50 protein-coding genes are annotated in these 54852 nt (G+C 71.6%); 18 read left to right on the forward strand and 32 right to left on the reverse strand.

Annotated elements, in window-relative coordinates:
- Nucleotides 1-279 precede the first annotated feature (279 nt).
- From ACZ6Y1_RS32595 to ACZ6Y1_RS32605, 3 genes are all read left to right on the forward strand, one after another.
- On the forward strand, nucleotides 280-501 hold the full coding sequence (locus tag ACZ6Y1_RS32595) for a hypothetical protein (RefSeq protein WP_469638371.1): 222 nt from the start codon (nucleotides 280-282) through the stop codon (nucleotides 499-501).
- Between the two features lie 61 nt (nucleotides 502-562).
- Nucleotides 563-1813, forward strand: coding sequence for a TerD family protein (locus ACZ6Y1_RS32600; protein ID WP_469638374.1), 1251 nt, complete (start codon nucleotides 563-565; stop codon nucleotides 1811-1813).
- A gap of 102 nt (nucleotides 1814-1915) precedes the next feature.
- Entirely contained in the window at nucleotides 1916-2092 is a 177-nt protein-coding gene (locus tag ACZ6Y1_RS32605; protein ID WP_376660006.1) for a hypothetical protein, read from the forward strand.
- Between the two features lie 54 nt (nucleotides 2093-2146).
- Here ACZ6Y1_RS32605 and ACZ6Y1_RS32610 read toward each other — a convergent pair whose 3' ends face one another.
- From ACZ6Y1_RS32610 to ACZ6Y1_RS32620, 3 genes are all read right to left on the reverse strand, one after another.
- Entirely contained in the window at nucleotides 2147-3586 is a 1440-nt protein-coding gene (locus ACZ6Y1_RS32610; RefSeq protein WP_469638378.1) for an alkaline phosphatase PhoX, read from the reverse strand.
- A gap of 386 nt (nucleotides 3587-3972) precedes the next feature.
- Nucleotides 3973-5418 (reverse strand): argininosuccinate synthase, encoded by a 1446-nt coding sequence (gene argG / locus ACZ6Y1_RS32615; RefSeq protein ID WP_469638382.1) that lies wholly within the window; start codon nucleotides 5416-5418, stop codon nucleotides 3973-3975.
- A gap of 111 nt (nucleotides 5419-5529) precedes the next feature.
- Nucleotides 5530-7014 (reverse strand): hypothetical protein, encoded by a 1485-nt coding sequence (locus ACZ6Y1_RS32620; protein ID WP_469638385.1) that lies wholly within the window; start codon nucleotides 7012-7014, stop codon nucleotides 5530-5532.
- A 287-nt stretch (nucleotides 7015-7301) separates the two neighbouring features.
- On the opposite strand from ACZ6Y1_RS32620, the gene ACZ6Y1_RS32625 reads away from it, so the two are divergent.
- The 4 genes from ACZ6Y1_RS32625 (at nucleotide 7302) to ACZ6Y1_RS32640 (ending at nucleotide 10688) form a co-directional block, all read left to right on the forward strand.
- Nucleotides 7302-9143 carry an endonuclease/exonuclease/phosphatase family protein gene (locus tag ACZ6Y1_RS32625; RefSeq protein ID WP_469638388.1) on the forward strand — a complete coding sequence of 614 codons (1842 nt, stop codon included), beginning with the start codon at nucleotides 7302-7304 and terminating at the stop codon, nucleotides 9141-9143.
- Between the two features lie 60 nt (nucleotides 9144-9203).
- Entirely contained in the window at nucleotides 9204-9668 is a 465-nt protein-coding gene (locus tag ACZ6Y1_RS32630) for a GNAT family N-acetyltransferase (RefSeq protein ID WP_469638391.1), read from the forward strand.
- Nucleotides 9669-9857: 189 nt separating this feature from the next.
- Nucleotides 9858-10112: a hypothetical protein gene (locus ACZ6Y1_RS32635; RefSeq protein WP_469638394.1), complete on the forward strand. Its 255-nt coding sequence runs from the start codon at nucleotides 9858-9860 to the stop codon at nucleotides 10110-10112.
- 90 nt (nucleotides 10113-10202) lie between these two features.
- Entirely contained in the window at nucleotides 10203-10688 is a 486-nt protein-coding gene (locus tag ACZ6Y1_RS32640) for a hypothetical protein (protein ID WP_469638397.1), read from the forward strand.
- 13 nt (nucleotides 10689-10701) lie between these two features.
- On the opposite strand, the gene dapD is transcribed toward ACZ6Y1_RS32640, so the two are convergent.
- Together dapD and ACZ6Y1_RS32650 are read right to left on the reverse strand one after the other, a co-directional pair.
- On the reverse strand, nucleotides 10702-11682 hold the full coding sequence (gene dapD / locus ACZ6Y1_RS32645) for a 2,3,4,5-tetrahydropyridine-2,6-dicarboxylate N-succinyltransferase (RefSeq protein ID WP_469638401.1): 981 nt from the start codon (nucleotides 11680-11682) through the stop codon (nucleotides 10702-10704).
- A 9-nt stretch (nucleotides 11683-11691) separates the two neighbouring features.
- Nucleotides 11692-13014 (reverse strand): MFS transporter, encoded by a 1323-nt coding sequence (locus tag ACZ6Y1_RS32650; RefSeq protein ID WP_469638404.1) that lies wholly within the window; start codon nucleotides 13012-13014, stop codon nucleotides 11692-11694.
- Here ACZ6Y1_RS32650 and ACZ6Y1_RS32655 point away from each other — a divergent pair.
- Nucleotides 13013-13888 (forward strand): winged helix-turn-helix transcriptional regulator, encoded by an 876-nt coding sequence (locus tag ACZ6Y1_RS32655; RefSeq protein ID WP_469638407.1) that lies wholly within the window; start codon nucleotides 13013-13015, stop codon nucleotides 13886-13888. The genes ACZ6Y1_RS32650 and ACZ6Y1_RS32655 overlap by 2 nt on opposite strands.
- A 415-nt stretch (nucleotides 13889-14303) precedes the next feature.
- On the opposite strand, the gene ACZ6Y1_RS32660 is transcribed toward ACZ6Y1_RS32655, so the two are convergent.
- From ACZ6Y1_RS32660 to ACZ6Y1_RS32710, 11 genes are all read right to left on the reverse strand, one after another.
- The gene (locus tag ACZ6Y1_RS32660) at nucleotides 14304-14840 is read right to left on the reverse strand and encodes a TetR/AcrR family transcriptional regulator (RefSeq protein ID WP_469638410.1); all 537 of its coding nucleotides are present in this window, start codon (nucleotides 14838-14840) and stop codon (nucleotides 14304-14306) included.
- A complete protein-coding gene (locus ACZ6Y1_RS32665) occupies nucleotides 14840-15160 on the reverse strand; it encodes a DMT family transporter (RefSeq protein WP_469638413.1) in 321 nt (106 codons plus the stop codon). Before ACZ6Y1_RS32665 ends, ACZ6Y1_RS32660 begins: the two co-directional genes overlap by 1 nt.
- Before the next feature lie 55 nt (nucleotides 15161-15215).
- A complete protein-coding gene (locus ACZ6Y1_RS32670) occupies nucleotides 15216-16523 on the reverse strand; it encodes a DUF3616 domain-containing protein (RefSeq protein ID WP_469638494.1) in 1308 nt (435 codons plus the stop codon).
- Nucleotides 16524-16742: 219 nt separating this feature from the next.
- Entirely contained in the window at nucleotides 16743-17087 is a 345-nt protein-coding gene (locus ACZ6Y1_RS32675) for a metal-sulfur cluster assembly factor (protein ID WP_030009139.1), read from the reverse strand.
- A complete protein-coding gene (sufU, locus tag ACZ6Y1_RS32680) occupies nucleotides 17084-17545 on the reverse strand; it encodes a Fe-S cluster assembly sulfur transfer protein SufU (protein WP_362853738.1) in 462 nt (153 codons plus the stop codon). Before sufU ends, ACZ6Y1_RS32675 begins: the two co-directional genes overlap by 4 nt.
- A gap of 15 nt (nucleotides 17546-17560) precedes the next feature.
- On the reverse strand, nucleotides 17561-18817 hold the full coding sequence (locus ACZ6Y1_RS32685; RefSeq protein ID WP_469638417.1) for a cysteine desulfurase: 1257 nt from the start codon (nucleotides 18815-18817) through the stop codon (nucleotides 17561-17563).
- Nucleotides 18814-19578 (reverse strand): Fe-S cluster assembly ATPase SufC, encoded by a 765-nt coding sequence (gene sufC, locus ACZ6Y1_RS32690; protein WP_030027085.1) that lies wholly within the window; start codon nucleotides 19576-19578, stop codon nucleotides 18814-18816. The genes ACZ6Y1_RS32685 and sufC overlap by 4 nt, the downstream gene beginning before the upstream one ends.
- Before the next feature lie 7 nt (nucleotides 19579-19585).
- Nucleotides 19586-19903 (reverse strand): bifunctional 3-phenylpropionate/cinnamic acid dioxygenase ferredoxin subunit, encoded by a 318-nt coding sequence (locus ACZ6Y1_RS32695; protein WP_385132480.1) that lies wholly within the window; start codon nucleotides 19901-19903, stop codon nucleotides 19586-19588.
- Nucleotides 19903-21081 (reverse strand): Fe-S cluster assembly protein SufD, encoded by a 1179-nt coding sequence (sufD, locus tag ACZ6Y1_RS32700; protein ID WP_469638423.1) that lies wholly within the window; start codon nucleotides 21079-21081, stop codon nucleotides 19903-19905. The genes ACZ6Y1_RS32695 and sufD overlap by 1 nt, the downstream gene beginning before the upstream one ends.
- Nucleotides 21082-21142: 61 nt before the next feature.
- Complete coding sequence (sufB, locus tag ACZ6Y1_RS32705; protein WP_469638426.1) at nucleotides 21143-22558, reverse strand: Fe-S cluster assembly protein SufB; 1416 nt, start codon at nucleotides 22556-22558, stop codon at nucleotides 21143-21145.
- The gene (locus tag ACZ6Y1_RS32710; RefSeq protein WP_469638429.1) at nucleotides 22555-23316 is read right to left on the reverse strand and encodes a helix-turn-helix transcriptional regulator; all 762 of its coding nucleotides are present in this window, start codon (nucleotides 23314-23316) and stop codon (nucleotides 22555-22557) included. Before ACZ6Y1_RS32710 ends, sufB begins: the two co-directional genes overlap by 4 nt.
- Before the next feature lie 435 nt (nucleotides 23317-23751).
- Here ACZ6Y1_RS32710 and ACZ6Y1_RS32715 point away from each other — a divergent pair, with 435 nt between their 5' ends.
- From ACZ6Y1_RS32715 to ACZ6Y1_RS32730, 4 genes are all read left to right on the forward strand, one after another.
- Nucleotides 23752-24678, forward strand: a complete 927-nt coding sequence (locus tag ACZ6Y1_RS32715; RefSeq protein WP_469638432.1) for an ABC transporter ATP-binding protein — start codon at nucleotides 23752-23754, stop codon at nucleotides 24676-24678.
- Nucleotides 24675-25442, forward strand: a complete 768-nt coding sequence (locus ACZ6Y1_RS32720) for an ABC transporter permease (RefSeq protein WP_469638435.1) — start codon at nucleotides 24675-24677, stop codon at nucleotides 25440-25442. The genes ACZ6Y1_RS32715 and ACZ6Y1_RS32720 overlap by 4 nt, the downstream gene beginning before the upstream one ends.
- 68 nt (nucleotides 25443-25510) lie before the next feature.
- Entirely contained in the window at nucleotides 25511-26635 is a 1125-nt protein-coding gene (locus ACZ6Y1_RS32725) for a hypothetical protein (RefSeq protein WP_469638438.1), read from the forward strand.
- Nucleotides 26636-26639: 4 nt separating this feature from the next.
- A complete protein-coding gene (locus ACZ6Y1_RS32730) occupies nucleotides 26640-27629 on the forward strand; it encodes a COX15/CtaA family protein (RefSeq protein WP_469638441.1) in 990 nt (329 codons plus the stop codon).
- A 3-nt stretch (nucleotides 27630-27632) separates the two neighbouring features.
- On the opposite strand, the gene ACZ6Y1_RS32735 is transcribed toward ACZ6Y1_RS32730, so the two are convergent.
- The 3 genes from ACZ6Y1_RS32735 to ACZ6Y1_RS32745 all read right to left on the reverse strand — a co-directional run bounded on the left by ACZ6Y1_RS32735 (nucleotide 27633) and on the right by ACZ6Y1_RS32745 (nucleotide 30161).
- Nucleotides 27633-28709, reverse strand: a complete 1077-nt coding sequence (locus ACZ6Y1_RS32735) for an amidohydrolase (protein ID WP_469638444.1) — start codon at nucleotides 28707-28709, stop codon at nucleotides 27633-27635.
- 117 nt (nucleotides 28710-28826) lie between these two features.
- On the reverse strand, nucleotides 28827-29195 hold the full coding sequence (locus tag ACZ6Y1_RS32740; protein WP_469638447.1) for a hypothetical protein: 369 nt from the start codon (nucleotides 29193-29195) through the stop codon (nucleotides 28827-28829).
- Nucleotides 29196-29219: 24 nt separating this feature from the next.
- Entirely contained in the window at nucleotides 29220-30161 is a 942-nt protein-coding gene (locus ACZ6Y1_RS32745) for a heme o synthase (protein WP_469638450.1), read from the reverse strand.
- 246 nt (nucleotides 30162-30407) lie between these two features.
- Between ACZ6Y1_RS32745 and tkt the strand changes: the two genes are divergently transcribed.
- The 5 genes from tkt (at nucleotide 30408) to pgl (ending at nucleotide 37224) form a co-directional block, all read left to right on the forward strand.
- Entirely contained in the window at nucleotides 30408-32495 is a 2088-nt protein-coding gene (gene tkt, locus ACZ6Y1_RS32750) for a transketolase (RefSeq protein ID WP_469638453.1), read from the forward strand.
- Nucleotides 32496-32529: 34 nt separating this feature from the next.
- Nucleotides 32530-33648, forward strand: a complete 1119-nt coding sequence (gene tal, locus ACZ6Y1_RS32755) for a transaldolase (protein ID WP_469638456.1) — start codon at nucleotides 32530-32532, stop codon at nucleotides 33646-33648.
- Nucleotides 33649-33653: 5 nt separating this feature from the next.
- Nucleotides 33654-35180 carry a glucose-6-phosphate dehydrogenase gene (gene zwf / locus ACZ6Y1_RS32760; RefSeq protein WP_376659660.1) on the forward strand — a complete coding sequence of 509 codons (1527 nt, stop codon included), beginning with the start codon at nucleotides 33654-33656 and terminating at the stop codon, nucleotides 35178-35180.
- Complete coding sequence (opcA, locus tag ACZ6Y1_RS32765) at nucleotides 35177-36193, forward strand: glucose-6-phosphate dehydrogenase assembly protein OpcA (RefSeq protein ID WP_469638460.1); 1017 nt, start codon at nucleotides 35177-35179, stop codon at nucleotides 36191-36193. Before zwf ends, opcA begins: the two co-directional genes overlap by 4 nt.
- A 248-nt stretch (nucleotides 36194-36441) precedes the next feature.
- Nucleotides 36442-37224 carry a 6-phosphogluconolactonase gene (gene pgl, locus ACZ6Y1_RS32770; RefSeq protein ID WP_469638496.1) on the forward strand — a complete coding sequence of 261 codons (783 nt, stop codon included), beginning with the start codon at nucleotides 36442-36444 and terminating at the stop codon, nucleotides 37222-37224.
- A gap of 85 nt (nucleotides 37225-37309) precedes the next feature.
- Here pgl and pgi read toward each other — a convergent pair whose 3' ends face one another.
- The 13 genes from pgi to ACZ6Y1_RS32835 all read right to left on the reverse strand — a co-directional run bounded on the left by pgi (nucleotide 37310) and on the right by ACZ6Y1_RS32835 (nucleotide 53571).
- Nucleotides 37310-38962, reverse strand: a complete 1653-nt coding sequence (gene pgi / locus ACZ6Y1_RS32775) for a glucose-6-phosphate isomerase (RefSeq protein ID WP_469638499.1) — start codon at nucleotides 38960-38962, stop codon at nucleotides 37310-37312.
- Nucleotides 38963-39114: 152 nt separating this feature from the next.
- Nucleotides 39115-39450 carry an RNA polymerase-binding protein RbpA gene (locus ACZ6Y1_RS32780; RefSeq protein WP_007263454.1) on the reverse strand — a complete coding sequence of 112 codons (336 nt, stop codon included), beginning with the start codon at nucleotides 39448-39450 and terminating at the stop codon, nucleotides 39115-39117.
- Nucleotides 39451-39631: 181 nt separating this feature from the next.
- Nucleotides 39632-39862 carry a preprotein translocase subunit SecG gene (gene secG / locus ACZ6Y1_RS32785; RefSeq protein WP_403885100.1) on the reverse strand — a complete coding sequence of 77 codons (231 nt, stop codon included), beginning with the start codon at nucleotides 39860-39862 and terminating at the stop codon, nucleotides 39632-39634.
- A 145-nt stretch (nucleotides 39863-40007) separates the two neighbouring features.
- The gene (tpiA, locus tag ACZ6Y1_RS32790) at nucleotides 40008-40784 is read right to left on the reverse strand and encodes a triose-phosphate isomerase (RefSeq protein WP_469638464.1); all 777 of its coding nucleotides are present in this window, start codon (nucleotides 40782-40784) and stop codon (nucleotides 40008-40010) included.
- 6 nt (nucleotides 40785-40790) lie between these two features.
- On the reverse strand, nucleotides 40791-42002 hold the full coding sequence (locus ACZ6Y1_RS32795) for a phosphoglycerate kinase (protein ID WP_469638467.1): 1212 nt from the start codon (nucleotides 42000-42002) through the stop codon (nucleotides 40791-40793).
- 139 nt (nucleotides 42003-42141) lie between these two features.
- Nucleotides 42142-43146 (reverse strand): type I glyceraldehyde-3-phosphate dehydrogenase, encoded by a 1005-nt coding sequence (gap, locus tag ACZ6Y1_RS32800; protein WP_469638470.1) that lies wholly within the window; start codon nucleotides 43144-43146, stop codon nucleotides 42142-42144.
- A 210-nt stretch (nucleotides 43147-43356) separates the two neighbouring features.
- Nucleotides 43357-46317, reverse strand: coding sequence for a M14 family metallopeptidase (locus tag ACZ6Y1_RS32805; RefSeq protein ID WP_469638473.1), 2961 nt, complete (start codon nucleotides 46315-46317; stop codon nucleotides 43357-43359).
- 294 nt (nucleotides 46318-46611) lie between these two features.
- Nucleotides 46612-47607: a DNA-binding protein WhiA gene (whiA, locus tag ACZ6Y1_RS32810; protein ID WP_037792880.1), complete on the reverse strand. Its 996-nt coding sequence runs from the start codon at nucleotides 47605-47607 to the stop codon at nucleotides 46612-46614.
- The gene (locus ACZ6Y1_RS32815; RefSeq protein WP_469638476.1) at nucleotides 47598-48653 is read right to left on the reverse strand and encodes a gluconeogenesis factor YvcK family protein; all 1056 of its coding nucleotides are present in this window, start codon (nucleotides 48651-48653) and stop codon (nucleotides 47598-47600) included. Before ACZ6Y1_RS32815 ends, whiA begins: the two co-directional genes overlap by 10 nt.
- Entirely contained in the window at nucleotides 48650-49657 is a 1008-nt protein-coding gene (gene rapZ, locus ACZ6Y1_RS32820; protein ID WP_469638479.1) for an RNase adapter RapZ, read from the reverse strand. Before rapZ ends, ACZ6Y1_RS32815 begins: the two co-directional genes overlap by 4 nt.
- Nucleotides 49654-51669 (reverse strand): excinuclease ABC subunit UvrC, encoded by a 2016-nt coding sequence (gene uvrC, locus ACZ6Y1_RS32825; RefSeq protein WP_469638482.1) that lies wholly within the window; start codon nucleotides 51667-51669, stop codon nucleotides 49654-49656. The genes rapZ and uvrC overlap by 4 nt, the downstream gene beginning before the upstream one ends.
- Nucleotides 51670-52123: 454 nt before the next feature.
- Nucleotides 52124-52924 carry a hypothetical protein gene (locus tag ACZ6Y1_RS32830; RefSeq protein WP_469638503.1) on the reverse strand — a complete coding sequence of 267 codons (801 nt, stop codon included), beginning with the start codon at nucleotides 52922-52924 and terminating at the stop codon, nucleotides 52124-52126.
- Between the two features lie 5 nt (nucleotides 52925-52929).
- Nucleotides 52930-53571 (reverse strand): papain-like cysteine protease family protein, encoded by a 642-nt coding sequence (locus ACZ6Y1_RS32835; RefSeq protein ID WP_469638485.1) that lies wholly within the window; start codon nucleotides 53569-53571, stop codon nucleotides 52930-52932.
- Nucleotides 53572-53801: 230 nt separating this feature from the next.
- Between ACZ6Y1_RS32835 and ACZ6Y1_RS32840 the strand changes: the two genes are divergently transcribed.
- Nucleotides 53802-54761, forward strand: coding sequence for a hypothetical protein (locus ACZ6Y1_RS32840; RefSeq protein WP_469638488.1), 960 nt, complete (start codon nucleotides 53802-53804; stop codon nucleotides 54759-54761).
- Nucleotides 54762-54852 lie beyond the last annotated feature (91 nt).

Here is a 54852-nt window from a genome sequence, read left to right on the forward strand (position 1 = left end):
GGGCAAGGGCGGGGCCGGAGGCCGAACCAGGGGCCGGGACCCGAGCCAGGGACCGCAACCGGGGGCCGGGCCGTGGCCGGGGGCCAGGGCCGGGGCCGGAGGCCGGGCCGTGACCAGGGCGGGGCCAGGGCCAGGGCCGGAGGCCGGGCCGTGACCAAGGGCCAGGGCCGGGGCCAGGGCCGGAGGCCGGGCCAGGGGCCGCCGCCCGGACCGGCCGTCGCGGCGGCGGCGCCGGTAAACCCGTTGCCCGGCCCGCCGCGCGCGGGGCACCCTCCGGGTATGCCCAAGCCGCACGGTTTTTCGTACGAACGCCACAGGGACGACTCCGTCGTCATCACCCATCGGGGCCGCGAGGCGGCCACGCTCCGCGGGAGCCGGGCCGAGAAGTTCCTCGCCGAAGTGGAGTCCGGGGATCCGCAGCTCGTGATGGCCCGCTGGACCGGCTCGTACAAGTTCGGCAACGAGCGCGTCGCCCGCAACCACCCCCGCAACCGGCGCTGAAATCCCGCGCCGGGTAAGGGAACGGCAAAGCCCCTCCGGTCGTTCTCCGGTCATGAACGCTATGACCCCTGGTTCGAACCTGCCGCTGAATGCCGTCCGTGTGACGGTGGACGTGGCCGCGCCGGTGCGCCTCGACGTGTCGGCCCTGCTCCTCGCGGCAGACGGCAAGGTGCGTTCCGACGCCGACTTCATCTTCTTCAACCAGCCCACCGGGCCCGGTGTCGTCTACCGCTCCGGCGGGGGTGCGGCGCCGGACTCGATCACCGTCGACACCGGCGCGCTGCCCCCGGGGATCGAGCGGATCGTGGTCACGGCCAGCCCCGATGCAGCCGGGCAGACCTTCCAGGGCATCGAGCCCACCGCCACCGTGCGCAATGCCGACGCCGGCTCGGTGATCGCCACCTTCACCCCGCCGCGGCTGGGCACGGAGACCGCGCTCGTCGTCGTCGAGGTCTACCAGCGCGGCGGCGTGTGGAAGGTCCGCGCGGTCGGCCAGGGGTACGCGAACGGCCTCGCCGGCATCGCCACGGACTTCGGGGTCACCGTGGAGGAGGAGCCGGCACCGGCCGCGGCGCCCGTCGCCCCGCCCGCGCCCCCGGCGCCGCCCGCCGCACCCCCTGCCCCGCCCGTCTCCTACCCGGCCTCCCCCTGGCTCGGCGGCGCCACGACGCCCGCTCCGGCCGCGCCCCCCGCACCGCCCGCCCCCGTGCCGGCCGCAGCTGCGGCCGGCACCGGGAAGATCAACCTGGACAAGGGCCGGGTCAGCCTCCAGAAGAACCAGACCGTCTCCCTGGTCAAGGGCGGCCGCCCGCTGCTCTCGCAGGTCAAGATGGGCCTCGGCTGGGAGCCCGCCTACGGCGGCCGGGCCATCGACCTCGACGCGTCCGTGATCGCCTACGGCCCGCAGCGCAACCACCTCGACCACTGCTGGTTCGGCAAGCTGTCCATCCTGGGCGGCGCCGTCAAGCACTCGGGGGACAACCTCACCGGCGAGGGCGCGGGCGACGACGAGGTGATCGTCGTGGACCTGGGCCGGCTGCCGGCGGACGCCACGGGCCTGGTCTTCACGGTGAACTCCTTCTCCGGTCAGAAGTTCACCGACGTCGCCAAGGCCTACTGCCGCCTGATCGACGGGACGACCGGGGAGGAGCTGGTGCGCTTCGACCTCACCGGCGCCGAGCCGCAGACCGGGGTCATGATGGCCAAGCTGATCAAGCAGTTCTCCGGCGAGTGGGAGATGACGGCCATGGGCCAGTTTGTGAAGTCGCGCACAGTGCGCGGCATGGTCAAGCCCGCCGCGGAAGCACTCTGAGCAGGTGGGCGGGCACATGGAGCCACCGAGGGGCATCGCGGGTGATGGATGCCACGCGTAATCCGTAGGTGGCTGTCAGTGCCCGCCCGTAGCCTTGAAGGCATGAAGCAGTCACTCACTCCCGCGGGGCCCGCCCGCCCGTCCGCCGCCGAGGCGAACGAGGCGATACGGCACCTTGTCGAGACCAGGGTGGACGGCGACTGGCCCTCGGAGGCGTACGAGTTCCTGCTCGCGGAGTGGGCCGAGGCCTCCCGCGCCGAACTCGCCGCCTCCCAGTAGCCGCCGGACCGGCCCGCGCCGGTCCGCCTCCCGCCGGACCGGCTTCGGCAGGCGTCAGCGCGTGCGCCGCCACGGCCCGGTGATGGCCAGCATGATGCCCGGGTCCTGGATGTTGGCGTACAGGGTGCGCCCGTCCGGGGAGAAGCAGACTCCGGTGAACTCGGAGTAATCCGGCGCCTCGGCCGTCCCCAGGTTCATCTCGTTGCGGGCGAGGGGGTAGGTGCGGCCCGACTCGGTCGCGCCGAACAGGTGCTGGAGCCCCGAGCCGTCCTCCGCGATGACGAGGCCGCCGTACGGGGACACGGTGATGTTGTCGGGGCCGTCGTAGCCGCCCTCCACCGACGGGTCCGCGTTCACCCCGAGCAGCACGGTCAGCCGGAAGGTGCGCCGCTTCGGGTCGTAGAACCACACCTGGCCGTCGTGGGCCGCGCCCGGGCTCTCCTCACGGGCGTACGAGGAGACGAAGTACGCGCCGCCGTCCGCCCACCACATGCCCTCCAGCTTGCGGGCGCGCGTCACCGTGCCGTCCGCGAACTGCTTGCGCACCGGCACGGTCCGCGCGTCGCGGTCCGGCACGTCCACCCAGTCGACCCCGTACACGGTGCCGATCTTCGTGGCGCGGGAGAGGTCGTCCACGAACAGGCCCGAGCTGTCGGTGCACTTGGGCGCCTGGAGCACCCCCGCGTCGGCGGCGAGCGTACGGAGCTTGCCGCGCCCGTGCCGGAAGCCGGCCGGCGGGGTCCAGCGGTAGAGCAGCCCGTTGGGGCCCGAGGCGTCCTCGGTCAGGTACGCGTGGCCTTGGCGCGGGTCGATGACGACGGCCTCGTGGGCGTACCGGCCGAAGGCCTTGATCGGCTGCGGGTCGCGGTTGGCGCGGCTGTCGTGCGGGTCGACCTCGAAGACGTAGCCGTGGTCCTTGGTCATGCCGTTCTTGCCGGCGAGGTCCTCGTTCTCCTCGCAGGTCAGCCAGGTGTCCCAGGGGGTGGCGCCGCCCGCGCAGTTGGTCGACGTGCCGGCGATGCCCACCCATTCGGCGACCTCGCCGCCGCGGCGGACCTCCACGACCGTGCAGCCGCCGGCCGCGGCCGGGTCGTAGACGAGGCCCTCGGTGAGCGGGACGGGGTGGGTCCACTTCGACCGGGGGCCCTTGAGCTCGTGGTTGTTGACGAGGAGGGTGACGCCCCGGTGGCCCGCGAAGGCGGCGGTGCCGTCGTGGTTGGACGGGGTGATCTCGCCGGACTCCAGCTTGGTGACCCCGCTGTGGGTGATCACGCGGTACGAGAATCCGGCCGGGAGGGCCAGGATGCCGGCCGGGTCGGGGACGAGGGGGCCGTAGCCGGGCTCGCAGGGCCGCCCGCGCTCGTCGCGCTGCTCCCCCTCCTCGGCCGCCAGCGCTCCGGGGGCGGTGGCGAGTGCGCCGACCGTCCCGGTGAGGGCGACTCCCGCACCGGCGATCACGGTGCGGGCGGTGAAGTCTCTGCGGCTGAGCGGCATCGGGTCTCCAGGGGTGGGGAGGTGGTGCGCCTGTCGTGCGGTCGTCGGCGCACACGCTCCCGCCCGCACGTGAACGGCGGCTGAACTACCCGCGAAGCGGAGCCGACCCCTTCCCCATGGACGGAATGGCCAACTCCGGACCAGGAACGTCCTGTTGTCGACACCCTGCCCGAACCCCCGCCCGCACCGTCGACGCCACGAGGCACCGAAACCGGCCGGTTCCCCGGCAACGGAGACGGCCGGCCCGGCGCCCTGGGGCGCCGAACCGGCCGGGAAGGGCCGATCCGGCCCCGGTCCGGGCTTCGGCCCGTGCTTCCGTCCGCGCTTCGGCCGGTGCTTCCGTCCGTGCTTCGGCCGGTGCTTCCGTCCGTGCTTCGGCCGGTGCGTCAGTCCGTGCCGAACTCCATCGCGGCGCGGTCCAGCATCTCCTCTTCGCCGGAGACCTCACCGCGGGAGGCGATGGCCTCGGCGCCACCCTCCGGCATGGTGCCGATCAGCCCGGTCGCGGCGGCCTGGGCGGCGCCGATGGCGGGGCTGCCGGCGCCGATCAGGCCGAGGCCGGCGTACTGCTCCAGCTTGGCCCGCGAGTCGGCGATGTCGAGGTTGCGCATGGTGAGCTGGCCGATCCGGTCCACCGGGCCGAACGCGGAGTCCTCGGTGCGCTCCATGGACAGCTTGTCCGGGTGGTAGCTGAACGCCGGGCCCTTGGTGTCGAGGATCGAGTAGTCCTCACCGCGCCGCAGCCGGAGGGTGACCTCGCCGGTGACGGCCGAGCCGACCCAGCGCTGGAGCGACTCGCGGACCATCAGCGCCTGCGGGTCGAGCCAGCGGCCCTCGTACATGAGGCGGCCGAGGCGCCGGCCCTCGTTGTGGTACTGCGCGAGGGTGTCCTCGTTGTGGATCGCGTTGACGAGACGCTCGTACGCGGCGTGCAGCAGGGCCATGCCCGGGGCCTCGTAGATGCCTCGGCTCTTGGCCTCGATGATCCTGTTCTCGATCTGGTCCGACATGCCCATGCCGTGCCGGCCGCCAATGGAGTTGGCCTCCATCACCAGGTCGACGGCGGAGGCGAACTTCTTGCCGTTGATCGTCACGGGGCGGCCCTGGTCGAAGCCGATCGTCACGTCCTCGGTGGCGATCTGGACCGAGGGGTCCCAGAACCGCACGCCCATGATCGGCTCGACGGTCTCGACACCCGTGTCGAGGTGCTCCAGGGTCTTGGCCTCGTGGGTGGCGCCCCAGATGTTGGCGTCGGTGGAGTACGCCTTCTCGGTGCTGTCCCGGTAGGGGAGGTCGTGGGCGAGCAGCCACTCCGACATCTCCTTGCGGCCGCCGAGCTCGGTGACGAAGTCCGCGTCGAGCCAGGGCTTGTAGATCCGCAGGTGCGGGTTGGCGAGCAGACCGTAGCGGTAGAACCGCTCGATGTCGTTGCCCTTGAAGGTCGAGCCGTCGCCCCAGATCTGCACGTCGTCCTCGAGCATCGCCCGGACGAGCAGGGTGCCGGTCACGGCGCGGCCCAGCGGCGTCGTGTTGAAGTAGGCGCGCCCGCCGGAGCGGATGTGGAACGCGCCGCAGGTGAGCGCGGCCAGGCCCTCCTCGACCAGCGACGCGCGGCAGTCGACGAGGCGCGCGATCTCGGCACCGTAGGTCTTGGCACGGCCGGGCACCGAGGCGATGTCGGGCTCGTCGTACTGGCCGATATCGGCGGTGTAGGTGCACGGGACTGCACCCTTGTCGCGCATCCAGGCGACTGCGACGGAGGTGTCGAGGCCGCCGGAGAAGGCGATGCCGACGCGTTCGCCGGCGGGCAGGGATGTGAGGACCTTGGACATGGAAAGAGTATGCACCAAAGCGCATATTCATGCAAAGGCGCGCGCACGGAGACCTCGGGGCCGCTCGGCACCCGGCCCCGGGTCGTCGGCGCCGCCCCCGGGGCGGCCGGGTCAGGACTGCCGGGAACGCGCCTTGAACGCCGCCTTGCGGGCCTCCTTCGCCGCCTTCCTGTCCGGGTGCAGCCGCCCCATCGCCTCCAGGACGTACGCCGTCGCCGGGTGGTCCACCCGCCACACCTGGTCGAAGAAGCCCGTGTGGTGTGCGGTGAGGGTCTCCATCAGGAGCGGCAGCTCCTCCGTCTCCCCGTCCGCGGCGAGCTGCGCCGCGATCGTGTCGACCGTCAGCCAGAACACCATCGCCCCGTCCGGCGCGGGCACGTCGGCCGCCCCGCGCTCGGCGAGCCAGACCCGTGCGAGACCGCCGAGCTCCGGGTCGTCGAGCACCGCACGGACCACGGGCTCCGCCTCCGGCCCGGCCGGCGCGAGGGCCTGCTGGCAGCGCAGCCGGCGCAGCGGGGCGCCCTCGTCGTCACCGCGTGCCGCGGCGAGCAGTTCGGCGACGGCGGCGCTCAGGTCACGGCCGGCCAGCCACTGTTCGATCTCTGCCTGGGCGGCACTCTCCGGGTAGCGGGCGACCCCGTCGAGCAGCGCGTCGGCGCCCTTGTCGGCGAGGTCCCCGACGGCGGGGGCCTCGACCCCGGCCTCCAGCATCCGTGCGCGGATGCCGTACCGGCCGAGCGGGGTCAGCCGGACCATCCCGTAGCGGGACACGTCCTCCTCGTCCGCGTCGCCGTCCGCGCCGTCCGCGCCGTCCGCCTCCGCCTCGTCGGTCTCCGCCATCAGCGCCTCGTCGACCGGCCGGTACTCCACCAGGCCGATCGGCTCCAGCTGCCGGAACTGGTCGTCGAGCCGCATCATCGCGTCCGAGACCTGCTCCAGCACGGCGTCGGTCGGGTCGCCCATGCCGTCGGGCACGACCATCGACGCGGCGAGAACGGGCAGCGGAACCGGCCCGTCGGCCGTTCCGCCCTCGGCGACGGTGAGCAGGTAGAGGTTGGCGAGGACCCCGTCGAGGAAGTCGGCCTCGCGGCCCGGGTTCCAGTCCAGCCGGTCGAAGTCGATCTCGCCCCCCGCGTCCAGCGCGTCGACGAGGTCGTCCAGGTCGGGCACGGCGGCGTCGGCGAGCACCGTGTCGAGGGCGGCCAGCCACAGGTCGAGCACGTCGGTGGGCGTGCCTCCCGTCACCAGCGCGAGGTCCTCGCCGGGCGCGGCGGTGCCGGGCTCCCCCTCCGCTTCCTCCGACGCGTCCTCCGGCTCGGTCACGTCGACCAGCCCGGTGTCGACGGCCACCCGCCAGGCCTGGCTCGCGTGCACGACGGAGTCCTCGTCGGAAGTGTCGAGTCCGAGCTCCTTTGCCGCCAGGGGCAGTTGGTCCGCGGCGAGTTCACCGCCGACCTCGATGCGGGTCTCCGGTCCGGCCCAACGGGCCAGCCGTACGGCCCTGGCGAACAACGGGGCGCCGAGGGCGTCGCGGGCCAGTTCCGCATCGGCGGGCAGCCGTACCGGCGGCAGCGTGGGGTGCGGCTCTGCGGACATGGGGCGGTTCTCCTCGCGAAACGAACGCTGTGGGTGGCCGGGAGGCCCGGCCGACGACCGGCCGGAGGCCTCAGCGTAGACGCATTTCGGGCGCGCCTGGCGCCCCATCACCTTTGGTTCATCCCACAGTCAACCGGCGTATTCCCTGGAGGGCTTGACAACTTTGCTGACCACACAGGAAATTGACGCGCGTAGACATGTCGGGATCCCGGGGGGCGACCTCTCACGGAGCCCCATGCCCACCCCCCTTCTGCGTTTTCCCTCATCCCACACCGGAGTTCCCGACCATGCGCTCCTCGCATCCCCGTTCCGCCGCCGTCGCGGCCCTCGTCGCCACCGCACTGGCCACCGGCCTGCTCGCGGGCTCCGCCGACGCGGCCGAAGGCGCCGTGTCCGCCGATCCGATACGCATCCACGACATTCAGGGCACCACCCGGATATCCCCGCTGGTCGGCAAGCAGGTCGCCGGCGTCGAAGGCATCGTGACGGGCGTCCGTACCTACGGTTCGCGCGGTTTCTGGATCCAGGACCCGAACGCCGACGACAACGACGCCACCAGCGAAGGCGTGTTCGTCTTCACCAGCTCCGTCCCCACCGTCGCCGTGGGCGACGCGGTCCAGGTCTCCGGCACGGTCGGGGAGTACGTCCCCGGCGGCCTGAACTCCGGCAACCAGTCGGTGACCCAGATCTCGAAGCCGACCGTCACCGTGGTCTCGTCGGGCAACGCCCTGCCCGAGGCCGTCCAGATCAACGAGTACTCGGTGCCCGCCGAATACGCCCCCGCGGGCGACCCGGCCGCCGCCGGCAGCATCAACGGCCTGACCCTGGAGCCCTCGCGCTACGCCCTGGACCACTACGAGTCCCTCGAGGGCATGAACGTCGCGATCGGCACCTCGCGCGTGGTCGGCGCCACCGACCCGCACGCGGAGCTGTGGGTCACGGTCAAGGGCTGGGAGAACCCCGCCAAGCGCGGTGGCACGGTCTACGGCTCGTACGAGTCCCAGAACACCGGCCGCCTCCAGATCCAGCAGCTCGCGCCGCTCGCGCAGCAGCCCTTCCCGGTGGCCAACGTCGGCGACCGGCTGACCGGCACCACCGAAGGCCCCCTGGACTTCAACCAGTTCGGCGGCTACACGCTGGTGGCCCGCACCCTCGGCACCGTCAAGGCCGGCACCCTCGCCCCCGAGAAGACCAAGGCGCAGAGCCCGGGCGAGCTCGCGGTGGCGACGTACAACGTCGAGAACCTCGACCCGACCGACCCGCAGGAGAAGTTCGACAACCTCGCCAAGGCGGTCGTCGAGAACCTCGCCTCCCCCGACATCCTCGCCCTGGAGGAGATCCAGGACGACAACGGCGCCAAGAACGACGGCACCGTCTCCGCGGAGCAGACGCTGGCCAAGTTCACCGCGGCGATCGCCGCGGCGGGCGGCCCGGCGTACCAGTGGCGCAGCATCAACCCGGAGGACAAGAAGGACGGCGGTGAGCCCGGCGGCAACATCCGCCAGGTGTTCCTCTTCAACCCCGCCCGCGTCTCCTTCACCGACCGTGCCGCGGGCGACGCGACGACCGCCAACGGCGTGGTGCGGGAGAACGGCCACGCGGCCCTCACCCACTCCCCCGGCCGGATCGACCCGGCGAACCCGGCGTGGGCCGACAGCCGCAAGCCGCTGGCCGGCGAGTTCGTCTTCCGCGGCCGGACCGTCTTCGTGATCGCCAACCACTTCGGCTCCAAGGGCGGCGACGAGGGCCTGACCTCGCACCACCAGCCGCCGGTGCGCTCGTCGGAGGCCAAGCGGCTGCTCCAGGCGCAGGCCGTGAACGGCTTCGTCAAGGAGCTCCTCGCGGCCGAGAACAACGCGAACGTCCTCGTCCTCGGTGACATCAACGACTTCGAGTTCTCGGCGACCACGCAGGCGCTCGCGGACGGCGGGGCGCTCTACCCGGCGATCAAGTCGCTGCCGAAGGCGGAGCGGTACTCCTACGTCTACCAGGGCAACGCGCAGGTGCTGGACCAGATCCTGACCAGCCCGTCGATCAAGAACTTCACCTACGACAGCGTGCACATCAACGCGGAGTTCTCGGTCCAGAACAGCGACCACGACCCGCAGGTGCTGCGCTTCCGCCCGTAGCCGCAGGCCGCAGGGGGTCCGGCCGCCGTCCCGGCCGGACCCCCTGCCACAATCGGCGGCATGGACTTCCGTGAGGCCACCCGTCAGGACCTGCCCGCCGTACTCGCCCTGCTCGCCGACGAGGACGGGGTCGTGGACCCCGCCACGGTCGTGGTCGACGGGGCGAGCGAGCGGGCCTTCGCGTCCATCGCGGCGGACGCCCGCAACGAGATCCTGGTCCTGACGGACGGGCGGGACGGCCTGGACGGGGTCGTCCTCGGCTGCCTCCAACTGACGTACATACCGGGCCTGGGCCGGAACGGGCGGGAGCGGGCGCTGGTGGAGGCCGTACGGGTCCGCGCGGACCGCCGCGGCGAGGGGCTCGGCGCGGAGCTGATGCGGCTGGCCGTGGCGCGGGCCCGCGGGCGCGGCTGCGGGCTGGTCCAGCTGACCAGCAACAAGCGGCGCACGGCCGCCCACCGCTTCTACGAGCGGCTCGGCTTCGCGCGCAGCCACGAGGGCTTCAAGCTGTCCCTGACGGACTGACGCGGACGGACTCGGCCGAGGCGGCCGGCGCGGCCCGAAGAGGCCCGGCGCGGCCCGAAGCAGGGCCTTTCGGCCCTGGCGTGACGCTCACCACATCCCTGCCGAATCGACCGGTTGGTGGTGTTGAGTATCTCCACGCATCTCCACGGACCCCCACGCCCGATCTTGCATCCTCGTCTGGAGGACCGCGTGTTCCCCTCCATCTCCCTCGCCCAGGAAATCGGCCTCGCCGTCCTGCTGGTCGCGGCCATCGTCTGGCTCGTCGGCCTCGGCCACATGCTGTGGGACAGCCGCTTCCACCACCCCGAGCCGGGCGCCTTCGACGGCCTGGCGGTGATCCCGGCCCAGCGCGGCGCCGCCGCGCACCCGATGGAGGCGGTGGAGCTGACGGAGGCGGAGAAGGAGGCCTTCGCCGGCCTGGTCCGCCGGATCCCGCTGAGCTGACGCCCGCGCGCACACCGGCAGCGCCCTCCCACCCGCTCGGGGTGGGAGGGCGCTGCCGCTACGATCCGTCCATGACCACACACTGGGCGGATGCCCCGTAGATCCCGGCGCGGCCCGCGGGCCGCAGCGCCCGGGGCGCAGCGCAGCACGCAGAGCACGCTCCTCATCAGCGCGTGCCCCGGGCCCCCGGTGTGCACCGCCGTGCACACCTGCCTCTTCGTCGACGGCCTCGACCTGGTCGCGCGCAGCGACAGCAGGATGGCGGGCATCGACCCGGTCCTGCTGCTGCGGCCCGGCGGACCGCTCTACCCGGCGGACGCGCCGCGCACGGTGGACGTGGCCGCCCGGCGGCAGCCCGAGCAGGGGCCGGAGAGGCTGTCGCTCCGGGTCCGGCTGCGGGGCGGGACGGTCGTCTGGTCCGACCTCATGTACCCGGGCCCCGGCGGAGGGCCGGTCGAGGAGGTCCGCTTCCGCTTGGAGCAGTACCTGGGCGAGATCGAGCGGGCGTACGCGGCGGCAGCCCGCCGGACGCGCAGGCGCCCCCCGGCCGCGGTGCGGCCGGAGGGCGCCCGGTGACGGCCCGTGGGCGTCAGTTGTGGCTGTGCAGGACCTCGTTCAGGCCGCCCCAGTTCGCCTTGTACGGGCGGGCCTCGACGGCACCGGTGACCGAGTTGCGGCGGAAGAGGATGTTGTCGGCGCCGGAGAGCTCCAGGGCCTTGACGACCTGGCCGTCCGGCAGGGTGACCCGGGTGCCCGCGGTGACGTACAGGCCGGCCTCGACCACGCACTCGCTGCCGAGCGCGATGCCGATGCCCGCCTCGGCGCCGATCAGGGTGCGCTCGCCGATCGAGATGATCTGCTTGCCGCCGCCCGAGAGGGTGCCCATGGTGGAGGCGCCGCCGCCGATGTCGGAGCCGTCGCCGACCACGACGCCCGCGGAGATGCGGCCCTCGACCATGGAGGTGCCGAGGGTGCCCGCGTTGAAGTTGACGAAGCCCTCGTGCATGACGGTGGTGCCCTCGGCGAGGTGCGCGCCCAGGCGGACCCGGTCGGCGTCGGCGATGCGCACGCCCTTGGGGGCGACGTAGTCCGTCATCCGCGGGAACTTGTCGATCGAGGTGACCTGGAGGTGCAGGCCCTCGGCGCGGGCGTTGAGGCGGACGGTCTCGACCTGGTCGACGGCGACCGGGCCCAGCGAGGTCCAGGCGACGTTGGTCAGCAGGCCGAACACGCCGTCCAGGTTCTGGCCGTGCGGCTTGACCAGGCGGTGGCTGAGGAGGTGCAGGCGCAGGTACGCGTCGTGCGCGTCCAGCGGCTTGTCCTCCAGGGAGGCGATGACGGTGCGGACGGCTACGACCTCGACGCCGCGGACCGCGTCGTTGCGGATCGCCTTGGCCGCGGCGGCGCCGAGGAGCTCCACGGCCTGCTCGGCGGTGAGGCGCTCGGTGCCGGCCGGGCCGGGCTCGGCGACCAGCTCGGGGGCGGGGAACCAGGTGTCGAGGACGGTGCCGTCGGCGGTGATGGTGGCAAGTCCGGCGGCGACGGCGCCGGTGGTACGCGTAGCAGTCATGCCCGAAACCTAACCGGCGACGGCCGCCCTGGGCGAACCGGTCTCATGTGCCGGTCGTGCGCGTCGCCGCGCCTCCCGCACGCCCATGGCCAGCACGGTTGCCCCGGCGGCAACGCCGAGGGTCGCGCACAGGGGCCACAGCAGGCCGGGCGCCCGGGAGTACAGGGCGCCGCCGAGGGGCGCCGCGAGGACGACACCGCTGATGGACACGCCCGCGTAGAGGCTCTGGAACCGGCCGATGGCGTGCTCGGGCGACTCGTCGGCGACGTACGCGGTGGCGGTGGTCTTGTAGAGGATCTCGCCGAGGGTGAGCAGCACCATCATCGCGGCGGCGGTCGCGAGGCCCACCCCGAGCAGCAGCATCGCGTAGCCGCCGCCGACCAGGACCAGACCGCATCCGACGACGTGCAGGGGCGGGCGTCGACGCAGCGCGAGGGCGGCGGGGATCTCCAGGAGCATGATGACGCCGCCGTTGATCGCGATGAGCATCCCGTACGCACGCGTGTCCATGCCGTGGTCGGCCAGGTACACCGGGAACGTCGTGAGGTGCTGGCGGTAGACGAGGTCGATGACGGCGATCGCGCCGAGCAGCACGAGGACGGCCGGCCTCGCGCGCAGCTCCCGCAGGAGCCCTCCGCGGCCCAGACCCCCGTCCGGGGCCGCGGAGGGGCTCCTGGGAGCCCGGGCTGGGACGACCCGGGCGGTCCAGAGGGCGAAGAGGAGGGTGCCGAGGCCGTCCGCGACGAAGAGCCAGTCGTACGAGAGCCCGGTCGCGATCAGCGCCCCGAGCGGCCCGCCCGCCGCGAAGCCGGCGTTGGACAGGGAGCGGGTGACGGCGAAGGCCTGGCGCCGGGAGCCCTCCGGCACGGTCACGGCGACCAGTGCGGAGTTGGCGGCGCGGATCACGCCGGAGGCGTACTGGGCTAGCGGCAGGACCAGCGCCAGCAGCGCGGTGGGAACCGCCGGCAGGACGACGAGGGCGGTGCCGCCGAGCGCGGAGGCGCTGAGCAGCACGCGGCGGTGGCCGAACCGGTCGCCGTACCAGCCGCCGGTGAAGTTCCCGGCGACCAGGCCGACGCCGCCGACGCCGACCAGCAGGCCCGCCTGGGCGGTGCCGAGGCCGCGCGGGCCGGTCAGGTAGAGGAAGACGAAGACGAACGTGAAGCTTGCGACGGCATTGACGAAGATCCCCGCAGCCAGCAGCCACACGACCTTCGGTACGTCCTTGAACCCCTGCAGCACACCCGTTCCCCCGCGTTCCGTAGTTAGTTCCTTTTGGGAACGGACTATGGCAGCATGACAGCCTCGGGTCAACGGAAAAAGGAGTCCCATGGCCCAGCGCACGCACCTCGGCGACGCCGACTGCTCCATCGCCCAGGCCCTCGAAGTCGTGGGCGACTGGTGGACGCTGCTGATCGTGCGCGACACCGCGCGCGGCCTGCACCGCTTCGACGAACTCCAGCGCGAGCTGGGGATGTCACGCAAGGTCCTCGCCGAGCGGCTGAAGCTGCTCGTGGAGGCAGGGGTGCTGACGCGCGAGCCGTACCAGGAACGTCCGGTGCGGCACGAATACCGGCTGACCCCGCGCGGGCGGGGACTGCTCCCGGTCCTGGTCGCGCTCCAGGACTGGGGGGACGCCTGGATCCTGGGAGAGGGAGAGATGACGGCGACGACGGAGGAGGCCTCGAAGGAGGCGGCCCGGGTGCACGCGCTGCGCGGCACGCGGGTGCCGGAGCTGCTGCTGCCGGACCGTTTCGGCGAGCTGCGCGACCCGGTGGCGGAGACGCCGTTCACGGTCCTCTACTGCTTCCCGGGCGCCTACGCCCGGGCCGACTCCTACCCGCCCGGCTGGGGCGGGATCCCGGGCGCGAGGGGCTGCACGTTCGAGTCGTGCACGTACCGCGACCAGCTCGCGGAGTTCACGGCGGCCGGCGCGACCGTGCACGGGGTCTCCACCCAGCGGCCGGACGAACAGCGCGAGTTCGCGGAGCAGGAGCGGCTGCGGTTCCCGCTGCTGTCGGACGCGGAGCTCGGCCTGACGGCGGCGCTGCGGTTGCCGACGTTCCGGGCGGCGGGGGTGAGCCGGCTGAAGCGGTTGACGCTGGTGCTGGATCGGGAGCGGGTGGTGCGGGAGGTCATGTACCCGGTCCAGGACATCGAGGCCTCGGTGGCCACCGCCCTGGCCACGGTCCGCGCCCTGCCCTGAACCCCGGCGGGCCGCCGCCTGGCCCGGGGGCCCCTCCGGCCGTGAGGCCACCGGGGGCCGGGGCCAGTGGCCGGAGGCCGGGGCCGCTGGCCGGGGGCCGGGGCCCCTGGCCGGGAGCCGGGGCCCCTGGCCGGGAGCCGGGGCCAGTGGCCGGGAGCCGGGGCCGCTGCGCGGAGCGTGGCCCCCACCCGCCCTCCACCGTTCCCGGGCTCCGCCCGGACCCGTCCTGGGGCTCCGCCCCAGACCCCGCGCCTCAAACGCCGGCGAGGCTGGATTCTCGCTCCCGCCGGAGGCAACTCCAGCCCCGCCGGCGTTTGAGGCGCCGCCGGAGGCGAGATCAGCCCGTCCGGCGTTTGAGGACCGGGGGCCCGGGGGCGGAGTCCCCGGCAGCGGCGCCGCGCCGACGAATCCAGCCTCAGGCGGGCCGCAGGACCCGGGCCAGGATGTCCCGCGCGTAGCGCTCGTCGTACTCCGCGTCCGTCAGCAGGACCTGCAGGCTGATGCCGTCCATCACGGCAACCAGCGCGCGTGCCGTCACCGGATCGGTCCGCGGGGTCAGCTCCGCCACGACCGACGCGCACCACTCCGCCGCCACCGGCCGCAGCGCCGGCCTCCGCAGGGCCGCCAGGTACAGCTCGTACTCCAGCTCGGCGCGGCCCCGGTCCGCCGCCAGGAACTCCCCCAGCAGACGCGCCAGCGCACCCGCGAGGTCCTCGCCCGGCCCCACCGCCATGGCCGGGGCCATGCCCTCGTTCGCCTGGCGCAGCGCCGCGACCAGCAGGTCGTCCAGCGTCTTGAAGTGGTACGTCGTCGACCCGAGCGGTACGTCCGCCTCCGCGGCCACGGTGCGGTGGCTCAGCCCCGCGATGCCCTTGGCGCCCACCACCCGGATCGCCGCGTCGATGATCCGCCGGCGCCGGTCGGGGTCGTACCGCCGTACGCCCGGCGGCATCAGTGCGCCCCGCCGAGGTTCAGCAGGACCACCCCGGCGATCACCAGCACCAGGCCGGCGATCTTGGCCGCGGTGGCCGCCTCTCCCATGAAGACCATGCCTATCGCGGCGATGGCGGCCGTGCCGACGCCCGCCCAGATCGCGTACGCCGTGCCCACCGACATCGACTTCAGCGTCTGCGAGAGCAGGGTGAAGGCGATCACGTACCCGAGCAGCGTGCCCAGCGAGGGCCACAGCCTCGTGAAGCCCTCGCTGTACTTCATCGCGGTGGTCCCGGCCACCTCGGCGGCTATGGCGGCGGCAAGCAGTACGTAGGGCATGCGTGCGAGTGTACGGCCGTACGCATCGTTGCGTACACCCGTACACATCGCGGGTTCAGTCCAGCGTGAACCAGGCCGCCCGGGACTTCTTGAACTCGGGGTGCGTCAGGTCCTTGGCCGCGGTGCCGTCCCCGTACAGGTCGGCCGAGCCGCTGTCGGTGATCAGCTGCACCCGCGCCCCCGGCACCGACAGGTCCGGGACCTCCACGACGGCCTCCCAGCCGCCCGGGTCGGTGGTCGGCAGGTCGGCCCGCTTGACGGGGGCGTGGCCCGCGACGCCGTCCCACTGGTAGAGGGCGTAGGGGTCGGAGTTGTCGTCCGCGGCCCAGGAGCCCGCCAGGATCAGGTACTGGTTCTGCGCGTTCTTGCGGATGTCGCGCACGGACAGCCCGCCGAGGTCCAGTTCGATCGGCGATCCGACGGCCGCCCTGGCCCCGGTCGCCAGGACCTGGTCGAAGTTGGTGACCGGCACGATCAGGGCCTTGCCACCGAGGACGGCCGGGGCCAGCGGGGCACGGAAGCCCACGTAGGCCGTGGTGGCCGAGCCGGGGGCGAACTCCAGCCCCTCCACGTTGAACCCGTCGATCTGCTTCGGCACCTGGCCGGCCGCCGTGCCGGCGGCGAACCCGTACCGGTTCCCGTTCGCCACGTCCCAGGCCACCAGGTCGTCGCGGAGCTTCTTGTACGAGCGCCCGTACGCGAGCTGCGTGCCCGGACCCGAGCCGTTCACCGTCGTGGTGAAGACGGTGTTGCGGGGAGCCTTGTACTCGCCGTCCTTGTTGTTGCCGAGCGAACCCGTCCAGTAGATGGTGTCGCCGATCCGGGTGGCGCCCTCGATGTCCACCTCCTTGGTGACGCCGAGCTGGGAGCTGAAGTCCCAGGTCCGCACGGGGGCGGCGGAGGCGGCACGGTCGTACAGGCGCAGCACGTTCGACTCGTCGTCCGCGACGACCGTGTAACCGCCGCCGACGTCCACTGCGGCCGAGGAGTCCGAGGCGCCGCTGAAGTAGCGGGCGTCGGCCGGGTTCTGGACGGCGGCGGAGGCGGCGTAGGAGAGGGTCTTGGTGGCGGTCTTGCCGCCGAGCCCGGTGACCTTGATCGTCAGGGTGGTGTAGCCGCGGCTGTGCGCGGTGACGGCCAGCCGGCGCACGGCCCCGGTGCCGGTGACCGTGACGTCACCGGTGCCGGCGACGGAGGCCTTGCTGGAGGCGGACGCGCTGACGGCCAGGGCGGAGACGTCGGCGCCGCTCTGACCGACGGTGACGTCGACGGTCTGGTCGCCCACCCCGTCGACCGAGCCCGACAGGTAGCCGGCGGACAGCGAGATGACCGGGGTCCCGTAGGTGACCGCGTGCGCGGGCATGACGGTGGCGGCGACGACCAGCGCGGCGATTCCCGCCGTACTCGCGATACCGAGCTGCTTCTTCAAGGTGGCGTCCTCTCCCTCACGGCGTCACTCCGTGACGCCGTCGAGAAGGCTCGGCCACCGTGGCCAACGCCCGGTGCACGTCACTTGTCGGCCCGGAGAACAGCCAGGGCCCCCGGCACGACCGTGCCGGGGGCCCTCGGAGCAGGCGCTGGATCAGACGTTGAAGCCGAGCGCGCGGAGCTGCTCACGACCGTCGTCCGTGATCTTGTCCGGGCCCCACGGCGGCATCCAGACCCAGTTGATCCGGAGTTCGCTGACGATGCCGTCCGTCGCCGACTTCGCCTGGTCCTCGATGACGTCCGTCAGCGGGCAGGCCGCCGAGGTCAGGGTCATGTCGAGGGTGGCGATGTTCGCGTCGTCGATGTGGATGCCGTAGATCAGGCCCAGGTTGACGACGTCGATGCCCAGCTCGGGGTCGACCACGTCGTAGAGGGCCTCGCGGACCTCTTCCTCGGTGGCCGGCTTGATCGACGCCTCGGGCGTCGCGTTCTCGGTCATGCCGTCTTCCTCTCCGCGTCGCCCAGCGCCTGGGCCGTCGCGTCCTTCCACGCCATCCAACTCAGCAGAGCACACTTCACGCGAGCCGGGTACTTGGAGACGCCGACGAACGCGACCGCGTCCTCCAGCACCTCCTCCATGGCCTCGTCGGGCTCGACCTTGCCCTTGGACTGCATCATCTCCAGGAACACGGCCTGGATCTTCTGCGCCTCGGCCAGGTCCTTGCCGACCAGCAGCTCGTTGAGCACGGACGCGCTGGCCTGGCTGATGGAGCAGCCCTGGCCCTCGTACGAGACGTCCGTCAGCGTCTCGCCGTCGTACTTCACGCGGAGCGTGATCTCGTCGCCGCACGTCGGGTTGACGTGGTGCACCTCGGCGTCGCCGTCGCGCAGGCCACGCCCGTGCGGGTGCTTGTAGTGGTCCAGGATCAGTTCCTGGTACATCGAATCCAGCTTCACAGCGTCCTCGTCCTGTCAGCCGAAGAAGTTCCGTACGTGCTCCAGCCCGTCGATCAGCGCGTCGACATCGGCGGGAGAGGAGTACAGGTAGAAAGACGCTCGCGTGGTCGCCGGAATTCCGTACCGCAGGCAGACCGGGCGGGCGCAGTGGTGTCCCACGCGGACCGCGATGCCCTGCTCGTCCAGCACCTGGCCGACGTCGTGCGGGTGGATGTCGCCCAGTACGAAGGAGATCGCGGCGCCGCGGTCCTCGGCCGTGGTGGGGCCGATGATCCGCAGGTCGGGCACCTCGGCGAGCCGCTTGATCGCGTACTCGGTGATCGCGTGCTCGTGAGCGGCGATCTTGTCCATGCCGATCGCGGTCAGGTAGTCCACGGCCGCACCGAGGCCGACGGCCTGGGCGATCGGGGGCGTACCCGCCTCGAACTTGTGCGGGGCCGGCGCGTACGTCGAGGCGTGCATCGACACGGTCTCGATCATCTCGCCGCCGCCGAGGAACGGAGGCAGGTCCTCCAGGAGCTCCTGGCGGCCCCACAGGACGCCGATGCCGGTCGGGCCGCACATCTTGTGGCCGGTGAAGGCCACGAAGTCGGCGCCGAGCGCCTGCACGTCCAGCGGCATGTGCGGAGCGGCCTGCGAGGCGTCGATCAGCACCAGCGCGCCGACGTCCTGCGCGCGCCGGACGATCGCCTCGACCGGGTTGACCGTGCCCATGATGTTGGAGACCAGCGTGAAGGAGACGATCTTCGTCTTCTCCGTGATGACCTCTTCGATGTTGGACAGGTCGAGCCGGCCGTCGTCCGTGAGGCCGAACCACTTCAGCTTCGCGCCGGTGCGCTGGGCGAGCAGCTGCCACGGGACGATGTTGGAGTGGTGCTCCATCTCGGTGATGGCGATCTCGGTCTCGCGGTCGACCCGGTAGGGCTCGTCGGCCCAGCCGAGCATGTTCGCGACCAGGTTGAGCGACTCCGAGGCGTTCTTCGTGAAGATCACCTCGTCGCGGCTCGGCGCGTTGATGAAGGCGGCGATCTTGTCGCGGGCGCCCTCGTACAGTGCCGTGGCCTCCTCGGCGAGCACGTGCACGCCGCGGTGGACGTTGGCGTTGTGCCGTTCGTAGTAGGCGTTCAGCGCGTCGAGTACCTGGCGCGGCTTCTGCGAGGTCGCAGCGTTGTCCAGGTAAACGATCTTCTTCCCGTCGTGGACCACACGATCCAGCAGGGGGAAGTCCTTGCGGATCGCCTCGATGTCGAGGAGGCCGGGCAGCTGTGTCACGCGGTCGCGCCACCCTTCACGTACTTGTCGTAGCCCTCGTTCTCCAGCTGGTCGGCGAGCTCGGCGCCACCGGACTCGGCGATGCGGCCGTTCGCGAAGACGTGCACGAAGTCGGGCTTGATGTAGCGCAGGATGCGCGTGTAGTGGGTGATCAGCAGGGTGCCGACCTCACCGCTCTCGCGGACGCGGTTGACGCCCTCGGAGACGATGCGCAGGGCGTCGACGTCGAGACCGGAGTCGGTCTCGTCGAGGATCGCGATCTTCGGCTTGAGGAGCTCGAGCTGGAGGATCTCGTGGCGCTTCTTCTCACCGCCGGAGAAGCCCTCGTTGACGTTGCGCTCGGCGAAGGCCGGGTCCATCTGGAGCTGCTCCATGGCGGACTTGACCTCCTTCACCCAGGTGCGCAGCTTGGGGGCCTCGCCGCGGATGGCGGTGGCGGAGGTCCGCAGGAAGTTGGAGACCGAGACGCCGGGGACCTCGACCGGGTACTGCATGGCGAGGAAGACGCCGGCGCGGGCGCGCTCGTCGACGGACATCTCCAGGACGTCTTCGCCGTCGAGGGTCACGGTGCCACCGGTGATGGTGTACTTCGGGTGACCGGCGAGCGAGTACGCGAGGGTGGACTTGCCGGAGCCGTTCGGACCCATGATGGCGTGCGTCTCACCCTGCTTGACGGTGAGGTCGACGCCCTTGAGGATCTCGCGGGCGCCGTTCTCGGCCTCGACGGAGACGTGCAGGTCGTGGATTTCAAGCGTTGCCATGGATACCTCAGGACTCCTGGGTGAGGGAGACGAGCACGTCGTCCCCTTCGATCTTTACGGGGTATACGGGTACGGGGCGCGTCGCGGGCAGACCGGAGGGCTTGCCGGTGCGCAGGTCGAAGGCCGACCCGTGCAGCCAGCACTCGATCATGCAGTCCTCGACCTCGCCCTCCGAGAGGGAGACGTTCGCGTGCGAGCAGATGTCGTTGATCGCGAACACCTCCCCGTCGGTGGAGACGATGGACACCGGCGTTCCGTCGAGTTCCACCCGCTTGGGGGTGTTCTCTTCGAGCTCGCTCAGCGCACAGGCCTTGAGGTAGGTCATCAGACGGCCGCCGCCAGCTCGGCCTCGATCTTCGCGATCAGTCGCTCCTCGATGTCCGGGACACCGATCTGCTGGACGAGCTCGGCGAAGAAGCCGCGCACGACCAGGCGGCGGGCCTCGTCGGCCGGGATGCCGCGGGCCTGCAGGTAGAAGAGCTGCTCGTCGTCGAAGCGGCCGGTGGCGGAGGCGTGGCCAGCGCCGACGATCTCGCCGGTCTCGATCTCCAGGTTCGGCACCGAGTCGACCCGCGCGCCGTCCGTGAGGACGAGGTTGCGGTTCATCTCGTAGGTGTCGGTGCCCTCGGCGGTCTTCTCGATGAGCACGTCACCGATCCAGACCGCGTGGGCGTCCTGGCCCTGGAGCGCGCCCTTGTAGACCACGTTGGACTTGCAGTGCGGGGCGTCGTGCGTGACCAGGAGGCGGTGCTCCTGGTGCTGGCCGGCGTCCGTGAAGTACAGGCCGAGCATCTCGGCCTCGCCGCCGGGGCCCGCGTAGCTGACGCGCGGGTGCAGGCGCACCAGGTCGCCGCCGAAGGTGACGACCACGGACTTGAAGCTCGCGTCGCGGCCGATCAGGGCGTTGTGCTGCGAGGTGTGCACGGCGGTGTCGTCCCAGTCCTGGACGGACACGAAGGTCACCTTGGCACCGTCGCCGACGAGGATGTCGACGTTGGCGGCGCGCACGCCGTCACCGGTGTGGTCGATCACGATGATCGCCTCGGCGAACGGCTTGATGTCGAAGACGGTGTGGCCGAAGGTCGTGCCGCCCTCGCCGTGCAGCGCGACCCGGATGGGCTCGGCGAGCACGGTCTCCTTGGGCACGGTGACGACCGTGGCCTTGGCGAACGAGGAGAAGGCCTGGGCGGAGACGCGGTCGACGGGGGCGCCGGCCTTGCCGATCCGCTCGTCGTCGCGCTCGACGGACTCGACGGTCACGCCGTCGGGCGCGTCGATCTGGGCCTTCATGGTGCCGTTGGCGACCGCGGTGCCGTCGTGCAGACCCTTGAGGCGGGCCAGCGGGGTGAACCGCCACTCCTCCTCGCGGCCGTGCGGGACCGGGAAGTCGGCCACGTCGAAGGACGGGGGCGCGCTCATCCGGGTGGCGACGGTGGACTCGGCGGCCACCGCGATCGCGCCGGCGGTGGTGGAGCCCGCCGGAATGTTTTGAGCCTCAGCCATGGCTGTCGTCTTGCTCTCTTCCTTCGTCAAAGAATGTGCTGCGGGGCGGGACGGCCGGGGACTAGCCGACCGAGCCCTCCATCTGCAGCTCGATCAGCCGGTTCAGCTCCAGCGCGTACTCCATGGGCAGCTCCTTCGCGATCGGCTCGACGAAGCCGCGCACGATCATGGCCATGGCCTCGAACTCGGTGAGCCCGCGCTGCATCAGGTAGAAGAGCTGGTCGTCGGAGACCTTGGAGACGGTGGCCTCGTGGCCCATCGTGACGTCGTCCTCGCGGACGTCCACGTAGGGGTAGGTGTCCGAGCGGGAGATCGTGTCGACCAGGAGCGCGTCGCACAGCACGTTGGACTTGGATCCGGCGGCACCCTCGCCGATCTCGACGAGACCGCGGTAGGAGGTGCGGCCGCCGCCCCGGGCCACCGACTTGGAGACGATGTTCGAGGAGGTGTTCGGCGCCATGTGGACCATCTTGGAGCCGGCGTCCTGGTGCTGGCCCTCGCCCGCGAAGGCGATGGAGAGGGTCTCGCCCTTGGCGTGCTCGCCCATCAGGTAGACGGCCGGGTACTTCATGGTGACCTTGGAACCGATGTTGCCGTCGATCCACTCCATGGTCGCGCCCTCGTACGCCACGGCGCGCTTGGTGACCAGGTTGTAGACGTTGTTCGACCAGTTCTGGATCGTCGTGTAGCGGCAGCGGCCGCCCTTCTTCACGATGATCTCGACCACGGCGCTGTGCAGCGAGTCCGAGGAGTAGATCGGGGCGGTGCAGCCCTCGACGTAGTGGACGTAGGCGTCCTCGTCGACGATGATCAGCGTCCGCTCGAACTGGCCCATGTTCTCCGTGTTGATGCGGAAGTAGGCCTGGAGCGGGATGTCCACGTGGACACCCTTGGGGACGTAGATGAACGAGCCGCCCGACCACACCGCGGTGTTCAGCGAGGCGAACTTGTTGTCACCGACGGGGATGACCGTGCCGAAGTACTCCTGGAAGAGCTCCGGGTGCTCCTTGAGCGCGGTGTCCGTGTCGAGGAAGATGACGCCCTGCTCCTCCAGGTCCTCGCGGATCTGGTGGTAGACGACCTCGGACTCGTACTGGGCCGCGACACCGGCGACGAGGCGCTGCTTCTCCGCCTCCGGGATGCCGAGCTTGTCGTACGTGTTCTTGATGTCCTCGGGCAGGTCCTCCCAGGAAGCGGCCTGCTTCTCGGTGGAGCGCACGAAGTACTTGATGTTGTCGAAGTCGATGCCGGAGAGGTCCGAGCCCCAGTTCGGCATGGGCTTCTTGTCGAAGAGCTTGAGGCCCTTGAGGCGGAGCTTCAGCATCCATTCCGGCTCGGACTTCTTCGCCGAGATGTCGCGGACGACGTCCTCGGACAGACCCCGCTTGGCCGCGGCGCCGGCCGCGTCGGAGTCGGCCCAGCCGTACTCGTAGTTGCCCAGACCCTCGAGCTCAGGGTGAGCAGTCTCCGTGGTCATGCGGGGTTCCTCCCGGCCGTACTTGCAGATACTGATGTGTCGGTCTGTGTGGCGCTCGCGCTGCGCGGAATGAACGTCGTGCACACTCCGTCGCCGTGGGCGATCGTGGCGAGACGCTGCACATGGGTCCCGAGCAGGCGGGAGAAGACCTCTGTCTCCGCCTCGCAGAGCTGCGGGAACTGCTCGGCGACGTGTGCGACCGGGCAGTGGTGCTGGCAGAGCTGTTCACCGCTGTGCGGACCGGGAGCGCTCTTCGCCGTAGCAGCGTACCCGTCCGCGGTCAACGCCTTGGCCAGGGCCTCCGTGCGGCCCGCCGGAGCGGCCGCGTCAACGGCTTCCCGGTAGCTCCGCGCCTGCGCCTCCATCCGGGACCGGGCGAAGGCGGCGACGGCCGCCTCACCCTGCTCGCCTCCGCCGACGGACTGCGCGATCCAGCGCAGGGCGTCCGCGGCGAGCGTGTCGTAGGACTGGTCGAAGGCGTCCCGGCCGCAGTCGGTGAGCGCGAACACCTTGGCGGGCCGGCCCCGGGTGCGCGTGCCGTACACACGCTGCTCACGGGGTTCGACCACGTCGTCGGCGACGAGCGTGTCGAGGTGACGGCGGACGGCGGCCTGGGTGAGGCCGAGGCGCTGGGCGAGGTCGGCGACGGTGGACGGGCCGTGGTCCAGGATCGAGCGCGCCACGCGGTTGCGGGTTGACCGCTCCCCGGTGGCGAGCTCCCCCTGGGGGGCCTCGATCTGCCGTTCGCCGTTTTTCACAACGCCATTGTTGCGTAATTAGCCGAGCCCCGACAAGCCGTGACGGAGACCACTCCTGGTGTCATCCATCACTAAGGGTTACCTAATTTGTCGACGCAGAGTTATTCGGAGGTGGATATTCCGCCTTCTCTCCGCGTGCATCCCGTGCACCGGCACACGGCTCCCACCAGCAGCCCTCCGCCCCCGGCACGGTGAGCGCCGGGTTCCGGAGGGGATCACTCAAAGACGCCGGACCGCCGGGGATCGCGAGGCCGAAAAAGGGCCGCGGCCCGGTCGTCCATGGACCGTCCCGGTGAGCACGGCCCGCGCGGGGAGAGGAGGTGGTCGCCCCGGAGGCGTGCACCACCGCGCCGGAGGGGCACCACCGGGCGGGCCCGTGACCCCTGCGCCCCCGGGACCGAGGACCCCTTCCACGGCTCCGTAGACTCATGGCCCATGAGCAACGACCCCGCCGTGGAGATCCGCGGACTGGTGAAGCGGTACGGTCCCAAGACAGCGGTGGACGGACTGGACCTCACCGTCCGCAGGGGATCGGTCACCGCGGTCCTCGGCCCCAACGGCGCGGGCAAGACGACCACGGTGGAGACCTGCGAGGGCTACCGCCGCCCCGACGCCGGGACCGTACGCGTCCTCGGGCTCGACCCGGTCGCCCAGGCCGGGGCGCTGCGCTCCAGGATCGGCGTGATGCTGCAGTCCGGAGGCGTCTACTCGGGGGCCCGCGCCGTCGAGATGCTGCGCCACATGGCCAAGCTGTACGCCGACCCGCTGGAGGTGGGCCCCCTGGTGGAGCGCCTCGGCCTCGGCGGCTGCGGCCGCACCCCCTACCGCCGGCTCTCCGGCGGCCAGCAGCAGCGCCTGGCGCTGGCCATGGCCGTGGTCGGCCGCCCCGAGCTGGTCTTCCTGGACGAGCCCACGGCCGGCCTGGACCCGCAGGCCCGCCGCGCGACCTGGGACCTCGTGCGGGAGCTGCGCGCCGACGGGGTCACCGTCGTACTCACCACCCACCACATGGACGAGGCCGAGCAGCTCTCGGACGAGGTCGCCATCGTCGACGCGGGCCGGGTCATCGTGCACGGCAGCCCCGAGGAGCTGTGCCGGGGCGGCGCCGAGAACACGCTGCGCTTCACCGGCCGCCCCTCCCTCGACCTCGCCTCGCTCCTGAAGGCACTGCCCGACGGCACCCAGGCCGCCGAGCTCACCCCGGGCGCCTACCGGGTCACCGGCGCCGTGGACCCGCAGCTCCTGGCCACCGTCGCCTCCTGGTGCGCGCAGCACGGCGTGATGCCCAACAGCCTCACCGTGGAGCGGCACACCCTCGAAGACGTCTTCCTGGAACTGACCGGTAAGGAGCTGCGCGCATGAGCGCCGGTACGTTCACCCCCAACCCGGGAGCGGCCCCGGTGTCCCGCATGGTCCTCGCGCAGACCGCGCTGGAGACCCGGATGCTGCTGCGCAACGGGGAGCAGCTGCTGCTCACCGTGATCATCCCGGCTCTGCTGCTGACCCTCTTCTCGGCCGTCGACATCGTGGACACCGGGACGGGCGAGTCCGTGGACTTCCTGGCCCCCGGCATCCTGGCCCTCGCGGTGATGTCGACCGCCTTCACCGGCCAGGCCATCGCCACCGGCTTCGACCGCCGCTACGGGGTCCTCAAGCGGCTCGGGGCCTCCCCGCTGCCGCGCTGGGCGCTGATGGCGGCCAAGACCCTGTCGGTGCTGGTCACCGAGGTGCTCCAGATCGCGCTGCTGACGGCGATCGCCCTGGCGCTGGGCTGGTCCCCGCACGGTGACCCGCTGTCGGTCGCCGCGCTGGTCCTGCTCGGCACCGCCGCCTTCTCGGGCCTCGGGCTCCTGATGGCGGGCACCCTCAAGGCGGAGATCACCCTGGCCGCCGCGAACCTGGTGTTCCTGCTGCTGCTGATCGGCGGCGGAGTGATCGTGCCGCTGGAGAAGTTCCCCGGCGCCGTCCAGGACGTCCTGGGCCTGCTGCCCATCTCGGCCCTCTCCGACGGTCTGCGCGAGGTGCTCCAGCACGGGACCGCACTGCCGTGGGGCGACGCGGCCGTGCTCGCGGCCTGGGCGGTGCTCGGCCTGGGCGCCGCGGCGCGGCTCTTCCGCTGGGAATGAAACCCCTCCCCCCGCGACGGAAAAGCCGCGAGGATGGGGCTCTCCACACATGAAGCCGGGGGGCGGACATGGTGCATCGGGAGGCCGTACTTCGGCTGGACGAGCAGTGGGCACGGGTGCGGTCGGGGGCGGCGCACGCGGAGCCCGGCGATCGCGAGCGGCTGCTCGACGAGCTGATCGCGGCCCTGCGCCCGCTCGCCGACGATCCGCAGTGCACCGCCCTGCTGGGGCTGCGGCTGGCCGACCGGGCCGCCCTGCGCTTCGCCGACGGGGACCGGGCGGGTGCCCTCGCCACGATCGAGGAGGGACTGCGCAGCTCCGAGCGCGCGGCACCGTACGCCCCCGACTTCGCCCGCTGGTACGCGCGCGGGCTGATCAACCACGGGGTGTGGCTCGCCTGGCCGCTGAGCGACGGGGCCCGGCTGCCGAGGCACCCGCTGGGGCCGGCCGCCTCCGAGGGCCCGAGCGCGATGGAACGGGCCGCCGGCGAGCGGGCACGTGACCTGACCCGCGCCGCCGTCGAGGTCTGGTCGGGCCTGGACCAGCGCGATCCGGTCAACCGGCGGGGCCTGGCCCAGGCGAAGGTGTTCCTCGGGGACCGCCTCGCGGAGCTCGGTCTCGCCGAGGAGGCGGTGGCCTGGGCCGTGGACGCGGAGTCGGACTTCCGCCAGCTGCTGCTCGCGGACACCGGCCCGGAGGAGTCGGAGGAGGCCGAGGAGGCCCTCGACCACATCGGCCGGCAGCTGGAGCTGCGCCTGCGCTTCCTCGCCTTCCCCTCGCTGGTCCGGCTGCGCACGCAGGGGCTGCTGCCCGAGCGGCTGCTGCCGCAGGCCGTGGTGGCCGCCCGGATCCAGGGGGTGGCGCAGGACGCGATCGCGGACCGGCTGGGGCTGGGCGCCGAGCAGGTTGCCACGATGCTGGAGGTCACCCCGTGGCTCGCGGTGTGGCGGGTGGAGGTGCGCGGTGCCGACGGGCTGTGGAACGTACTGGATCACCCCTGGCGCGGCTCCACGGAGGTCAGGAACCGGACGGCCCAGGAGGTGGCGTCCGAGGTGGTGCACGCCTTCACCGCCTCGGCGGACTGCCCGGGCGAGGGCGGCCACTGGCGCATCCTCCTGTGGTGGCACGAGGAGGGGGACCCGGCGGGGGCCCGCTTCCGGCTGCTCGCCGGCCCCGACACCACCCCCTCGTGAAACTTTGCACAAGTCGGCCCATACGATAGGGGCCGTGTTGAACCCATTCGCATACATCGCAGCCCGCTGGACGCCGTCACCCCGGACCGTCCGGCGCGCCGCGTCCGCCGCGCTCGTCATGAGCGTGCTCATCGTCGTCACCGGCGGCGCGGTGCGGCTGACCGGATCCGGTCTCGGCTGCGACACCTGGCCCAAGTGCACGGACGACAGCCTGATCGTGACGCAGGCGCAGGGCTTCCACGGCGCCGTCGAGTTCGGCAACCGGATGCTGACGTACGTGCTGTGCGCGGCGGTCGGCGGGATCATCCTCGCGGCCCGCTCGGCGAAGCCGTGGCGGCGTTCGCTGACGAAGCTCGGCTGGCTGCAGTTCGCCCTCGTGATGGGCAACGCGGTCCTCGGCGGCATCACGGTCCTGACGGGGCTCAACCCGTACAGCGTGGCAGGCCACTTCCTCCTCGCCACCTCGCTGATCACCGTGACCACGATCACCTGGCAGCGCACCCGCGAGGGCGACTCCGCCCCCCGGCCGCGGGTGCCCGGCCCGGTGCGCAAGCTTTCGTGGGCGTTGCTCGCGGTCTCCCTCGTGCTGATCGCGGCAGGCACGGTGGTGACCGGTTCCGGACCGCACGCCGGCGACCGCAGCGAGATCAAGCGGATGCCGTTCGACTGGGCGACCACCGCCCACGTGCACGCCGTCGCCGCCTGGGCGGTCTGCGCGCTGGCCCTGGCGATGTGGCTGGCGCTGCGCGTGGTCGACGCGCCCGAGGACACCCGGGCCCGGGCCCGTGACCTGCTGGTCGTGCTGCTGGCGCAGGGTGCCATCGGTTACGTGCAGTACTTCACGCGGCTGCCCGAGGTCCTGGTCGCCGCCCACATGCTCGGCTCCTGCCTGGTGTGGATCGCGGTGCTGCGGGTCGCGCTGAGCCTGCGCGAGCGGCCCGCGGAGCAGGCGGAGATCCCCGCCCAGGGCGACCCGCAGCTCACCGCGGTCTGAGCTCTAGCCCCGTTCGTCCAGCCGGTACACGCGGCGGGCATTGCCCGCCGCGACCATGGCGGCCACCCGCTCGGCGTCCCGCCAGGACCAGGCCCCGTCGGCGACCCAGCCGCCCAGCACCCGGCCCAGCGCCTCCCGGAACACCAGGGCGCCGACCGCGTGCAGTTCGGGGAGCCGGCCCGCGCCGCTGGAGAACATCAGCTTCCCGAAGGGCGCGAGCTCCAGCAGCTCGGCCAGTACGGTCGCGGCTCCGGCGCCGGTCCGTCCGAGAGCCGGGCCTGTGTCCGCGTAGACGTGCGGGAAGGCCCCGGCCAGCCGCGCCGCGTGCCGGTGGTGCGGGTACTCCCCCAGCAGCACGAGCCGCGCGCCCAGGCCCTCGGTGGCCCGTGCGAAGGCGGTCAGCGAGGCCGCGTCCCCCGCTCCCGTACGGAGCTGGAGCGGCAGCCCGGATGCCACCGCGGTCCACAGCAGGTGCCCCAGCAGCACGGGGTCCCGTACGGCTCCGCCCTTCGGCCGCCCTTCCAGCCACCGCCCGGCCGCCCCGCGGACCTCGCCGGGACCGGGCGGCTCGGCGGCCAGGCCGGGGCCGGCGGCGCAGGTGAAGGCCGCGGCCCCGGTGGCGGCGTGGTGGACGGCGCCGGCGAGGTTGGCCAGGAAGGCGGCCACCGTCCCGGAGGTGTCGGCGGCCTGCTCGGCCAGTAGTTCCAGCCGGACCGCCTCGAAGGCCTCGGCGTCCCCGGCGAGCGCCAGTTCCTTGGGGGCGGTGAGGTCCCCGGACTCCCCGGTGTCGACCAGGTAGGCGCTGACCCCGGAGCCCCTCAGCAGCAGCCGCGCCGACTCGGCCACGCCGAGCTCGCGGCGCCGGGCCAGGTAGCGGGCGGGGGCGGCGTGCGGTTCCAGCCCGAGCAGCGGCGGGCACCAGCGGCGCACGGCGAAGCCGGTCTGGGTGTCGAAGAAGGTGGTGCCCGCGGCGGGCGGGCCCGCCGCGGGGAGCAGCTGGGCCTCGAAGGTGCCCAGGCCCAGCTCCGTACGGAGTACTCCGTGGCAGTACTGGTCCACCAGGGGCGGCGTTTCGATCATCCGGGCATCCCGTTGCGGACGTGAGGAAGGGGCTTCCACACGTCCTAACGGGTGAGCGGGGTGTGAGGTGTTGCTCGCGCTGTTGACCGAGACGGCACCGGATCGGCGGGCGCCGGGTCAGGCCGCCGGGTGGGCGGCTCCGCCGATCTGGATGCCGGCCATGCGCGTCCACTCGTACGGGCCGGTCTTCACGCGCGCGGCGAACTCGCCGTCGAACTCCTCGTGCAGGGTCAGGCCGGCCTTCTCGGCGGCCAGCCGCGCCACGGCGAAGGTCGGGGCGACCAGGTCGCCCCAGCCGCCGTCCGTGCCGACGAGCACGATGCGGGTGCCGGCCTGGCCGATGTGGGCGAGCTGGCCCTCGGCGCCGCCGTGCTCCTTGGCGAAGGCGGCAATCTGCTTGGCCAGCCTGGCCGCCTTGCGGTCCTCCTTCTTGTCCGCGGCGCCTGCGGCGTCCGTGATGTCTGCGGTGTCTGCGCTGTCTGCCATGGAGGGCATGCTACCGGCGAGTAATCAACGGAGGAAGGGATCCACGGCCACCGCCACGAACAGCAGCGACACGTAGGTGATCGACCAGTGGAACAGACGCATCTCCTTGAGCTTCGCGCCCGTCACGCCCGCCTTGGCCCGCGCGTGCAGCGCGTGCGCCTCCCACAGCCACCAGCCGCCCGCGAGCAGCGCGACGGAGGTGTAGAACCAGCCCGTGTAACCCAGAGGGGTCAGCAGCAGCGAGACGCCCACCATCACCCAGCTGTAGAGCACGATCTGCCGCGCCACGACCTTGTTCCCGGCCACCACCGGCAGCATCGGCACGCCGACACGCGCGTAGTCGTCCTTCACCTTCATCGACAGCGGCCAGTAGTGCGGCGGCGTCCAGAAGAAGATGACGAGGAAGAGGATGACCGCGGCCCAGGAGACCTCGTTCTTCACCGCCGACCAGCCGATCAGCACCGGCATGCAGCCCGCGATGCCGCCCCAGACGATGTTCTGCGCGGTGCGCCGCTTCAGCAGCATCGTGTAGACGACCACGTAGAAGAGGAGCGCGCCGAGCGCGAGCGCCGCCGACAGCCAGTTGATGAGCAGGCCGAAGAACAGGGTGGAGACCACGCCGAGGGTGATGCCGAAGGCCAGGCACTCCCGCGGGGTGACCATCCCGGTCACCAGGGGGCGCTGCGAGGTCCGGTCCATGAGCGCGTCGATGTCGCGGTCGATGTACATGTTCAGGGCGTTGGCGCCGCCCGCGGACAGGTAGCCGCCGAAGCAGGTCGCGAGGACCAGCCACAGCGAGGGCACGCCCTGCTCCGCCAGGAACATCACCGGCACTGTGGTGATCAGCAGAAGTTCGATGATCCGCGGCTTGGTCAAAGCCACGAAAGCCATGGCCCTGGCCCCGAACGGCCGGTGACCGGGGCTCGTCCCGAGCACCCCCGCTGGACGGGATTCGACGGCCGTCACACGCACCCCTGAGAGAGAAACCAGCAAGCTCCGTAAGGGCTTGCACGTACCACGCCACTGTAGACGTTGGTCATACGTCGCCCTGCGCGGGGGTCGCGTCGTGTTGGACCGATCGGAGCTGAACAACCGGTGACGGAGTGTGGGCACTCGAATAGCTGCACGCCGTTGCGGGGGTAGGCTCGGAATCGCGCCGGTGCACCGTTCGTCACCGGGATTCAGACATGTGGAGAGGAGCCCTGACTCACGGTGAGCACCAAGCCGACGACCACAGAGCTCGAATGGACCGAACTGGACCAGCGGGCCGTCGACACCGCCCGCATCCTGGCCGCTGACGCGGTCCAGAAGGTCGGAAACGGCCACCCCGGTACGGCCATGAGCCTGGCCCCCGCCGCGTACACCCTCTTCCAGAAGGTCATGCGGCACGACCCGGCCGACCCCGAGTGGGTGGGCCGCGACCGTTTCGTGCTCTCCGCGGGGCACTCGTCCCTCACCCTCTACACCCAGCTGTACCTCGGCGGGTTCGGGCTGGAGCTGGACGACCTCAAGGCGTTCCGCACCTGGGGCTCCAAGACCCCCGGGCACCCGGAGTACGGCCACACGGCCGGCGTCGAGACCACCACCGGCCCGCTCGGCCAGGGCATCGCCAACGCCGTGGGCATGGCCATGGCCGCCCGCTACGAGCGCGGTCTGTTCGACCCGCAGGCCGCCCCGGGCACCTCCCCGTTCGACCACATGGTCTACGCGATCGCGGGTGACGGCTGCCTCCAGGAGGGCATCTCCCACGAGGCGTCCGCCCTCGCCGGCCACCAGAAGCTCGGCAACCTGGTGCTCCTGTGGGACGACAACCACATCTCCATCGAGGGTGACACGGAGACCGCCGTCTCCGAGGACACCATGAAGCGCTACGAGGCGTACGGCTGGCACGTCCAGCGCGTCGAGCAGCAGGCCAACGGCGACCTCGACCCGAAGGCGCTGTTCGCCGCCCTCCAGGCCGCCAAGGCCGAGACCGGCCGCCCGTCCTTCATCGCGGCCCGCTCGATCATCGCCTGGCCCGCCCCGCACGCCCAGAACACCGAGGCCGCCCACGGCTCGGCCCTCGGCGACGACGAGGTCGCCGCCACCAAGCGCGTCCTCGGCTTCGACCCGGAGCAGACCTTCGAGGTCTCCGACGAGGTCATCGCGCACACCCGCGCCCTCGGGGACCGCGGCCGCGACGCCCGCGCCGAGTGGGAGAAGGAGTTCTCCGCCTGGCGCACCGCCAACCCGGAGCGCGCCGCCGAGTTCGACCGCATCAACGCCAACGAGCTGCCCGCGGGCTGGGAGGACAAGCTCCCCGCCTTCGAGGCGGGCAAGGGCCTCGCGACCCGCGCCGCCTCCGGCAAGGTGCTGGAGGCGCTGGGCGCGGTCATCCCGGAGCTGTGGGGCGGCTCGGCCGACCTGGCCGGCTCCAACAACACCACCATCGACAAGAACTCCTCGTTCCTGCCGGTGGGCAACCCGCTGCCGGAGGCCGACCCGTACGGCCGGACCATCCACTTCGGCATCCGCGAGCACGCCATGGCCGCGGCCATGAACGGCATCGCCCTGCACGGCCACACCCGCATCTACGGCGGCACCTTCCTGGTGTTCTCCGACTACATGCGCAACGCCGTCCGCCTGTCCGCGCTGATGCACCTGCCGGTGACCTACGTGTGGACGCACGACTCCATCGGCCTCGGCGAGGACGGCCCGACCCACCAGCCGGTCGAGCACCTGGCCTCGCTGCGCGCCATCCCGGGCCTGAACATCGTCCGCCCGGCCGACGCGAACGAGACCGCCGTCGCCTGGCGCGAGATCCTGACGCGCCACACCAAGGTGTTCGGCAAGGGCGCCCCGCACGGTCTGGCGCTGACCCGCCAGGGCGTGCCGACGTACGAGCGCAACGAGAACGCCGCCAAGGGCGGGTACGTGCTCTTCGACGCCGAAGGCGGCGACGCGCAGGTCGTCCTCATCGGCACCGGCTCCGAGGTGCACCTGGCCGTCGAGGCCCGCGAGCAGCTCCAGGCCGAGGGCATCCCCACCCGGGTCGTCTCCATGCCGTCCGTGGAGTGGTTCGAGGAGCAGGACCAGGAGTACAAGGACAGCGTCCTGCCGGCCTCCGTCAAGGCGCGGGTCGCGGTCGAGGCGGGCATCGGCCTGACCTGGCACCGTTACGTGGGTGACGCCGGCCGGATCGTCTCGCTGGAGCACTTCGGTGCCTCGGCCGACGCGAAGGTGCTGTTCCGCGAGTTCGGCTTCACCGCCGAGGCCGTGACCGCAGCCGCCAAGGCCTCGCTCGCCGCCGCCGCGCGCTGACGCCCGTACAACACCAACAGGAGATGCAATTCCCATGACAGACGCACTCAAGCGCCTCTCCGACGAGGGCGTGGCGATCTGGCTGGACGACCTGTCCCGCAAGCGCATCACGTCCGGCAACCTGGCGGAGCTCATCGACCAGTCGCACGTGGTCGGTGTCACCACCAACCCGGCGATCTTCCAGAAGGCGATCAGCGGCGGCGAGGGCTACGAGCAGCAGCTCACCGACCTCGCCACCCGCAAGGTCACCGTCGACGAGGCCCTGCGCATGATCACCACGGCGGACGTCCGCGACGCCGCCGACATCCTGCGCCCGGTCTACGACCGCACCGACGGCCAGGACGGCCGCGTGTCGATCGAGGTCGACCCCCGTCTGGCCCACCGGACGGACGCGACCATCGCCGAGGCCAAGCAGCTCGCCTGGCTGGTGGACCGCCCGAACACGCTGATCAAGATCCCGGCGACCAAGGCCGGCCTGCCGGCGATCACCGAGGTCATCGGCAGGGGCATCAGCGTCAACGTCACGCTGATCTTCTCGCTGGAGCGCTACCGCGAGGTCATGGACGCCTACCTGGCGGGTCTGGAGAAGGCCAAGGCCGCCGGCCTGGACCTCTCCCTGATCCACTCGGTCGCCTCCTTCTTCGTGTCCCGCGTGGACACCGAGATCGACAAGCGCCTGGACGCCGTCGGCACCGACGAGGCCAAGGCCCTCAAGGGCAAGGCGGCCCTCGCCAACGCCCGTCTGGCCTACCAGGCCTACGAAGAAGTCTTCGCCTCGGACCGCTGGACCGCCCTGGAGAAGCACGGCGCCAACAAGCAGCGCGCGCTGTGGGCCTCGACCGGCGTCAAGGACCCGGCGTACAAGGACACCCTGTACGTGGACGACCTGGTCGCCCCGAACACGGTGAACACCATGCCGGAGGCCACCCTGGAGGCCACCGCCGACCACGGCCGGATCACCGGTGACACCGTCCGCGGCACCTACGAGCAGGCCCGCGCCGAGCTCGACGCGGTCGCGAAGCTGGGCATCTCGTACGACGATGTCGTTCAGCTGCTGGAAGACGAGGGCGTCGAGAAGTTCGAGGCGTCCTGGAACGACCTGCTGAAGTCGACCGAGGCGGAGCTTGAGCGCCTCGCCCCCACGGAGGCCTGAACACCTTGTCTGTAAACGGAGCGAACCCGCTTCGTGACGCACAGGACCGGCGGCTCCCGCGCATCGCGGGGCCGTCCGGCCTGGTCATTTTCGGCGTTACGGGTGACCTGTCGCGCAAGAAGCTGATGCCTGCCGTCTACGACCTCGCCAACCGCGGCCTGCTCCCGCCGGGCTTCTCGCTGATCGGCTTCGCCCGCCGCGAGTGGGAGCACGAGGACTTCGCACAGGAGGTGTACGAGGCCGTCAAGCAGCACTCGCGCACCCCCTTCCGGGAGGAGGTCTGGCAGCAGCTGGTGCAGGGCTGCCGGTTCGTGCAGGGCGACTTCGACGACGACGCGGCCTTCGAGACGCTGAAGGCGACGATCGACGACCTCGACAAGGCGCAGGGCACGGGCGGCAACTTCGCCTTCTACCTGTCCGTGCCGCCGAAGTTCTTCCCCAAGGTGGTCCAGCAGCTCAAGAACCACGGGCTGGCCCAGAAGGAGGGCTCGTGGCGGCGCGCCGTCATCGAGAAGCCCTTCGGTCACGACCTGAAGAGCGCCGAGGAACTCAACAAGGTCGTCCACGAGGTCTTCCCGCGTGACGAGGTCTTCCGGATCGACCACTACCTCGGCAAGGAGACCGTCCAGAACATCCTGGCGCTCCGCTTCGCGAACACCATGTTCGAGCCGATCTGGAACCGGTCGTACGTCGACCACGTCCAGATCACGATGGCCGAGGACATCGGCATCGGCGGCCGGGCCGGTTACTACGACGGCATCGGCGCGGCCCGTGACGTCATCCAGAACCACCTGCTCCAGCTGCTCGCGCTGACCGCGATGGAGGAGCCCGGCTCCTTCCACCCCAAGGCGCTGGTGGCGGAGAAGCTCAAGGTGCTGACGGCGGTGCAGCTGCCGGAGGACCTGGGCAAGCACACCGTGCGCGGCCAGTACGCGGCCGCGTGGCAGGGCGGCGAGAAGGTCGTCGGGTACCTCGAAGAGGACGGCATCGACCCCAAGTCGAAGACCGACACCTACGCGGCCATCCGCCTGGAGATCAACAACCGCCGCTGGGCGGGCGTCCCCTTCTACCTGCGGACGGGCAAGCGCCTGGGCCGCCGGGTGACGGAGATCGCGGTGGTCTTCAAGCGGGCCCCATACCTTCCGTTCGAGTCGGGCGCGACCGAGGAGCTGGGGCAGAACGCCCTGGTCATCCGGGTCCAGCCGGACGAGGGCGTCACGGTCCGCTTCGGCTCCAAGGTCCCGGGCACCTCCATGGAGGTCCGCGACGTGACGATGGACTTCGCCTACGGCGAGTCCTTCACGGAGTCGAGCCCCGAGGCGTACGAGCGGCTCATCCTCGATGTGCTGCTGGGCGACGCGAACCTCTTCCCGCGTCACCAGGAGGTCGAACTGTCCTGGAACATCCTCGACCCGATCGAGGAGTACTGGGACAAGCACGGCAAGCCCGCGCAGTACCCGGCGGGCACCTGGGGGCCGGTCGAGGCGGACGAGATGCTCGCACGAGACGGACGGAGCTGGCGCCGGCCATGAAGATCGACCTCACGGAGACCAACTCCAGCAAGATCAACGCCGCGATGGTGCAGGCACGCCGGGACATCGGCACGCCGGCCATCGGCATGGTCCTCACGCTGGTGATCGTGACCGACGAGGAGAACGCGTACGACGCTCTCAAGTCGGCGAACGACGCGTCCCACGAACACCCCTCGCGGATCGTCGTCGTCATCAAGCGGGTCAGCCGCTCGCCGCGCAGCCGCCAGGGTGCCCGTCTCGACGCGGAGATCCGCGTCGGGACGGACTCCGGCTCCGGTGAAACGGTCGTGCTCCGCCTTCACGGCGAACTGGTCGACCACGCCCAGTCGGTGGTTCTCCCGTTGCTCCTCCCGGACGCCCCCGTGGTCGTCTGGTGGCCGGAGGGCGCCCCGGCGGACCTGGCGGGCGACCCGCTGGGTGCGCTCGGACAGCGCCGGATCACGGACACGTACTCCTCCGAGAACCCGATCGGGGCACTCGGCGCACGCGCCGAGGCCTACGCCCCCGGGGACACGGACCTGTCGTGGACGCGGATCACCCCGTGGCGTTCGATGCTGGCGGCCGCGCTGGACCAGCAGGCCCTGCAGGTCACCTCCGCGACCGTCGAGGGCGAGGGCGAGAACCCGAGCTGCGAGCTGCTGGCCATGTGGCTGGCGGACCGGCTGCAGGTCCCGGTGAAGCGGACGCCGTCCGCGGGCCCGGGTCTGACGGCCGTACGCCTGGAGACCAAGGACGGCGCGATCGTCCTGGACCGGGCGGACGGGGCTCTGGCCACGCTGTGCATGCCGGGGCAGCCGGACCGTGCGGTGGCGCTGAAGCGCCGCGACACGGCCGAGCTCCTGGCGGAGGAACTCCGCCGCCTGGACCCGGACAACACGTACGAGGCCTCGCTGAAGTTCGGCGTCTCCCGCCTGAACCCGGCCCCGGCCGAACCGGAGGCCAAGGCCGAGGAGCCCGCTGCGGCGGCCCCGAAGCCGGCGGCCAAGCCGGCGAAGAAGGCCGCGGCCAAGTAGTACGAGCGCTGCGCGGAGCGGTCCCCTAACCGCCCTTCCACCGTTCCCCGGGGCTCCGCCCCGGACCCCGGTCCTCAAACGCCGGACGGGCTGGATGTCCAGACTCGCCGGCGTGTGAGGCGCGGGGGTCCGGGGGCGGAGCCCCCGGTTTCGGGAAGGGGCGGGGTGGGGGAAAGGCCCCGCGCAGCGGCACCGCCCGCACCCGCACGCGCACCCGGCACTACCAACGAAGGAAGCCGCACATGGGTATGACGACTCCCCAGGTCGTCGTCCACCGGGACAAGGAGCTGATGGCCCAGGCCGCAGCCGCCCGGCTCATCACCAAGATCGTCGACGCGCAGGCCGCCCGCGGCACCGCGTCCGTCGTCCTCACCGGCGGCCGCAACGGCAACGGCCTCCTCGCCGCCCTGGCGACGGCCCCCGCGCGCGACGCCGTCGACTGGTCCCGCCTCGACCTGTGGTGGGGCGACGAGCGGTACGTCCCCGCCGACGACCCCGAGCGCAACCACACCCAGGCGCGCGAGGCCCTGCTGGACTCCGTCCCCGTCGACCCGGCCCGCGTGCACGTGATGCCGGCCTCCGACGGCCCGTTCGGGCCCGACGTGGACGCGGCGGCCGCCGCGTACGCCGCCGAGCTCGCGCAGGCGGCCGGCCCCGAGGACCACGGCCCGGTCCCCCATTTCGACGTGCTGATGCTCGGCGTCGGCCCGGACACGCACGTGGCCTCCCTCTTCCCGGAGCACCCGGCGGCCCGCGAGACCGAGCGCACGGTGGTCGGGGTCCACGGTGCCCCGAAGCCCCCGCCCACCCGCATCTCCCTGACGCTCCCGGCGATCCGGGCGGCCCGCGAGGTCTGGCTGCTCGCGGCCGGCGAGGACAAGGCCGGCGCGGTGTCCATCGCGCTGGGCGGCGCGGGCGGACTGCAGGCCCCGGCGGCGGCGGCCCACGGCCTCTTCCGCACCCTGTGGCTCCTGGACCGCGCGGCCGCGGCCAAGCTTCCGAGCGGGATGTACCCCCCGGCCTCGTCCTGATCGTGATACGGAAGGGCCCGCTCTCCCCTGGGAGAGCGGGCCCTTCCGCGTCCGGCGTCACCGCCCGGTCGGCCGACCGATCGGGTCAGCTCCTGCCGCGGAGCCCCCGGTACACGGCGACCAGGGCCGTCGTCGAGGCGTCCAGCCCCGGCACGTCCGCGCCCTCGCTCAGCGCGGGTTCGACCCGCTTGGCGAGCACCTTGCCGAGTTCCACGCCCCACTGGTCGAAGGAGTCGATGTTCCACACCGCGCCCTGCACGAACACCTTGTGCTCGTACAGCGCGATCAGCTGACCGAGCACCGACGGGGTGAGCTCGCCCGCCAGGATGGTGGTCGTCGGGTGGTTGCCCTTGAAGGTCTTGTGCGGGACGAGCGCCTCCGGGACTCCCTCCGCCCGCACCTCCTCCGGCGTCTTGCCGAAGGCCAGCGCCTGCGTCTGCGCGAAGAAGTTCGCCATCAGCAGGTCGTGCTGGGCCGCCGGCCCCGCCTCCAGGTCCGCCACGGGCCGGGCGAAGCCGATGAAGTCCGCGGGGATCAGCCGCGTGCCCTGGTGGATCAACTGGTAGTAGGCGTGCTGGCCGTTGGTGCCGGGCGTGCCCCAGACCACCGGTCCGGTCTGCCAGTCCACCGGATTGCCCTCGCGGTCCACGGACTTGCCGTTGGACTCCATGTCCAGCTGCTGCAAGTAGGCGGTGAAACGGGAGAGGTAGTGGCTGTACGGGAGCACCGCGTGCGACTGCGCCTCGAAGAAGGCCCCGTACCAGATCCCCAACAGGCCCAGCAGCAGCGGGGCGTTCTCCTCCGGCGGCGCCGTGCGGAAGTGCTCGTCCATGGCGTGGAAGCCGCCGAGCAGTTCCCGGAAGGCGTCCGGGCCGATCGCGATCATCAGCGAGAGGCCGATGGCCGAGTCGAAGGAGTAGCGTCCGCCGACCCAGTCCCAGAACTCGAACATGTTGGCCGGATCGATGCCGAATTCCTCGACTTTCTCGGCGTTGGTCGACAGCGCCACGAAGTGCCGCGCCACGGCCGCCGGGTCGCCGCCCAGTCCGTCCAGCAGCCATGCGCGGGCCGAGGTGGCGTTGGTGATGGTCTCGACGGTGGTGAAGGTCTTGGAGGCGATGATGAACAGCGTCTCCGCCGGGTCCAGGTCACGCACGGCCTCGTGCAGGTCCGCGCCGTCCACGTTCGACACGAAGCGCACCGTCAGACCGCGGTCGGTGAAGGCCCGCAGGGCCTCGTACGCCATCGCGGGGCCGAGGTCGGAGCCACCGATACCGACGTTGACGACGTTGCGGATGCGCTTGCCGGTGAAGCCGGTCCAGCGCCCCGAGCGGATCTCCTCGGAGAAAGCCGCCATCTTGTCGAGCACGGCGTGCACGCCCGGGACGACGTTCTCGCCGTCCACCTCGATGACGGCGTCCCGCGGGGCGCGCAGGGCGGTGTGCAGGACCGCCCGGTCCTCCGTCGTGTTGATCTTCTCGCCGCGGAACATGGCCTCGCGCAGCTCGGCCACGCCCGTCACCGCCGCGAGTTCGCGCAGCAGCTCCAGCGTCTCGTCGGTCACGAGGTGCTTCGAGTAGTCGATGTACAGGTCGCCGACCTGCAGCGTGTAGCCGGTGCCGCGGCCCGGGTCCTTCTCGAACAGCTCCCGCAGATGCGTCTGTCCGAACTCCAGCCGGTGTTTGCCGAGTGCCGTCCACTCCTGCGTCCGGTTCAGCTTCGTACGCTCCGCATTCATCTCGGACATCAACCCGTTTCTTCCGTCCTGTCGTGCCCCGCCCAACTACAACTTAAGGGATCCGAAGCGGCTCAACCGACACAAAGAGGCCCGGTCGCGCAGGAGGAGGATTCCTGCGCGACCGGGCCTGAAGTCATGCCGTCCGCTTGCTCTCAGATCTCGCCGCGGAGCTTGGCGAGCGCCTCCGCGAGGATCGCCTCGCCGTCGGCGTCCGTACGGCGCTCCCGTACGTAGGCGAGGTGGGTCTTGTACGGTTCGGTGCGCGGCGGCGCCGGCGGGTTGTCGCGGTCCTGACCGGCCGGGAACCCGCAGCGCGGGCAGTCCCAGGTGTCCGGCACCTGCGCGTCGCTGGCGAAGCTCGGCTGCGTCTCGTGCCCGTTCGAGCACCAGAAGGAGATGCGCAGGCGGGGCGCGGACTCGCCGCGCTCGGCCTCGCCCATCGGCCCCGCGCCGACCCGGCTACCACGGATCGCGTTGCCACTTGCCACGGTCGTAACTCCCTGCGTGATGGTGCCGCGGAGTGAGGGGATTTCCGCCGCGGGCGCCCAAGTCTACGTAAGGCCCAACGCACGTCCAGTGAGCGGAGTTACTGATTCCACGTCCCTGGACGCCGGAGGCTCAATGATAGGCCGGGCGGCGCCCACCGTACTGCCGGTTGGCCGGAACGGGTCAGCTGCTCGACTTCATCAGCAGGCCGAGGGCGATGATGCACGCGAACCACAGCAGGCCGATGACGACGGTGATGCGGTCCAGGTTGCGCTCGGCGACGGAGGAACCGCCGACCGACGACTGCATGCCGCCGCCGAACATGTCGGAAAGGCCGCCGCCCTTGCCCTTGTGCATCAGCACGAGCAGCATCAGCAGGGCGCTGAAGACGATCAGGGCGATCGAGAACCCCATAATCACGGCTGATTCCTACTTTCTGGCTTTACTGGCTTTCCGGCTTTGCGGGATGTGCGCGCTGTGCGGGATGTGCGCGGGGCCAGCGGCTGATGGTTCAGCCCCTGGCCCCGCAAGGGTACGACGGATCGGCCCTACCGCATACTCACTGGTCGCGGAAGCGGACGATCCTGACGAACTCGTCCGCGTCCAGCGCCGCGCCGCCGACCAGGGCGCCGTCGACGTCGGGCTGCGCCATGATCGCCGCGATGTTGCCGGCCTTCACCGAGCCGCCGTACTGGATGCGGACCTTGTCGGCCAGCTCCTGCGAGTACAGCTCCGCGAGACGGCCGCGGATCGCCCCGCAGACCTCCTGCGCGTCCTCGGGGGTGGCGACCTCGCCGGTGCCGATGGCCCACACGGGCTCGTAGGCGATCACGATGGACTCGACCTGCTCGGCCGGGATGTCCTTGAGGCCGCCGTCGACCTGGTTCAGCGTGTACTGGACCTGCTGGCCGGCCTTGCGGATGTCGAGGCCCTCGCCGACGCACAGGATCGGGGTGATCCCGTGCTTGTAGGCGGCCTTGACCTTGGCGTTGCAGAGCTCGTCGTTCTCGCCGTGGTACTGGCGGCGCTCGCTGTGGCCGACGGCCACGTACGTGCACTTCAGCTTGGCGAGCATGGAGCCGGAGATCTCGCCGGTGTAGGCGCCGGAGTCGTGCGCGGAGATGTCCTGGGCGCCGTACTTGATCTTCAGCTTGTCGCCGTCGACCAGGGTCTGGACCGAGCGCAGGTCGACGAAGGGCGGCAGGACCGCGACCTCGACGGCGTCGTAGTCCTTGTCGGCGAGCGCGAAGGCGAGCTTCTGGACGTGGGCGATGGCCTCGAGGTGGTTGAGGTTCATCTTCCAGTTGCCCGCCATCAGCGGGGTGCGAGTGGTCATACGGGTTCAGCCCTCCAGGGCGGCGAGACCGGGGAGCGTCTTGCCTTCGAGGTATTCGAGGCTCGCGCCACCACCGGTGGAGATGTGACCGAAGGCGTTCTCGTCGAAGCCCAGGGTGCGGACGGCGGCGGCGCTGTCGCCACCGCCCACGACGGTGAAGCCGTCGCTGTCGAGGAGGGCCTGCGCGATGGCGCTGGTCCCGCCCGCGTAGTCGGGGTGCTCGAAGACGCCCACGGGGCCGTTCCAGAAGACGGTCTCCGCGTCGGCGATCTTCGACGCGTACAGCTCACGGGTCCTGGGACCGATGTCCAGACCCTCCTTGTCGGCCGGGATCCTGTCCGCGTCGACGGTGTCGAAGTCGGCCGGGGCCTTGGTCTTCAGGTCCGGGAACTCGGAGGAGACCAGCACGTCGACGGGGAGGACCAGCTCGACGCCGGTCTTCTCCGCGCGCTCCATGTACTCCGTGACCTTGGGCAGCTGGTCTTCCTGGAGCAGGGAGATGCCGACCTCGTAGCCCTTGGCCTTGAGGAAGGTGTAGGCCATCCCGCCGCCGATGAGGATGCGGTCGGCCTTGCCGAGCAGCTCGTCGATGACGGCGAGCTTGTCGGAGACCTTCGCGCCGCCGAGGACGACCACGTAGGGCCGCTGGACGTCGGCGGTCAGCTTCTCCAGGACGCCGACCTCGGTGGCGATCAGGTAGCCGGCCGCGTGCGGGAGGCGCGCGGGCAGGTCGAAGACCGACGCGTGCTTGCGGTGGACGGCGCCGAAGCCGTCGCCGACGTAGACGTCGGCCAGCTCGGCGAGCTGGTCGGCGAAGGCGCCGCGCTCGGCGTCGTCCTTCGAGGTCTCGCCGGCGTTGAAGCGCAGGTTCTCGATGACGGCGACCTGGCCGTCCGCGAGGCCGGCGACGGTCTCCTTGGCGGAGGCCCCGACGGTGTCGGTCGCGAACGCGACCTCGGCGCCGAGGAGTTCACCGAGGCGCTTGGCGGCGGGGGCGAGCGAGAAGGCCGGGTCCGGGGCGCCCTTGGGGCGGCCCAGGTGCGAGGCGACGACCACGCGGGCGCCGGCTTCGGCGAGCTTCGCGATGGTCGGCTGCACGGCGCGGATGCGGCCGTCGTCCGTGATCTCGCCGTTGGCGAGGGGCACGTTCAGGTCCGCGCGGACGAAGACCCGCTTTCCGGCGACGCCGTCGGCGAGAAGTTCGTCGATCGTCTTCATGTGTTTCTACTCCTTGTTCCCTGCGGGGCGTAGGGCCCACCGGGCGAAGAGGGTACGGGGCAAGCAACAGGGCCCGTGCGGCGCACCATCGCGCTGTCACGGACCCTGTGCTCACATCGTGCTGCCTTGCCCTACGTTCTTAGAGCTGACCGCCGACGAAGACGGTGAGGTCGACGAGACGGTTGGAGTAGCCCCACTCGTTGTCGTACCAGCCGACGACCTTGACGCTCTTGCCCTGGACCATGGTCAGGGAGGAGTCGAAGGTGCAGGAGGCGGGCCAGTTCACGATGTCGGAGGAGACGATCGCGTCCTCCGTGTAGTCCAGGATGCCCTTCAGCTGGCCCTCGGCGGCCTTCTGGAAGGCGGTGTTGACCTCGTCCTTGGTCACTTCGCGCTCCAGCTCGATGACCAGGTCGGTCACGGAACCGGTGGGGACCGGGACGCGCATCGCGATGCCGTCGAGCTTGCCCGCCAGCTCCGGGATGACCAGGGCGGTGGCCTTGGCGGCACCGGTGGTGGTCGGGATGATGTTCTCGGCGGCGGCGCGCGCCCGGCGCAGGTCCGAGTGCGGGAAGTCGAGGATGCGCTGGTCGTTCGTGTAGGCGTGGACCGTGGTCATCATGCCCTTGACGATGCCGAAGTTCTCCAGGAGGACCTTGGCCATCGGCGCCACGCAGTTGGTGGTGCAGGAGGCGTTGGAGATGACGTGGTGCCCGGCCGCGTCGTACTTGTCCTGGTTGACGCCCATCACGATGGTGATGTCCTCGTCCTTGGCCGGAGCCGAGATGAGGACCTTCTTCGCGCCTGCGGCGAGGTGCTTCGCGGCGTCCGCCCGCTTGGTGAAGATGCCCGTGGATTCGATGACGATGTCCGCGCCCAGCTCGCCCCAGGGAAGGTTCGCGGGGTCGCGCTCGGCGAAGGTCTTGAAGGTGTTGCCACCGACGGTGATCGTGTCGTCGGTGTGGGAGACCTCGGCCTTGAGACGGCCCAGGATGGTGTCGTACTTGAGAAGGTGCACCAGAGTGGCGTTGTCGGTCAGGTCGTTGACACCGACGATCTCGATGTCCGCTCCCTGCTCCAGAAGCGCCCGGAAGTAGTTGCGGCCAATTCGGCCAAAACCATTGATGCCTACGCGGATCGTCACGAACCGATCTCCTCGTGGTACGCCGGCCTGTCCCGCCGGCGAGCTGTATGGGATGTCCCCGACCGCTTACGACCCTACCTCTCCGTGAGCTTTTGAGTGACATCGATCGACGGCTGACACGCCTCGGGGACCCGTACCGGACATGCGGGAACGGGGCCCCGAGGACTTCAGCCCCCGTCACTCAGGGTGACTGCGGCGCGGGGGTGCTGGTCAGCGGTTCAGCGCACGGAGCGCCTTACCGACGAGTAGCGCGCGGTCGGCGGCGGCCGGCAGGTGCTCCAGGCCGAACCCGAGCAGAACGGTGTCACGCGTAGTGACGGCCGCATAGGACTTGAACAGCTCTCCGGAGCGGGACCAGTCGCCCGGAACCTCAGGACTTCCGGCGGGCGCGCCCTGCGCACTCCAGGCCCCGAGAGAGGTCTCGAAACCCTCAGTGGTCTGGTCCACTCCGCCGACGGACAGCCGGGCCTCGTCCGCGAAGACGCCCCGGCCGCCCGAACCCGGGTCGGTGATGTAGGAGAGCGACACCTCGACGGTCTTTCCGGCGTACGGGCTCAGGTCGAAGGCGACCTGCTTCCAGCCGCCGGAGGAACCGGTGAAGGTGTTCCAGCCGCCGCTGGTGCCCTGCGGGGCGCAGCCTCCGCCCTCGAGCGTGAGGTAGTGGCGCAGGAAGGGATGGCCGTTGATGAAGAACCCGGCCCCGCACTCCTCGGGGACGGCCGACCCGCTGAGGCCCCCGAGGTCGGGGAGGGTGGTCCAGTCCTCGCCGCCCGCCGTACGGGCTTCCAGCGCGGCGTGGTCGTAGCCCTCCTCGACGTTCCAGTTGAGGGCGAGCTTGAGCCGGGGCTGGTCGGCCGCGGTGACGCGGGTCAGGTCGATGGTGCGCACGAGGCGCTTCCAGTCGTCGTCGGTGTGCAGGGCGGAGGCCATCTGCGTGCCGGCGTAGGGGGCGTACGGGTTGACGACCCCGGCGAACTGGCCCGCCTGTGCGCTCTTGAACTGCGGGAACTGCGCGGGCGGCAGGGTCTCCGAGGTGACCGTGTAGGAGCCGGGTGCGTCCAGCGGGTTGCCAGCGGCGTTGCCGAGGGCGCCCGTGGCGCCGCCGAGGCTGCCGGCTCCGGTGAAGCCCGTCGCGCCGCTGACGGTCGTACGCCCGTAGGCGCCGAGCCAGTACTGGCTGAAGTCGTTGGTCACGGTGTCGCCGATCCGGACGTTGCCGCCCGCCAGCTCACCCGCCTCGATCAGCTTGCCGCCCTCGTTCAGGAAGTCGCGCACGGCCAGCTGGGTCTCGCCGCCGGGAGTCCTGGCTCCGGTGTAGTGGACGGCCGTACGGAAGTGGGAGAGGACTCCGAGGGGGTGCGGGGCGCCCTGGACGGCGACGTCCCAGACCGCCGCGGACCGCCCGTTGGCGCGCAGGGCGTCCACGTACTCCTGGGCGTGCTGGGCCTTGGCGCCCTCCTCGGCGATCACCAGTACGTCGGCGCGCGCCCGTTCGGCCACCGTGTAGGTGAAGTGCTCGCTGGAGACCTGCTTGCCGGAGGCGCGGTCGCGGCCGGTGAACCAGACCTCGACCTTGTCGCCGGGTTTCGTGCCCTCCACCTCGGCCCGGTACTCGTCGTACCAGTTGTTGTCGTCGCCGCCGTAGACCTCGCCGCCCTTCCAGGGCTCCAGGTCCTCGTCGTGCGTACGGCCGCCGTTGACACGGTAGTTGAGCTCCTTGTCCTTCAGCGCCTTGCGGGCCGTGACGGAGACCTTCTGGTCCTGCCCGCGGGCCGCGTAGGAGGTGCTGAAGGGGTCCAGGGTGAAGTCCGGTGCGCTCAGGCCCACGGCGGACGCCGGGCGGTCGGGGTGCGCGGCGCTCTCGCCCACCGTCAGGGCGAAGGCGAGGTTCTTGGCGAACTCGGCCTGGATGAGCTTCTCGTCGTCCGGGAAGTTGAAGCCCGAGGCGCAGTCCTCTGGCTTCCACCGGTCGTTCGGGTCGCTCTCGGAGGCCGTCTGGCAGGTGGTCATCTCCGGCGTGAACATCATGATGCCGTTGGCGTTGGCCGCCTGGCCGTCGGCCTCGCCGTTGGTGACGTAGAGCTCGGAGGAGATCTGTGGATGGTAGCCGGGGACCGCGGGGTTGTCCGGGGTGCCCGCGAGCGTCCTGTACGCGACGTCGTCGGGGGTGGGGGTGCCCACCTGCCAGCCCACCCCGTAGAGCAGCAGCTCGGCCGCGGAGTGGTAGTTGACGGCGTACTCGAAGCCGATGCGCTTCTCGAAGGCGTCGAGGGCGACGGTCTCGGGCTCGGAGGAGGCGCTCGGGCCGCGGTAGGTCTCGCTGGCCCGGTCCGGCGAGGAACCCTCGTTGTCGTAGCCCCACTTGTAGGCGAAGTTGCGGTTGAGGTCGACCCCGTCGCCGGAGGTGATCTTCCCGTCCCCGTTGTTGTCGCGCATGTTCTTGCGCCACAGCCGCTGACCGTCGGGCGCGTGCGTGTAGTCGTACCCGTCCGGGTTGGCGGACAGCAGGAACCACAGCTCGGTGGAGTCGACCAGCCCGGTGATCCGCGGGTCCTTGCCGTAGTTGTCGATGGTGTGGTGCATCAGCCGCCGGGTCATCTCGGGGGTGATCCACTCACGGGCGTGCTGGTTGGACATGTAGAGCACGGAGGGCTTGGCGCCGTCCCTGGTCCTCGCGGCGTTCTTGGTGACCTTGAGGGCGAGGATGTCCTTGCCCTGGAGGGTCTTGCCGATGGAGACGACCTTGGTCAGCCCCGGGTTCTCCCGGGCCGTGCGCAGGATCTCCTCCTGGAGACCGCCCTTGCCGCTGTACGGGCGGAACACCCCGTCGCCGGCCGCCTTGGCCCGGGCCAGGCCCGCGGCGCTCACCTTGCGCTCGGCCAGCTTGACGCCGCGGGCGCCGAGCTCCCGGGCCTGGGCACCGGTGAGGAAGAGCTCGACGCGGGCGGTCCCGGTTTCCGGGGCTCGCTCGGAGAGCTCGTGGGCGTCCTGGCCGGCGGCGAGGACGAGCGGGACCTGTTCCCGGGTGATGTCGGCGTCGTAGACCCGTACCTCGTCGGCGGCGGGCGCGGAGCCGGTCCGGCCCTGGGCCGCGGCAGCGGGCAGGACGGCGAGTGTGGTGCCGAAGACGAGTGCGCTTGCCGCGAGGATCGATCTCGCGCGGTGCCTCATATGCCCCCCTGGGCGTCGTCAGCCACGAAAGCGTTGGGGGACAGGCTCACGATCGGCCGACGCCCGTGTCAATGGGGCGTACCGCCGCACCGCCCGGAATTCAGCCGCACGGCCACACCCGGGCCCGGCCCCGCCGGCGATTGAGACGCGGGGTCGGGGGCGGAACCCCGCCCCCCAGCCCCGCCGGCGATTGAGGCGCGGGGGACGGGGCTGAGCCCCGGGGAACGGAGGAAGGGCGGGTAGGGGACCGGCACCGCGCAGCGGCACCACCCGCACCCGCCCTGAGGGCCCGGCTCAGCCCGCCATGTTGTCGGCCAGCTCCTCGCTGAGGTCCAGGTTGGACTCGGTGCCCGGGATCCCCAGATCCTGGGCCCGCTTGTCGGCCATCGCCAGCAGCCGGCGGATCCGGCCCGCGACCGCGTCCTTGGTCAGCGGCGGGTCGGCGAGCGCGCCCAGCTCCTCCAGGGAGGCCTGCTTGTGCTCCATCCGCAGCCGGCCGGCCGCGGCGAGGTGCTCGGGGACCTCCTCGCCGAGGATCTCCAGCGCGCGCTGCACACGGGCTCCGGCGGCCACCGCGGCCCGCGCCGAGCGGCGCAGGTTGGCGTCGTCGAAGTTCGCGAGGCGGTTGGCGGTGGCGCGCACCTCGCGCCGCATCCGCCGCTCCTCCCAGGCCAGCACCGATTCGTGCGCGCCGAGCCTGGTCAGCAGGGCCCCGATCGCGTCGCCGTCGCGGACGACGACCCGGTCCACGCCGCGGACCTCGCGCGCCTTGGCGGCGATGGAGAGCCTGCGGGCGGCGCCCACCAGGGCCAGGGCGGCTTCCGGGCCGGGGCAGGTGACCTCCAGGGAGGAGGACCTGCCCGGCTCGGTGAGCGAGCCGTGGGCCAGGAACGCGCCGCGCCAGGCCGCCTCGGCGTCGCAGGTGGCCCCGGAGACCACCTGCGGGGGCAGACCCCGGATGGGTCGGCCGCGGCCGTCCACGAGGCCCGTCTGGCGTGCCAGCTGGTCACCGCCGGCCACCACGCGGACCACGTAGCGGCTGCCGCGGCGCAGCCCGCCGGGGGCCATGACCACGAGGTCCGAGGAGTGTCCGAAGATCTCCAGGATGTCCTTGCGCAGGCGCCGGGCCGCGATCCCGGTGTCCAGCTCCGCCTCGATGACGATGCGGCCGCTCACCAGGTGGAGCCCCCCGGCGAACCGAAGGATCGCCGAGACCTCCGCCTTCCTGCAGCAGGTGCGGGTGACGGGCAGGCGAGAGATCTCATCCTTCACCGCGGGCGTCATCGCCATGGGCCGATCCTTCCATGCATCCGAAAAATACGGTCGTACGCGGCGGCCAGCAGCTCCGGGTCGTGCTTCGGAGAGCCGTCCTGCCTGGCCACCGGCGCCAGCTCGACCGCGGCGCCGAACCGTTTGGCGGCATCGGCGAGGGACTCGCGGTCGGGCACGGCAGCCTCGTCGGCCAGCACCACGTCCAGGGCGAGTTTAGGGGCGTGTCGGGCCAAAACCTCCAAATGACGCTGCGGAGAGAAGCCCTCTGTTTCGCCGGGCTGCGGCGCGAGGTTCAGCGAGAGGACCCGCCGGGCCTTCGTCTCGATCAGCGCGTCGAGCAGTTCCGGCACCAGCAGGTGCGGGATCACGGAGGAGAACCAGGATCCCGGGCCGAGCACCACCCAGTCCGCGTCCAGCACCGCCGCGACGGCCTCCGGTACGGCCGGCGGGTCGCTGGGCACGACCTGTACGGAGAGCACCTCGCCCGGGGTGAGGGCCACCGTGGCCTGCCCCCGGACGGTGTCCACGTCCTCGGGGCGCGCCGGGTCGTGCCCCTTGACCAGGGCCTGGAGCTCCAGCGGCACCGCCGACATGGGCAGCACCCGGCCCTGCGCCCCCAGCAGCCTGCCCACGAGGTCGAGGGCCTGCACCGGGTCGCCGAGCTGTTCCCACAGGGCGACGATCAGCAGGTTGCCGACGGCGTGCCCGTGCAGGTCGCCCTCGGACTGGAAGCGGTGCTGGATGACGCGGGCCCAGGTCTGGCCCCAGTCGTCGTCCCCGCACAGCGCGGCGAGAGCCTTGCGCAGGTCGCCGGGCGGCAGCACGCCGAGCTCCTCCCGGAGCCGGCCGCTGGATCCGCCGTCGTCGGCGACGGTGACCACGGCGGTGAGGTCACCGGTGATGCGGCGCAGCGCGGCGAGGGAGGCCGACAGGCCCTGTCCGCCTCCGAGGGCCACCACCTTGGGGGTGGCGCCGCGCCGGCGGCCGGAGCGGCGTGCGCCGCCTTCGTCCCGGACGGGAGCGAGGCGGCGCAGGCGGCTCAGCCGGGGGGTACGCGCAATCACTCGCGCCCCATGTCCCTGTGTACGACGACGGTCTCGACTCCCTCGGAGGCGAGGCGGGCGGCGAGCTTCTCGGACATGGCGACACTGCGGTGCTTGCCGCCCGTGCAGCCGACCGCGATCGTCACGTACCTCTTGCCCTCGCGGCGGTAGCCGGTGGCGATGAGCTGGAGCAGTTCGGTGTACCGGTCGAGGAACTCCTTGGCGCCGGGCTGGCTGAAGACGTACCCCGACACCTCCTCGTTGAGCCCGGTGAAGGGGCGAAGCTCGGGGACCCAGTGCGGGTTGGGGATGAAGCGGCAGTCCACGACGAGGTCGGCGTCGACGGGCAGGCCGTACTTGAAGCCGAAGGACATGACGGTGGCCCGCAGCTCGGGCTCCTCGTCGCCGGCGAACTGGGCGTCCATCTTGGCGCGCAGCTCGTGCACGTTCAGGCTGGAGGTGTCGATCACCAGGTCGGCGTCGCCGCGCAGCTCGCGCAGCAGGTCGCGCTCGGCGGCGATGCCGTCGGTGATGCGTCCGTCGCCCTGGAGGGGGTGCGGGCGGCGGACCGACTCGAAGCGGCGGACCAGCGCGTCGTCGGAGGACTCCAGGAAGACGACGCGGCGGGTGACGCCGCGGCTGTCGAGGTCGGCGAGGGACTCGCGCAGGGCGTCGAAGAACTGGCGGCCGCGGACGTCGACGACGACGGCGATGCGCGCCACGTTGCCCTGGGAGCGCGCGCCCAGCTCCACCATGGTGGGGATCAGCGCCGGCGGGAGGTTGTCGACGACGAACCAGCCGAGGTCCTCCAGACACTTCGCCGCCGTACTGCGGCCGGCGCCGGACATGCCGGAGATGATCACCAGCTCGGGGATGGCGGCCTCGGCGGTCTCGCCGGGCTCCACTGTCGTGCCCGTACTCACCTGTGCTCCGTCTCGGTCGTGCATGGCTTCGTGCGCGGTCTCGGGTTCGGTCGTGTGCGTGGTCTCGCGCGTGGTCTCGTGCGTGGTCTCGTGCTCGGTCATTGCTCGGTCCCCCGTTCGGACGACGTTCCCGCTGGCGCGGGGGTCTCGTCCTCAATGATCTCTCCTGTGGCCGTGTTCACGGCAGGACCGGCGGGGACCGCACCGGCGAGGGCCGCTGCCACGGTCTCGGCCGTCTTGCGGCCTATGCCCGGGACCTCGCAGATCTGGTCGATTGTCGCCTGTCTCAGCTTCTTCACCGAACCGAAGTGCTTGACCAGGGCATGCTTGCGGCTCTCCCCGAGCCCCGGCACCTCGTCCAGCGGCCCGGATTTCAGGCGCTTCCCGCGCTTGCTGCGCTGGTACTGGATGGCGAAGCGGTGGGCTTCGTCACGGACCCGCTGGAGCAGGTACAGGCCCTCGCTGCTGCGGGGCAGGACCACCGGGTCGTCCTCGCCGGGCAGCCAGACCTCCTCCAGCCGCTTGGCCAGGCCGCACACGGCGACGTCGTCGACGCCGAGCTCCTCCAGGGCCCGCTTGGCGGCGGCGACCTGCGGCTGCCCGCCGTCGACCACGACGAGCTGGGGCGGGTAGGCGAACCGCTTGGGCCGCCCGTCGTCCTCGGCCGCGGGGACCTCGCCGCCCTCCGTCTCGGCGTCCCACTCCCCTGTCTTCTGCTTCTCCTGGAGGTAGCGGCGGAAGCGGCGGGATACCACCTCGTGCATGGAGCGGACGTCGTCCTGCCCCTCGAAGGTCTTGATCTGGAAGCGCCGGTACTCGCTCTTGCGGGCCAGGCCGTCCTCGAAGACGACCATCGACGCCACGACGTCGTCGCCCTGCAGGTGCGAGATGTCGAAGCACTCGATGCGCAGGGGCGCGCCGTCCAGCTCCAGGGCCTCGGCGATCTCCTCCAGCGCCCGGGAGCGGGTGGTGAGGTCGCTGGCGCGCTTGGTCTTGTGCAGGGCCAGGGACTGCTGGGCGTTCCGGTGGACGGTCTCCATCAGCGACTTCTTGTCGCCGCGCTGCGGGATCCGCAGGCTGACCTGGGATCCGCGCCGCTCGGCGAGCCACTGGCCCAGCGCGGCGGTGTCCTCGGGCAGCGCCGGGACGAGCACCTCCTTGGGCACGCTCTCGCCGCTCTCCTCTCCGTAGAGCTGCTGGACGGCGTGTTCGACGAGCCCGGCGGTGTCGACGGCCTCGACCTTGTCGGTGACCCAGCCTCGCTGGCCGCGGACCCGGCCGCCGCGAACGTGGAAGATCTGCACGGCGGCTTCGAGCTCGTCCTCGGCGACGGCGATCAGGTCGGCGTCGGTGGCGTCGGCGAGCACCACGGCGTTCTTCTCCATCGCCCGCCGCAGCGCCCCTATGTCGTCGCGCAGCCGGGCGGCCTTCTCGTACTCCATCTCCTCGGCGGCGTCGTGCATCTCCTTCTCCAGCCGGGAGAGGTACGTGCCCGTCCGGCCCGCCATGAAGTCGCAGAAGTCCTCGGCGAGTTCGCGGTGCTCCTCGGGGGTGACCCTCCCCACGCAGGGGGCGGAGCACTTGCCGATGTAGCCGAGGAGGCAGGGCCGGCCGATCTGGGCGGAGCGCTTGAAGACGCCCGCGGAGCAGGTCCGCACCGGGAACACGCGGAGCATCAGGTCGACGGTCTCGCGGATCGCCCAGGCGTGCGCGTACGGGCCGAAGTAGCGCACGCCCTTCTTCTTGGGGCCGCGCATGACCTGCACGCGCGGGTACTCCTCGTTCATGGTGACGGCGAGGGAGGGATAGCTCTTGTCGTCCCGGTACTTGACGTTGAACCGGGGGTCGTACTCCTTGATCCAGGAGTACTCCAACTGCAGCGCCTCGACCTCGGTGGACACCACGGTCCACTCGACGGAGGCGGCGGTGGTCACCATGGTGGCGGTGCGCGGGTGCAGGCTCGCCAGGTCCTGGAAGTAGTTGGCCAGGCGCTGGCGCAGGCTCTTGGCCTTCCCGACGTAGATCACCCGGCGGTGCTCGTCGCGGAACCGGTACACCCCCGGGGAGTCGGGGATCTGTCCCGGCCTGGGTCGGTAGCTGGAAGGGTCGGCCATGCCAACACCCTACTGGCGGGCGCCGACAACCTCCGGTACGCCTCCCTCCCACTCCCGCGGTGCCCCGCCCCCGGGGCCCGCCGCGCGGGGCCGTCCCCCGCGGGGGCTCCGCCCCCGGACCCCCGCGCCTCAAACGCCGGCGGGGCTGGTTTTCGGCCCGTGCCGTCCCCCGGGCGCGGCAATCCGGCCCGCGCGGCGCCGCCCCGGCTCCCGCAGCCCGGCCCGCCCGGCACCCGGGGACCGGGCCCGGGACGGAACCCCGGCTCACCACCCCGGTCCGGCGCCTGAGGACCGAGGCCCGGGGGCGGAGCCCCCGCCCCCCCCACCCCAGCCCGTCCGGCGTTTGAGGACCGGGGTCCGGGGCTGGGCCCCGGTTCGGGAAGGGGCGGGGTGGGGAGAGGCCCCGCAGGGCCCGGCCCCCGCCGGAGGCCGGGCCCCGGCCCAGGTGCGGCTGCTAGGCCACGGCCGGGGTGCGGCGCCGGAGCAGGGTCAGCGCCCCGGCCCCGGCCCCCGCCAGCGCCAGCGCCACCGCGCCGCCGACCAGCGGCACGCGGCCACCCGCCCCGGACGGCCGGTCGTAGCCCCCCGCCGTCCCGCGCTCGGCGTACGCCGACCCCGGCAGCTTGTCCCCGTACGCCCGCGTCACCCGTGTGCGGTACGCGGCGAGGCTGGTCCCCCCGGAGCCCACGGCGGCCACCGCGTCCTCGTCCAGCGGCAGCACCCTCCCTCCCCCGGCGACGTACCACGCGTCGATCTGCGGCTCGCGGAACACCGTCCCGCCGGGCAGTTTCTCCTCGCCCAGCCGCGCGTAGCGGAACTCGTCGTCGCCGGTGGCGATGTTCACGACCTGCCAGCCCGCCTCCGTGCGGGCCGTCCAGAGCACGGCCTGCTGCCCGTCGGCGGCGACCGCCCTGCCCGCGAGGAACTCCAGGCGGGCCACGGGCGCCCCCGCCCTGCCCGCGACGAAGTCCGGGGAGAGGTGGTTCACCGGTATCGGCTCGCCCTCGATACGGGGCTGCGCGGCGGCCGGCGCGATCCTGCCGTCCCTCGCGAAGAAGCGGGACAGCGTCGCCAGGGTGTCCGCGGATCCGGCCGCCCGCGCGGCCGCGGCCCTGGTCTCTGGGGTGACGGTCTGCGGCTGCGGGACGGGCGTCGCGGAGGCCTGCGTGGCCGTGGCCGTGACGGTGGCGATCCCCAGGAGAGCGGTGGCCGCGAGGACCGCGGCGGAGGCGGAGGCGGAGGCGCGCAGGGTCATGGCGGTCACGCCCCGATCCGGTAGAGGGAGTGGGTCCAGGAGAAGGTGCTGTTGTCGACGTACCAGGCGTGTGAGGCCCAGTTGTATCGGTCGCTGGAGGGCCACGGGTCGCCCCAGTAGACCCAGCTGCTCGCGGTGTCGTAGCCGTAGACGACGTGCATGTGGCCCCCGCCGCTGGACCATTGGATACGGGTCTCTATCGGTCGGTCGGCGTTGATCTCGGTCTGGACCGTGGAGTAGAGCAGCCAGCCGTTCACGTACGAACCGGGGTTGATGCCGGCCCAGCGCAGGCCGGTCTGGACGTTGCCGAGGGTGGCCTGGTTGTTGGGGCAGTCGTAGCCCTGCTGGCGGTTGAAGGCGGCGTTGCAGAACTGGTTCTGGGTGTAGCTCCGGCCGAACCAGGTGGCGATCGTGTTGCCGCCGGCGGCCCAGCACCAGTTGGTCTTCTGCTGCGCCTGCATGGTGATGCCGAGCCGCTTGTACGCCAGGGCGGAGGGGGCGGACGGGGCGGACTGCGCCGACCGGGCGGACGGGCCGGACCCGGTGTCCGTGTCGGCGGCGGTGGCGGTACCGGCGCCGAGGGACAGGGCCAGGAGCAGGGCGGTGAGGACGGCGGCCAGGGGATGCCGCCGGGTTCTGTTGCGCATCGCGTTCCTCCCGAGGTGGGGACAGTGGGGGTGGAGGAGCGCGTCCGGACGCTGTGGAGGAGCATCAGGGTGTTGTCGCGATCAGGTCAACACGCTTCAATACGCCGTGACATTGCAGTGTGAACGGTGGGACTGCGGTGTGAACGGTGGCTGTCGTGCCACCTGCTCCCCCGGTACCGCCGGCCCGGCCCCCCACGCCGGCGCGTGTGAATGTTCACAGAGGAGTCGCGATGCGGCCGACCGGGAACTCGCCGGACACCCAGGACCCCGCGGACACGCCCGAACTCGGCCGGTTACTGCGGGCCGGCCCCTTCCACCTCGCCCTGCGCGCCGCCCTCGCCGCCCGCGGACTGCCCCTGCACCGGGTGCAGCACCGGCTGGCGGCCCGCGGCATCAAGGTCGGCGTCACCAGCCTCAGTTACTGGCAGCAGGGCGCCCGGCGCCCCCGTCACGCCGAGTCCCTGCGGGCCGTCACCGCGCTGGAGCAGATCCTGGAGCTGCCGGAGGGCTCCCTCGTCCGCCTGCTGACCGCGCCGGACCCCGCCACCGGCCCCGCCCGCCCGGCCGCCCGGTCCTACCGGGCCCTGCTGGGCATGGGCGGCGCCGTGGAGCGGATGCTGGACGCGATGGAGCTCCCCTCCGACGGCGGGCTGCACTCGGTCGGCCACCACGAGCGGGTCCGCATTGGGGCCGCGGGCGAGATGCGGGCCCGCGAGTCGCAGCAGATCGTGCGGGCGCACCGTGACGGCGTCGACCGCTACCTGGCCATCCACCAGGGCGACCCGGGCTGCGACGTGTCCCGGATGCGCGTGACGGCGTACGAGAACTGCCGCACGGGCCGGGTCCGCCGCCACCCCGGGGCGGGGCTGCTGGTCGCGGAGCTGCTCTTCGACGCGCGGTTGCGGCGCGGGGACACGTACGTCTTCGGCTACGGAGTGGAGGACGGCACGGGCGCGCGCAGCGACGAGTACGTGCGCGGCTTCAGCTACGCGGGCGGCCAGTACATGCTCCAGATCCGCTTCGACGAGGCGGCCCTCCCGGTCCGCTGCCGCCGCTTCGCCCGCTCGGGTCCCGCTTCCCCGCGCACCGCCCTGACGGACCTCACCCCGAGCGGCCGCCACCGGGCGGTCCACCTCGTCGAGCAGTCGGTGCGCCGCGGGATCCTGGGCATCGCCTGGGACTGGGACTAGACGAGTAAGTCCGAAGTGCTGGTCAGTGGTCGTAAGCGATCAGTGACCTGGTGATCGGTGTTGCGGTGGCTCGGTTGTGCCAGATGGCGGC

Source organism: Streptomyces sp. NPDC053432 (assembly GCF_055585365.1).

Coding starts and splice junctions, on each gene's coding strand:
- ACZ6Y1_RS32595 (WP_469638371.1), top strand. CDS start 280: ATGCCCAAGCCGCACGGTTTTTCGTACGAACGCCACAGGGACGACTCC.
- ACZ6Y1_RS32600 (WP_469638374.1), top strand. CDS start 563: ATGACCCCTGGTTCGAACCTGCCGCTGAATGCCGTCCGTGTGACGGTG.
- ACZ6Y1_RS32605 (WP_376660006.1), top strand. CDS start 1,916: ATGAAGCAGTCACTCACTCCCGCGGGGCCCGCCCGCCCGTCCGCCGCC.
- ACZ6Y1_RS32610 (WP_469638378.1), bottom strand. CDS start 3,586: ATGCCGCTCAGCCGCAGAGACTTCACCGCCCGCACCGTGATCGCCGGT.
- argG (WP_469638382.1), bottom strand. CDS start 5,418: ATGTCCAAGGTCCTCACATCCCTGCCCGCCGGCGAACGCGTCGGCATC.
- ACZ6Y1_RS32620 (WP_469638385.1), bottom strand. CDS start 7,014: ATGTCCGCAGAGCCGCACCCCACGCTGCCGCCGGTACGGCTGCCCGCC.
- ACZ6Y1_RS32625 (WP_469638388.1), top strand. CDS start 7,302: ATGCGCTCCTCGCATCCCCGTTCCGCCGCCGTCGCGGCCCTCGTCGCC.
- ACZ6Y1_RS32630 (WP_469638391.1), top strand. CDS start 9,204: ATGGACTTCCGTGAGGCCACCCGTCAGGACCTGCCCGCCGTACTCGCC.
- ACZ6Y1_RS32640 (WP_469638397.1), top strand. CDS start 10,203: ATGCCCCGTAGATCCCGGCGCGGCCCGCGGGCCGCAGCGCCCGGGGCG.
- dapD (WP_469638401.1), bottom strand. CDS start 11,682: ATGACTGCTACGCGTACCACCGGCGCCGTCGCCGCCGGACTTGCCACC.
- ACZ6Y1_RS32655 (WP_469638407.1), top strand. CDS start 13,013: ATGGCCCAGCGCACGCACCTCGGCGACGCCGACTGCTCCATCGCCCAG.
- ACZ6Y1_RS32650 (WP_469638404.1), bottom strand. CDS start 13,014: ATGGGACTCCTTTTTCCGTTGACCCGAGGCTGTCATGCTGCCATAGTC.
- ACZ6Y1_RS32660 (WP_469638410.1), bottom strand. CDS start 14,840: ATGCCGCCGGGCGTACGGCGGTACGACCCCGACCGGCGCCGGCGGATC.
- ACZ6Y1_RS32665 (WP_469638413.1), bottom strand. CDS start 15,160: ATGCCCTACGTACTGCTTGCCGCCGCCATAGCCGCCGAGGTGGCCGGG.
- ACZ6Y1_RS32670 (WP_469638494.1), bottom strand. CDS start 16,523: ATGCCCGCGCACGCGGTCACCTACGGGACCCCGGTCATCTCGCTGTCC.
- ACZ6Y1_RS32675 (WP_030009139.1), bottom strand. CDS start 17,087: ATGACCGAGAACGCGACGCCCGAGGCGTCGATCAAGCCGGCCACCGAG.
- sufC (WP_030027085.1), bottom strand. CDS start 19,578: ATGGCAACGCTTGAAATCCACGACCTGCACGTCTCCGTCGAGGCCGAG.
- ACZ6Y1_RS32695 (WP_385132480.1), bottom strand. CDS start 19,903: ATGACCTACCTCAAGGCCTGTGCGCTGAGCGAGCTCGAAGAGAACACC.
- sufD (WP_469638423.1), bottom strand. CDS start 21,081: ATGGCTGAGGCTCAAAACATTCCGGCGGGCTCCACCACCGCCGGCGCG.
- sufB (WP_469638426.1), bottom strand. CDS start 22,558: ATGACCACGGAGACTGCTCACCCTGAGCTCGAGGGTCTGGGCAACTAC.
- ACZ6Y1_RS32715 (WP_469638432.1), top strand. CDS start 23,752: ATGAGCAACGACCCCGCCGTGGAGATCCGCGGACTGGTGAAGCGGTAC.
- ACZ6Y1_RS32720 (WP_469638435.1), top strand. CDS start 24,675: ATGAGCGCCGGTACGTTCACCCCCAACCCGGGAGCGGCCCCGGTGTCC.
- ACZ6Y1_RS32725 (WP_469638438.1), top strand. CDS start 25,511: ATGGTGCATCGGGAGGCCGTACTTCGGCTGGACGAGCAGTGGGCACGG.
- ACZ6Y1_RS32735 (WP_469638444.1), bottom strand. CDS start 28,709: ATGATCGAAACGCCGCCCCTGGTGGACCAGTACTGCCACGGAGTACTC.
- ACZ6Y1_RS32740 (WP_469638447.1), bottom strand. CDS start 29,195: ATGGCAGACAGCGCAGACACCGCAGACATCACGGACGCCGCAGGCGCC.
- tal (WP_469638456.1), top strand. CDS start 32,530: ATGACAGACGCACTCAAGCGCCTCTCCGACGAGGGCGTGGCGATCTGG.
- opcA (WP_469638460.1), top strand. CDS start 35,177: ATGAAGATCGACCTCACGGAGACCAACTCCAGCAAGATCAACGCCGCG.
- pgl (WP_469638496.1), top strand. CDS start 36,442: ATGACGACTCCCCAGGTCGTCGTCCACCGGGACAAGGAGCTGATGGCC.
- pgi (WP_469638499.1), bottom strand. CDS start 38,962: ATGAATGCGGAGCGTACGAAGCTGAACCGGACGCAGGAGTGGACGGCA.
- secG (WP_403885100.1), bottom strand. CDS start 39,862: ATGGGGTTCTCGATCGCCCTGATCGTCTTCAGCGCCCTGCTGATGCTG.
- tpiA (WP_469638464.1), bottom strand. CDS start 40,784: ATGACCACTCGCACCCCGCTGATGGCGGGCAACTGGAAGATGAACCTC.
- ACZ6Y1_RS32795 (WP_469638467.1), bottom strand. CDS start 42,002: ATGAAGACGATCGACGAACTTCTCGCCGACGGCGTCGCCGGAAAGCGG.
- ACZ6Y1_RS32805 (WP_469638473.1), bottom strand. CDS start 46,317: ATGAGGCACCGCGCGAGATCGATCCTCGCGGCAAGCGCACTCGTCTTC.
- whiA (WP_037792880.1), bottom strand. CDS start 47,607: ATGGCGATGACGCCCGCGGTGAAGGATGAGATCTCTCGCCTGCCCGTC.
- rapZ (WP_469638479.1), bottom strand. CDS start 49,657: ATGACCGAGCACGAGACCACGCACGAGACCACGCGCGAGACCACGCAC.
- uvrC (WP_469638482.1), bottom strand. CDS start 51,669: ATGGCCGACCCTTCCAGCTACCGACCCAGGCCGGGACAGATCCCCGAC.
- ACZ6Y1_RS32830 (WP_469638503.1), bottom strand. CDS start 52,924: ATGACCCTGCGCGCCTCCGCCTCCGCCTCCGCCGCGGTCCTCGCGGCC.
- ACZ6Y1_RS32835 (WP_469638485.1), bottom strand. CDS start 53,571: ATGCGCAACAGAACCCGGCGGCATCCCCTGGCCGCCGTCCTCACCGCC.
- ACZ6Y1_RS32840 (WP_469638488.1), top strand. CDS start 53,802: ATGCGGCCGACCGGGAACTCGCCGGACACCCAGGACCCCGCGGACACG.